We start from the raw sequence: 57,671 nt of genomic DNA on the forward strand, positions 1-57,671 counted from the left end.
CGATAAATTCGCTTTGAATTCTAAGCACCCGCCAAGTGTCATTATGGAGCCATTCAGTATCATTTTGGGGACGCAGCAAACGTTGCTCCGAAGTTTCGGTAGGCATTAGGGGATTGCGCATCTGAATGGGTCCGCGGCGATATACGCCATTATTTTTAAAACTTCTCACCAGCGCAGCATACCAGTAGGTAGTTTAAGCCTAAGTTAACCCCGCCGGAACATTTGGTTGCACTACGGCAAAGAAAGATAAGTAGCTCCTATCGGGTGCTAAAAAGAAACCAAAATTTTTCGCCAGAGCGGAAAATCTCGCCGGTTTATTCTGGCGGGCAATAAACTCCCACGGCTAGGCCATCTCCACAGGTGAGCACGTTAGCGATGAAACGTTCATCGCTAAGCAGGGAAGTAACCGCTTGCCGCATCTGGGTAGTTTCCATTTCCCGGCGTGCTGGGTCTCCCACCTGATCCATCCAGAGGGCGTGTACAATCACCACCATCCCTCCGGGACGCAGAATGCGGGTAGCTTGTTCGATATAGCTAGCGATTTCGCGTACGTCCCCATCGATCACTACCAGGTCATAGGCCGCACCTGCCATCCGAGGTAGAACCTCCAGGGCATGCCCGTTGATTAGGCGGGTACGATTTGACCGGCCGGTGGCGAGGCGGAAGGCGGTGCGGGCGGCAGCCTGAAACTCAGATTCCGAATCAATAGTGGTGAGTACGCCGTTTTCAGACATTCCAGCCAGCAGATATAAACCCGAAACTCCCGCTCCGGTGCCGATTTCAAAAATAGCTTTCGCCCCACAGGCTGCCGATAGCATCCGCAAAGCTGCCCCGGTGGCAGGAGAGACCGGAGCCGCTCCCATTTCTACGGCGGCGGTGCGCGCCGCCGTAGTGATCTCGTCCTCTACCACCTGGGACTCAGTCCAGTCCCAACTCAAAGCTTTGTTGTTATTCATAAAGACTTCCTCGCTAGCGGATCTACGCTTGCAACCAGTTTACGAAACCAGCCTCGTAACTTACAGCGGTTTAACCCCGAGGTTTCGTCCGGCAAGCGAACTAGTACGCTTAGCGAGCGCCCCCGCAACCTGATTAATGGCTTGCGATGCCGGAGAATCCGGATGCATAGCCACCACCGGGGTTCCCTGGTCTGAGCCTTCCCGCAAAGCGATATCGATCGGTACGTTAGCCAAAACCGGAACTTCGTATCCCAGCTGAGCACTGAGGCGACCGGCCACCATATCGCCGCCACCGGTGCCAAATAAATGCAGTTTACTGCCATCTTCTTGCGGTAGATAAGACATGTTTTCGATTACTCCGATTACCCGCTGTTCGGTCTGCGCTCCGATAACCCCGGCCCGCTCTGCAACTTCTGCCGCTGCCACCTGCGGGGTGGTAACTACCAAAATTTCTGAACCTGGTAACAACTGGGAAATCGAAATTGCGACATCGCCGGTCCCCGGAGGCAAATCCAGGAGGAGAACATCAAGGTCGCCCCAGTAAACGTCCGCTAAGAACTGCTGGAGGGCGCGGTGCAGCATCGGGCCACGCCAAACTACCGGTTGGCCCTCCGGAACAAACATGCCAATCGAAATTACTTTGACCCCGCCGGCTACCGGGGGAACAATCATGCCATCGATAACGGTGGGTTCGTCTGCTACTCCCAGCATCCGGGGGATCGAAAAACCATAAATATCGGCATCCAGCACCCCGACTTTGAGGCCTTGGCTAGCCAGAGCTAACGCCAAGTTAGCGGTCATCGAAGATTTTCCGACCCCGCCTTTACCCGAAGTAATCGCATAGACCCGGGTCAGGTTACCTGGCTGCGCAAAGGGAATCACATTTTGTGGTCCCGAAAGTTTTTCTTTCAATGCGGCCCGCTGGGCTTCATCCATTACTCCCATCTCGACCGTGACCACATTTACCCCAGGAACTTTTGAAACCTGTTCTTGGACATCTTTTTCAATCACTGATTGCAGGGGACAACCCGCGATAGTCAAATCCACACTGACCTTTACCGCGCCGTCCTCACCAATAGAAACTTCGCGCACCATATCCAGGTCGGTAATCGCCCGCCCCAGTTCGGGATCAATGACCCGACTTAGTGCCTGTCTAATTGCCTCTTCGTTTAACTGACTCATGCCCCCTATCCTATATGGCGCTCGCTAAGACCTCACTTTTCTTGGCTAAGCTAATGGCGATACTTGCCCGGTTTTGGGGATATTTATTGCTTTAGCGACGGGAAAGAGGCGGCAAAAAGTTATTCGGCGCCCCTGGTTTCCCGGTTGCAACTTTATTTATGTTCCTCTTTTTCCTGGTGTAGCTTCTGGTATTCCTCATCCCTAATTTCATCTAAGAGGTCGCGAAGTTCGCCTCGCACGAAATCTCGGGTAGCTACCTCCGACATCGACAGGCGCAAAGAAGCAATCTCGCGGGTGAGATATTCGATCTCGGCATGATTCTTTTCCGCGCGGCGACGGTCTTGTTCCGCCGAAACTCGATCACGGTCATCTTGCCGGTTCTGTGCCAACAAAATTAGGGGGGAAGCGTAAGAGGCCTGCAAAGATAGCATTAGAGTCAGGGCCGTAAATCCCAGGGAAGCACTGTCAAAACGCCAGGATTCCGGAGCCCAAGAGTTCCAACCTAGCCACAAAACTACGAATACCGTCAGGTAAACCAAAAATTGCGGGGTCCCCTGAAAACGCGCAAAAGATTCTGAAACTTGCCCCACACCCTCGGACTGTAAATTTATGCGCGGAAGTCGAAAACGACGCTTTCTTTCGCGGGGAGTATCAAGCCTGTCCGGCATCTTCGCTCCTTTCCCTTTCCATCGCTAGGTCGGTTAGTTCTTCGTCTGCGTCGCGCCAATCCTCAGGTAAGAGGTGGTCGAGGACGTCATCAACACTAACCGCGCCCAAAAGATGCCGATTGTTGTCAACTACGGGAACCGCAGTGAGGTTATAGGTAGCAAGTAGCCTGGTTACTGTGCCAATACCGGCAGCGGGGTCCACCCCTTTAAGATCATCATCAAGAATCTGTCCCAAGAGGGTTTGGGGAGGCTCGCGCAAGGCTTTTTGAATATGGACCGCTCCTAAGAAACGTCCAGTCGGGGTCTCTGTAGGAGAGCGAGTTACACACACCAGCGCGGCGAGGGCAGGAGGAATATCTTGCCGGCGCACATGGGCTAACAGGGTCGCCACGTCAGCATCAGGAGGCAAAATCACCGGAGTAGTAGTCATCAAACCACCCGCGGTGCGTTCCCCATAAGCCATTAGACGCCGCACGTCCGCCGCTTCTTCCGGTTCCATTTCTGCCAACAAAATTTGTGCTTGTTTTTCGGGTAATTCATTTACCAAGTCGGTGGCATCATCAGGTTGCATCACATCCAAAATATCGGCAGCGCGAGCGACGTCGAGGGAGGTAAGAATGGACACCCGGTCTTCTTGACCCAGCTCTTCCAACACGTCCGCCAACCGTTCATCTCCCAGCTGCGCAGCCACTTCTAGGCGGCGTTTTTCCGGCAGATCGGCCAGTACATCTGCAACGTCCGCCGCTTTCGCATCTTCTAACTGAGCCAGTAGGGTAGTTGCCTCCTGCGGGAGCACCGATTTGCGCAGGTGAGTTACCGCTGAAGGATCAATCAGCAGGGTTTCCCCGCGGCTGAGTGCTAACGCCGAAGTTACTCGCTGCACATAGAGTTTGGTGATATACCAGTCGCGACGATCGTCTTGCTCCATACACATATCCTGGATTTTCACGTCGCCAGAACCGTCTCGCATCGCCACTACGCGATCCATCAGTTCGCCCATCACCATGGTTTCCGCTACCCGCTGTTGGAACTGGCGAATATTAACCAATCCCGTGGTGATCACCTGTCCTGGCTGGATGGCAACGATCCGGGTTACCGGTACGAACACCCGGCGGTGTCCGGCAACCTCAACTACCAAGCCCACCACCGTGGGTAACCCGGTAAAACGCAATACGATAATCACATCGGTTACCCGACCGATTTCATCGCCTACGGGGTCAAAAACACGAGTGCCCGCCAGTTTGCCGATGAAAACACGCGAACCTACCGGTTTGATTGAGTGTTTGACGTGCTCCATGTTTCCAACTCTACTTGAAGATCGAGGAAGTTAAGAGTTTAGTTGCCTGCTGCTGATCCACTTTCCGCAAACTAATTCTTGACCCGAGAGTCCAGATCACGAGTAAGATTCGCCGGCGGCAAAATCTGCCGGCTTTGCGGGGGATGGTTTTGCAATGCGCTGATCGTCCGTAGACACTTAAGCTATGGCTTTTTCTCTAAATCGCACGGTAAACGCAAGTGGGCAGGGGCAGGATTTAGCGATCTTTGCTTCTAAAGAAGAGGCGGAAGAAGCTATAAATTACTTACAATCCCAAGAATTCCCGCTGCAGCAACTGCTGGTGCAAGAACGCGGACTGATGCGTTCCAATCAAGTAATCGGGGTCATCACTTGGCCTAAAGCCCTGCTTGCTGGTTTTTCTCGCGGTCTGATGATGGGAATTTTCTTCGCGCTGCTGCTTGTACTTTGGAAACCAGCATGGGCGGTTTTTGTGCCCATAGTAATCGGAGCTTTCGCTATTTTCCGAGGTATCGAGCGCCTAGTAGCTTGGGCGATTCGCTCTTCTGCTTCCGGTTACCCCATAGCTTTTTCCTCCTCCCTCACCGGACGAGAGCACGTACTAATGACCGTCGCAGATTATTACACTGCCCGGCGCCTACTCTTAGATGATTCCCGCTTCCAAGCGGCAGTAGTTGAAAAGGATGCTCCCACCAGCGTTGATAATGGTCCTACCCGGTTTGGTTCTCGCGCTAATGAACAGCCTCGCTATGGGGTACGGCTCAGCCCGCAAGCGCGCAAGCAGTTGCGCGCCCAGCAGGCGCAGCTAACAAAAGAAACTACTGTGGCTCCCGAACCAGTTGGAGTGCCCTCTGCGTCGCAGCCCTCCGATAATAATGCGGAAGAGTCGCCTGAACAGGAAGAAAAAAATCCAGCGGAAGCGGGGGACCCCCAAAACAGTGAGCTAAAAGACGCTCATTAGCACTGGTAGTAGCGTCAGGGGTATATTTAAGGAAGTTCCGGCGCAGCGACCCTAATCCCGCCGGTTTTTTCATGCTCGAGCTAATACTCAGAACGGCTGTAAGGAGGCGCGGATGAAGGTTCGCCAGGATTTGCGAAATGTGGCAATCGTTGCCCACGTAGACCACGGGAAAACTACCCTAGTGGACAAAATGCTTTGGGAATCGGGAGCCTTCGGCGATCACGCCAGCGTAGAAAAAACCGGCGAACGAGTGATGGATTCTGGCGATTTGGAACGCGAAAAGGGGATTACTATCCTCGCGAAAAATACTGCCGTCCATTATGCGGGGAAAGCTGCCCAAAACGTAGGGGTTAGCGAAGGGATCACCATTAACGTGGTGGATACCCCGGGACACGCCGATTTCGGAGGAGAAGTTGAGCGCGCCCTCTCTATGGTGGATGGGGTAGTGCTGCTAGTAGATGCTGCCGAAGGGCCCTTGCCGCAAACCCGGTTTGTGTTGCGCAAAGCGCTCGCTGCCCGGCTGCCGGTAATCGTGGTGATTAATAAAGTTGATCGCCCAGATTCGCGGATTGAAGAAGTAGAATCCGAAACCGTTGACCTGCTGCTAGCATTGGCGCAAGACCTGGTAGACGAGGGCGAAGAAGTAGATTTAGATTCTTTGCTCGATGTTCCGGTGCTTTATTGTTCGGCAAAAGCTGGATGCTGCTCCTGGGAAAAACCTGCCCGAGGCGAGCTACCGGGAAGCGACCTCCACGACCTCTTTGATGCGATTATCAACCGGATTCCCGGGCCTGAATATGACCCGGATGCTCCCTTGGCCGCCCACGTTACCAACCTGGATTCTTCTCCTTTCCTAGGGCGCCTGGCCTTGCTCCGTATCCACAACGGCACTTTGCGGCAGGGCGAACACGTAGGTTGGGCACGTCATGACGGCTCAATTACTGACGTGAAGCTCACCGAGCTGCTGGCCACCTTCGGTTTGGAACGAAAAAGCGTAGAGGAAGCCCACGCCGGAGATATCGTAGCGGTGGCCGGAATCCCCGAAATCACTATCGGGGAATCTCTAGTGGATTTAGAGGATCCCCGTCCTCTGCCACTGATTAAAGTAGATGATCCCGCTATTTCTATGACTATCGGGACTAATACTTCTCCGCTGGCTGGCAGGGTTAAAGGACATAAACTCACGGCTCGCCAAGTTAAAGACCGCCTAGATCGCGAATTGATCGGAAACGTGTCCTTGAAAGTGCTTCCCACCAAGCGCCCGGATGCCTGGGAGGTGCAAGGACGCGGGGAACTAGCACTGGCGATTCTGATTGAACAGATGCGCCGGGAAGGTTTCGAGTTAACCGCCGGAAAACCGCAGGTAGTAACCAAAGAAATTGAGGGGAAGACCTGTGAGCCGATGGAGCTAATGACTATTGACGTGCCCGAAGAATACCTGGGTAAAGTCACCGAATTAATGGCGGCGCGCAAAGGCAAGCTGCAAACCATGTCTAATCACGGCACCGGCTGGGTGCGCCTGATTTTTCGGGTACCGGCGCGCGGTCTGATTTCTTTCCGTTCTAAATTCTTGACAGATACTCGCGGCTCGGGGATTGCCTCTTCCATTGCTGACGGGTATGCGCCCTGGCAAGGAACCATTACCCGCCGGCAAAGCGGGTCTTTAGTTTCGGATCGCGCCGGCAAATCCACCCCCTACGCCCTCATTCAGTTGCAAGAGCGTGGCAGTTTCATTATTCAACCCGGTAGTGAGGTCTACGAGGGGCAAGTAGTAGCTGAGAACCCCCGCGGGGAAGATATGGATGTCAACATTACCCGGGAAAAGAAGCAAACCAATATGCGTTCTTCCACCGCCGACGCCTTCGAGGGGCTAGTTCCTCCCCGGGTATTGACCCTGGAAGAATCTTTAGAGTTTGCGGCCGAGGATGAATGCGTCGAGGTTACCCCGGAAGAAATCCGGATTCGTAAAGTGGTATTAAGTGCGCAAGACCGTTTCAAAATTGCTTCGCGTCGCCGCCGTCAAGAACGCGGAGAATAGGTGATTTTTTAGGCATTAGACCGGCTAAAATTTTGGCGGGGGAGGGACCCGCTTTCCAGTTACCATTTTTTCTGCCGGTACTTTTACGGGACCTTTTCGAGTCATAATAGTGACGCTATCTGGGCTTACGTCCAGAACTTCCCCCAAAGCGTCGTAAAGACCGTCGGCTTCCCTCCGGCGTAGTACCACTCGTTCGCCCACTTTCCAAGACAGCCAAGGCAGACGCGGCGGCGGTTTCTGATTGCCGACAAACTTCATAGTGAGATACTAGCAATATCGGAACCTAAGGAGAATCTATGACTTATGTGATCGCTGAACCCTGCGTAGATGTTAAAGATCGTGCCTGCGTGGATGAATGTCCCGTAGATTGTATTTACGAGGGTAAACGTTCGCTTTACATTCACCCTGAAGAATGCGTTGACTGCGGGGCTTGCGAACCGGTGTGTCCGGTTGAAGCCATATTCTACGAAGATGACCTGCCTGAAGAATGGGCAGATTACTACCGCGCGAACGTAGATTTCTTTGAACTAAAAGGTTTAGGTTCTCCGGGAGGAGCCTCCAGTGTGGGTGCTACCGGCTACGATGATCCCATGATTGAAAAGCTGCCTCCCCGCGAAGAATAATTTTTTCTAATCCGGTATTCCGGTGCCTTGGCGTAAGATTAGCAAACTTACTGACTGCCACTGTCTTAGGGTGGGAGTATGAAAAATACCGATCTTCCACGTCCACTGAATCTTCCGGTTTTTCCTTGGGACTTACTCACCCCCTATCGCGAAACCGCTGCCTCTTTTCCGGGTGGAGCCATAGACTTATCCATCGGCACCCCGATTGATGACTGCCCGGATATCGCGCAATCAGCCCTGGCAGCAGCCGCAAATAGTCCCGGTTACCCCACAGTTGCTGGCAGCTGCGAGCTAAGAAGCGCCATTGTTAGCTGGGCGCGCGAATGCGGAATTAACTGCATCACTGAAGAGTCTTGCCTGCCTACGGTGGGTTCGAAAGAACTGGTAGCGAACTTGGGTTGGCAACTAGGAATTGGTGGTGGCGATAAAGTCTTGTTTCCTGAAATCGCTTACCCCACTTACGATATTTGTGCCCGGCTAGCTGGCGCGCAGGGGATTCCGGTCTCGAACGATATCTCAACTTGGCCACGCGATGCCTCTTTAGTGTGGATAAATACCCCTGCTAATCCCACCGGCTGGGTGGCCCCTAAAGAATGGCTGCGAGAGGTAGTTTCTTGGGCGCGGGAAGTGGGAGCGGTAGTCGCTAGCGACGAATGCTACCGCGAGCTCACCTACGGGGGGTCTACTCCGGCGCCCTCGCTGCTGCAAGAGGACGTGTGCGCGGGTAGCAACGAAAACCTACTGCTGGTTTATTCGGTTTCTAAGGAATCTAACTTGGCAGGATACCGTGCGGCTTTCGTTGCCGGCGATCCAGACTTAATTGCATCGCTGCTTGCGGTGCGTAAGCATAGCGGAGTAATAATGCCGGCTCCGGTACAGGAGGCACTAAGGCGGGTGCTTTTAGATCGCTCCCATGTGGTCGAGCAAGTAGCGCGGTATGCCCGGCGCCGAAAGATTCTGGCGGCGGCGATTGAAAATGCGGGGCTGAAAATTGCGGAGGAATGCGAGGCCGGTCTTTATCTGTGGGTTTTTGATCCCGCAGATACAGCTGATAAGCAATTGTCACCCGGTCAGGGAGCTGATTGGCGCCTATTAGAAAAATTTGCGCGTCTAGGGCTGATAGTTGCCCCGGAAAGTTTTTACAATTCCCGCCCCGGATCCCACGTACGCGTGGCCCTTTGTGTTACTGACGAAGAAATTGAAAAAACTGCTAAACATTTAGCGAAATTTGCCTAAGAATGGTAAAGTTTTTAAAAAATGTTGTACTCTTGAGGGTATTAAGTCCTATATAGTGATCATGGGGTGACAGTTAGTCATCTCTCTTCGGGAAGGTTGTTAAAATGGCTGATAATCAAAAAAGCACCCCAGATTCAAATAGCACTGGCCGGCTACCGGGAGTGCTTCAGGTTGAAGGTAAAACCATTGAGTTTCCACCAGTACAAGCAACCTGTGGTGACCAGGGGATTGATGTTTCTAAACTCCGTAATCAAACCGGACTGGTGGCGCTAGATCCTGGTTTTTCCACTACTGCCTCTTGTACTTCTAAAGTAACCTTCATTGATGGCGGCAAAGGGATTTTGCGCTATCGCGGTTACCCGATTGATCAGCTTGCAAACCACTCCAGTTTCCTGGAAGTTGCTTATTTGCTGATTAGGGGAGAATTGCCTACGCCTTCACAATTGGACGAGTTCGTGCGGCGAGTAAAGCGTCAACGCTTATTGCACGAAGACTTCCGGGCATTCTTTACTGCCTTCCCCTCCGATGGTCACCCCATGGCTATTTTGCAGGGCGGCATCGCCGGCATGGCCACCTATTACGAGGAAACTTTCGCCGATGTACATGACCCCGAGTTGCAAGATATTCAGGCGGTGCAGCTGCTGGCGAAAGTGCCGACCATGATTTCCTATATTGCTAAACGGGCTGCCGGTCTGCCACTGCTCTACCCGGATAACGAGCGCTCCTATGTAGAGGACTTTATTCGCTTGACCTTCGGTTTACCCTACCAGTCCTACGATATTGATCCCGCAATTGTGCGCGCCCTGGAAGTGCTATTTATTTTGCACGCTGACCACGAACAAAACTGTTCTACCTCCACAGTTCGCTTAGTGGGGTCCTCTAACGCCAATATGTATGCTTCGATTGCCTCTGGCGTAGGAGCACTATCGGGGCCGCTGCACGGGGGCGCTAACGAGGCAGTGCTGCGGATGCTGATCAATATTCGCGACACCAATATGTCGATTAAGGATTTCGTGAATAAGGTCAAGAATAAGGAAAAAGGCGTCAAGCTGATGGGCTTCGGCCACCGCGTCTACAAGAACTATGACCCCCGTGCTGCGATTGTGCGGGAACAAGCTCACAACGTCCTTGATCGCATGGGCAAGAACAACGATTTGTTTGATCTAGCCATGGAGCTAGAGCAGGTGGCGCTGTCTGATGATTACTTTATTGAACGCAAACTTTATCCGAACGTTGACTTCTACACTGGTCTGATCTATTCGGCGATGGGATTCCCCACCAAGATGTTCACCCCGTTATTTGCCCTCGGGCGCCTTCCGGGTTGGATTTCTCAATATATCGAGATGCTCCATGACCCGATGACTCGTATCGGTCGTCCCCGCCAGGTGTATCAGGGGGAGCCGCAGCGCGACTATGTGCCATTGCGGATGCGGGAAGCTAAATAGTTATACCAACTAGTCAGGATACGGGTGAGGCCGCGCGGCCTCACCCGTTTCATTTACCGGTAATGTGCTAGGTTATGGACAGGTATTTTTTACTAGGGGGAAGAGTGTTTAAAGATCAGGAAACTTTATCTGCAGGTGAACTGGCCTTTAATGCCGATCCGCTGTCTCCATCGCCAGCTATGCGTTCCGGGCGCCTTCCCCGCGTTTCTAGTTTGTGGGTCATTCTTTTTTCTATCCTCGGGTTGATCGCCTCCTGGCAGCTGTGGCGCACCGAAATGATTCACCGTGCCCAGCCGGGACGCGGCTTAGGTTGTTCTTTAAACAACGTGGTCGATTGTCGCGGAGCCATGGAATCTGCAGCCGGTCACCTTATTTTTGGTATCCCCAATTCTGTCTTCGGAATAGTGGCGTTTGCTGCGCTCTTAGCAGCAGGCGTCTACCTAGTGGTGGGGGGACGCATCCCTAAATGGGGACTTTTACTTTTTGCCCTGGGAACCAGCGCCGGCCTAGTATCGGTGCTTTTCTTTCTGGCGACCTCGGTTTTTCAATTGCACTCCCTGTGTCCCTACTGTTTCTTAACCTGGGTGGCCACTATTTTTCTGGCCTGGCTATCCTATGCGCTTTGGGTGCGGGTAGGGGCTACTCCCGCCCGTCCGCTAAGCGGGGCGCGCCGCGCCCTGGTAGGGTACTGGTGGCTGGGGGCCATCTTGAGCGTTGCGGTTATTGTAGCGGTACTATTTACAGTTTTCGGGCTAGAGATTTTCCGTCTGTAACTTAAGGGGTAACGCGATGAACAGGAAATCTACAGGCGGATCAGGAGAGTACGAAGGGGCTTCCTCCCGGGTAGTGCAAGATTATTTGAAGCGTCTTTTAGGAGCTACCGAATGGGGAGGTAGCACCCTCTCGGTATCGGGACTTGCACAAAGAATGGGGGTGGCGCCCTCTACTGCCTCCGAGAATGTGCGGCGCTTAGACAAGTTAGGACTGATAACTCATGCCCCTTACCGGGGGATTACCCTGACTGCAGAGGGGAAAAAGTTAGCTTTGAAGATGGTGCGTAAACATCGCATCCTCGAGACCTATCTGCATCAAAAATTGGGCTACCCCTGGGATCAAGTCCACGCAGAAGCCGAAGTGTTAGAACATGCTGCCTCCGATAAGTTAATTGCGGCTATGGATCAGGCGCTGGGAAGTCCGAAGATGGATCCCCACGGCGACCCGATTCCCACCGAAGATGGCCACCTCCCGAAAGTGTCCACTCTGCCCCTAGCAAAGGCTCCCTTAAATACTCTCGCCACTGTGGCGCGGATACAGGACTCCAATGCCCAGCTCCTAAGATTCTTAGAATCAGTGGGGATTGTTCCTGGTTGTGTCCTCTCTCCCTTAGAAAACATTCCGGAGGCAGGAATTATGCGTCTAGATGTAAACGGGCAGGAAGTCACCCTGGGGAAACCGGCAGTAGCTGCTGTCTGGGTAACTGCTTAGCAGCTAATACGGGCAGTAACTGCCGATAAGGGGAGATTAAGACAGTTAATTGCCGATAATTTTTAGGGTAGATCCTTTATTTTTACTGGGAATAACTTCGATCTGATCAGCGATTTCACTACGCAGGGAAGCTACGTGAGAAATTAATCCTACAGTTCTGCCGGAGGTAGAAGTTTTCTTCAAAGCCTGCATTACCTGGGTCCGTTTGCTGTCATCAAGAGTGCCAAAGCCCTCATCGATAAACATAGAGGAGATTTCTACTCCGCCGGCCTCGGCGGTTACCACTTCGGATAAACCCAAAGCTAAAGACAAAGAACAATAAAATAGCTCCCCGCCCGACAGGGCAGAAATCTCGCGTGCCTTATCGGAAAAATTATCGGTAACCGCTAAAGATAAAGCTTGGTTCCTCCGGCGAGAGGACTCGGTGTCCGTGCGAGAAAGCAGGTAACGGCCTTCCGAAATCCCCGCTAAATAAGGATTCGCGGCATTTAGGACTTCCTCAAAGCGATCCAGCAACACCCAGGTCGCCAGGGGCGCCTTTAGCGCAGAACCTTCTTCACCCCTCGCAAGATTAGCGAAAGTAATCAGCATAGAGGTGTCTCGAATTGACTCTAAATAACGGGTGGTAGCTGCCTGCAGGTCACTTACCGTCATCTCCACTGTCTTTAGCTGTTCGTTAACCGTGGCTAGCTCCTCTTGCAGCTTTTGAAAAATTTCTGCTTGGGTGGCAGCCTGGGTCGCTAATGCCTCTAAATCCGGCAGTACGAAGTCCTCTCTCCTTACCTTTTCTATCCGTTCAGACTTCAGCTTGACCTGATTGGCCTTTAAAGCATCATCCCAGGTTTGCACCACCATCTTTAAGTTCTGGTATTGATCTTCTGGTAGTAGCGCGGCTTGAGCTGCTTGGGGAGTGGAGAAGTGCTCTGCCTGCAAAGCCTTCTCTAAACGTTCCTGCGCCTGTGTCAGGCTACTTAAGGCTTCTTTAGTGTTTCGCAGCGCCTTTAGGAGTAAAACAAGTTTTTCTTGCTGACTACTAAGAGCGTGTTGGCGAGCCACCAGGTTGCTCGATTGCCCCGAAGTAGCAATCTCTGCTTTAATCTCGCGAATCTGTCCCAGCGCGTTCGCCGCCTTATTTCTTGCAAGTTTTGCGTCATTAACAGACCTTTGCACCGAGTCTCGATATTTCTGGGCTTGTTTTTCTAGCTCTGCTAGCTGCTTGCGCTCGGTCTTAAGTTCTTCGGCCTGCTTTCGGAAGTATTCGACGCGACTCTCAATGGCCTGCGCATTTCCGGGCCAGCCTTCGCGCAGTCGCTTGATTTCAGCGCGCAGACGGTTGCGTTCACTTATTATCTGTTGGCGTTTTTCCTTTAGCTTAGTTTTGGCGCTAGTTAGCTGATTCCTGAGCTTAGTTAACTGGCTAAGGGAGCGTTTACCGCTAGCAATCCCGTGCGCAGGTTCAGGGTGCGAGACGGATCCACAAACCGGGCAAGGAGCGTCAGTTTCTAGGCGGGAAGCCAATAGGATCGCCGAATCGACAAAAAACCCGTGCTCGTATTCAGCGGTTGCCGCCCTCGCCTTCTCCACCTCTTGCTCTAAAACAGGAAGTGTTCTTACCTCGCCTTGAAAACGCTTAAAATCCTGCAGAAAGTGGGTGCGTTCCCCCTCGTACTGGCGCAATTCCAACTGTTTTTTCCGTGCCGGCTCGAAATACTTTTGCTCTCCTTCTAAGCGAGCCTGTCGCCCTCGCAGCGCTTTCAGATTCGGCAGTAACTGCGCAAACTCTTTGGCGGATTCGGCTGCCGCTTTAGAATATTTAAGGTAACTGTTCCAGGCTTGTTTCGCGTCGCTGCCCAGAATCTCGAGTTTTTTCTCCCGTTCTATTAGCGGCGCCAAAACCCCTAGCTCTTTAGAGTTTTTTTCCCGCAGATTTGTCACCTTTTCTTCTAGGCGATCTAGCGAGGCGCTATCTTGCGGTAGCTGCCAGGTATCAAAAGGGGGCGGGCAATCCTGCAGGATGCTTCGCATAGCCGCTTGAGCGTTAGTTAGGTTTTTCTGGTAGCGCTGTTTTTCCTTTATTTCCAAGTCAACTCGTTTTGCCCGTTCATGGAGCGCTATTTTTTCCCGATCAGATTTGATAGTTTCCTGGCGCTCCCGAAGCTGTTTTTCTTCCGCTAATAGGCGAGTGAGTTCCTTAAAATCTTCGGATAAAGTTTTTGCTTCTTCCTTCTTTTCCAGGGCAACTCGGTACTTTTCTCTGGCAGTTTTTAGCCGGCGAGAATGTTCCCCAATCCATTCGCTAGATTGGGCGGGAGGTAAAAGATAGTAAGGCTCCCAGGATTTGATTAAATCTTCGTCTAAAACTGCTGGTAAAGCAGCGAGGGTATCGCGCAAAGTGTCTAACTCGCTGCGGGAACTGCCAACAGATTTCGCCAAGTTATTCCAATTTTCAGTAAAAATCTTCAGCTTGCTGACGATTGTCACCGAGTCTGTTTTCGCACTGGTTTGCGCTTGGCGGGCTCGCTCAATAAATTCCTTTTGCATCCGCTCGAAAATCTGGGTGCCAAAGATCTGTTGCAAAATCTCTTGCCGCTCATCCGAAGAGGCCCGCAGGAACCGGGAAAAAGCTCCTTGTGGCAATATTACGGTTTGCAGGAACTGGGATTTAGTTAGCGGCAGGATTTTGCTTGCGAGCTCCTCATTTACGGTTCTAGGTTGAGAGGCGATCGCGTCGCCGGGATCGGCATCCTCACTGCTTAGACGCCACAAACTGGCCTCCGCCGCCTGGGAGGTGGTGCCCGAACCGCGCCGCTTGGGACGATCATATTTCGGGGTGCGCCAGACTCGATAAAGTTGTCCCCGCGCCTCAAAATCTAGTTGCACCCAGCTGATCTGATCGTCACCAGCATAGTCGGAACGCAGACGGCTTTTAGAAGAGTTAGATTCTAAGGCCACATCGTTATAGAGGGCGAAAACAATCGCATCCAAAATCGTAGATTTACCAGAACCAGTGGGGCCGTGAATCAAAAACACCCCGGATCCGGTACCGAGCTTAGTGAAATCAATAGTTTCTTTGCCCCCAAAAGAGCCCACGGCCTCAAAGCTTAGTTTTAAAATTCGCATTTAACTTTCCCCACGCACCTGCTCGTAAACCTGTTCTACCAGCTTATTTTCTTCATCATTAAGTTCTTTGCCGAGGCGGGCTTGCCGAAAGAAGTCCTTGGCGAGTGCCTCGGGTCGATACCTATTTACCCGCAGGGCGCGGCGCTGATCCGCGACGTCTGTTTGAGAAACTTCGTGCAATATGGCGAGGACTTTCGGGAAACGCTGCTTTAACTTGGTGACCATAAAATTAGGGCGTTCGCGGTCAGTAACTGTAATTTCCAACCAATACCGAGTGAAATCCTCGTAAGAAGGGCTAGAAAGCAAGTTTTCAAACGTATCCTTGATGCGTCCTACTGGCCGGAAAATCGGGGTAGGCACTAGTTGGGGATCTAAATCCGGGGCAGCAGTATCTAAAAGCACCACCGATTTTGGGGTGTGGCATTCCGAAAAAGAGAAAGTTATTGGCGAGCCACTATAGCGTCCCGCCGAACTTTCAGTATGCAATTTTTGCGGTACGTGTAAATGCCCCAGGGCCAAATAATCGGGAGCCGGTAAGTCGGGAGAGGAATCGGTATCGGTATTCCCGTAGCGTTCAAAAACCTGGAGAGGAACCGATTGCACAGTACCGACAGTGATATCGCGTTCGCTATCACTGGCAGCGCCTCCCACTGCGAAAGCATGTGCCATGATGATGGTGCGGTTAGCTGCAGGTAGTAGGCGCTGCGCTTTGCCAACGCGGCGCATCGCCGCCGCTACTACCGCTTCATGAGAACGGGGCAGGCGCGGGGGCAGATCCTCATCGGCAGAATCATCTGTTCTTTCTGTATCTCCTGCAGAAAGCGGCCCGTCATAGAGACTGGTACGCACCATATCGGGGTTCAGATAGGGGAGCCCCCAAACCCGCACGGTTTCGTCGGCTGTCGAGATTTCTACCGGACAGGAAATATCGGCTAGGGAAGTACGTAAATGCAAGTTGCCGCGCACATAGGGAGCCAGGAACCCTAGTCTTTCCGCGGAATCGTGATTGCCGGGAGTTAATATCACTGCGGTTAGCTCGGTCAATTCCGCTAGCGCCTGGGAAACAATCTCTAGGGATTCCAACGAGGGAATCGCGCGATCAAAAACATCCCCGGAAACCATCACTGCTTGAACGTTTTCCTCCCGAACCAGCTGCGTTAGGAAAGCGAAAAATTGGCGATGAGCGGCAGACAAATCTTCCCCATAGAGAGTACGCCCCACATGCCAATCAGAGGTGTGGATTAACTTCATATCAGCAGTCTATTTACCAGCTGTCGAAATAAAGTGTCTTTCAGGTGCGATATGTTTGAAGATAGTAAGACTTCCAGGAGGCGAGGGGATGGAATCGGATTCACTGTTTTCGCCGGGTAAACCGGCGTTGATTGTTCCGCTTACCGGCAAGAATCAGATTGAACTGCGCGGTCAGATTTCCCGCATTCCCCGGGTAGCTGACCTGGTGGAATGGCGTCTTGACCTGCTGCGTGACTACCGCAACCCCACCTACTTGCGTGAAATAGTGGGTCAGGTGGCTCCCGCCATCAAACTGCCTTGGCTAGCGACTTGTCGCAGCGCGGCGCAGGGGGGAGGATCCCGGATGGGGCCCACTCATCAGCTAGAAACCATGAAGATGCTGGTAAAGGCGGGAGCTAGCGCCCTCGATATTGAGGACGATTTTTCCTTTGCTACCCCCGCCTTGGAATATGCGCATGCGCAGGGGGTAGTGAGCGTACTGTCCCGCCACTATTTTGCGGTTGAAGAAGCCCGAAAAATGGATCGGGAACGTATCTATAACTGGCTGGAAGCTGCCCATGAACGGGGAGCCCAGGTGGCCAAACTTGCCCTGACTATTAGCAGTGGGCAGCACCTTTTAGAAGCATTTTCTGCGATGGAAAACTACTATAAAGACACTGCCGGTAAACGCCGGTTTATGGTGCTGGGAATGGGAACTCCGGGCACCGCTAGCCGCCTAGTTGGCGGAGTTTTTGGTAACTGCGCCACTTTTGCGGCGCTCCCGGGATCTGCACCTAGCGCCCCGGGACAAGTAGCTGCCGCCTTGCAAGCAGAAGTACTATCCACCCTAGGAAAGGAAGAATCATAAAATGCGGAATATTGGTGAGGACGTAGCGCTGCTGCTAGAAATTGCAGACCAGGTGGACCGGTATACGTTAGAACATTTTAGCCAGCGCGACTATCAGGTGTATGAGAAAGCAGATCTGACCCCAGTATCTGATATTGACCGGGGTGCCGAACAGATGATTCGCGAGGCACTGGCAGCTGCCCGCCCTGATGACTCGATTTATGGGGAAGAATACGGGGGGAGCGCCGCTGAAGGTACCCAAGCCCGCTGGATTATCGATCCTATTGACGGCACCAAAAACTTTGTGCGGGGAGTGCCGGTTTGGGCAACTCTGATCGGCTTGGAGCTTTCCGGGGAAATGGTGGCTTCAGTCGTTAGTGCCCCGGCATTGGCTCGTCGCTGGTGGGCAGGGCGAGGTTTGGGATCTTGGCGTTCTTTTAACGGTGGGGAGCCGCAAGCTAACAAAGTATCTAAAATATCGGAGCTAAAAGATGCTTCTTTTAGCTATTCTTCTTTGTCGGGTTGGGAAGAACACGGCAGTCTCCAAGCATTTTTAGAGCTGACCCGGAAAGTTTGGCGAACCCGTGCCTATGGGGATTTTTATTCCTATATGTTGGTGGCAGAAGGCGTAGTCGACGCGGCCGCCGAACCGGAATTGGAAGTCTACGATATGGCGGCGCTAGTGCCAATCGTAGAGGAGGCTGGAGGTCGTTTCACCTCTTTGCAAGGGAAAAAAGGATGTGTCGGCCGCGACGCACTAGCGACTAACTCCCACCTACACCAACGGATTTTGGCTATGTTGGGAGGCAAGTAGACGCCGGAAGGACTCCACTCGCCGCGCCCGCGCCGGATCGGTTTCTGCGAGTACGCTTAACTGACATCCCGGAGAGGATGCTAAGTGGGGGCATAGTTTCGGACAGGCGGTGGCGACCTCGGAAAGATCGGGGAAGGCCGCTAACAGATTCTCTTCACTAATATGAGCCAGGCCGAAAGAACGAATCCCGGGAGTATCAATCAACCAGCCATCCCGGAAGGGCTCCGCGATAACCGAGGTGGAGGTGTGTCGCCCGCGCCCGGTTACCTGGTTAACTTGCCCGGTGCTCCGCTCGGCTTCAGGAATCAGGGCATTCATTAGCGAAGATTTTCCTACCCCGGAGTGTCCCACCATTACAGTTACCCGCCCGGCAAGTAAATCGGCTGCCTGAGATACGCCTTCTCCGCTGGTTAAGCTGGTAACTACGCTCGTAACTTTCAGGGGCCGAAAAAGCTCCAACAGCGGCTCCGGAGAAGTCAGATCCGATTTAGTGACCAGTAGCAAAGGCTTGATTCCAGAGCAATAGGCGGCAACTAACAGGCGATCAATCATTCCTGGGCGCGGCAGCGGATCGGCACAGGCTGTGCAAATCGCCATTTGATCTGCGTTAGCTACCATCGGTTTTTCTTTAGCTCCCGGGCTATCTTCAGCAGAGCGAGTTAGCACGGTTTTGCGCGGTAAAACTTCCACAATTCGCGCTAAAGATCCGCTTTTACCGCTTAAATCTCCGGTCACCCGCACCTGGTCGCCGACCACGATCCCGCGGCGTCCCAGGGAACGGGCTTTCACCCCTACCAGAGTGGTTTGCCCCATCTGCACGTGAATGCGTCCCCGATCTACCGCGAATACGAATGCGGTGGGACTCGTAGAATAATCTACCTGCTTTTTCGAGCGACGCGGCTTAGAGCGGGCGGGACGAACTCTAACTCGAGGATCGTCAGTTCCGATATCACGCCGAGCCATCAGCACCGGCCAACATAGCATTCCAAGTAGTAGTGAAGTCCGGGAAGGTTTTACTGACGCACTCCATATCTTCTACCTGTACCCCGGGTACCCGCAATCCGATCAGGGCAGCAAACATTGCCATGCGATGATCACCATAGGTTTGAACTACCCCCGCATGTAAGAGTCCGGGAGAAATATTTAAGGTAGTCTCAGTGGATTTAGCCTTCCCGCCCAGGCGTTTTATTTCAGTTTCGAGGGCGAGTAAACGGTCAGTTTCATGCCCGCGTAAATGTCCGATCCCAGTGATTTTTGAAGGTTCGACCGCCAACGCACACAGAGCGGCTAAGGTTGGTGTCAATTCCCCCACGGCTTCTAAGTCACATTGGGTCCCGCCGATTACTCCACTGCCTTGGCACACCAGGGTGCCTTCCGCAGAGCGGTAAATCCGCGCCCCCATGGGAGTAAGCAGCTGCCGCCAGGCGTCCCCAGCTTGGAAAGTTTTTGCGGGCCAATCGGGGATACTAACTTGTCCTCCACAGATCAACGCCGCTGCCAGGAACGGTCCGGCGTTAGTTAAATCTGGCTCAATGTGGCGTTCACCTCCGCGCAAATGGCCTGGGCTACAGCGCCAAAGATGTCGAATCTGGCGAGTATTCCAATCCCCGGATTCTCCACCAAGATTTTCGATTTGTCCGCCGCAAGCGTTTACCTCTGCAACGGTCATTTCCACATGGCGGATAGAAGGCAATACTGAGTCGACCTCTATCTGCAGTTCAAAAGGTAGTGCCGGCGAGATCAGTAGCAGGGCCGAGACGAATTGGGAAGAGGCGGAGGCATCCACCTGCAAGTGCTGTAGCTGGTCACCGGCAGTGACTTGTCCGCTGATAGTAAAAGGCAAATGTCCCGGTTTTGGCATGTCGCTAAACTTGGCGCCCAGCTGAGTGAGAGCGTCCAGAAGCCCTTTCATGGGGCGCGCGCTGGCAGCCTCATCCCCTTCGAACCGTACCGGCTGCCCGCTCAGCAGTGCCACCGGCGGTAAAAAGCGCATCACCGTGCCCGCAAGACCGCACTCTACGACTCCAGTTCGAGGACGTAGGGTAGCAGGGGGAGTGATTAAGAGTCCGCCGGATTGTTCTTCTACCTGGGCGCCGAACTCTTCGATCCCGGCAATCATCAATTCGGTGTCCCGACAGCGCAAGGGATTAGCTAGGAAAGTTGGTTCTTTAGCAAGTAGCGCTAACACTAGGGCACGGGCAGTTAAAGACTTAGAGGGAGGCAGGGAGATTACCGCATTTAGCGGGCCACTTTTAACGGGGGCGTTCCAAACACTCAAGGCTTAGTCCTGTTTAGCGGGGAAAATTTCGGAGGTAAGACCGGCGTGTAGGGCAAGGCCTTGGGCAATCCTGAAGGTATCAACTTTTCCTTGCTGCCAGCCATTGACAATGGTAGCTGCTCCGTTGGCAAGTACTAAAGCACTGGTAGCTAGGGGAGAGCGGCGGGTGGTAGCCATTCGTAAAGCCAAAACGGTTACTGCCACCCCGCAGACCTTAGCAATAGTTTTTAGATCACTCATCTGCAGGGGAGGGAGGCCGTTCTTTTCCATCACCTCTAGGTGATGCTGGGCCAGGCGCGCATGCTTTTCACTGTTACGTACCGCGTCGATCCCTTCAAGAATCAAAGGCGCCGCAATGAGCGCACGAGAAAGTGAATACCTATTAGCCATGTCTCTATTGTTACCTAAGCAGCTGGCTATTTCTAGCTTCTGGGAGTTTTATTACCCAAACTAGAAGCGCTGAAACCAGGCTAGAATAGAGTTAATGGATACTGAGACCTTGCCCCGAGACCGGATGGATATTGCCGTGCCTCCGGAAATGACAGCCTCCTCCCAGGGGCCGACAGGCGCGGACAAGCCGGAAGCACCGAACGCTTCCCGGTTGGCAACTGCGGGAGGCAATGACTCCTTGGCGGCAGAGCGCTTTAGCGAGGAAGCATTGCCGCTGCTAGATCAGCTTTACGCGGGAGCATTACGCCTTACCCGTAAGCCTGCAGATGCGGAAGATTTGGTCCAAGACACCTATATGCAGGCTTTTCGCAAGTTTGATCAATATCAAGCGGGTACTAATCTCAAAGCCTGGATGTACCGGATCATGACTAACACCTTCTTGAACCAGTACCGTTTAAAGACTCGTCGCCCGCAAGAGGACGGCTCAGGCGAAATTTCTGATCAGGCTCAGGTAGCACACTCGTTGCATCATGCAGAGGGTATGCCCTCTGCGGAAACTACTGCTTTGGAACGACTGCCTAATGAAACTATCCAGGCGGCCTTTGACAAGCTTTCAGATGAGCATCGCACCGTAGTGTATCTGGCGGATGTCGAACAGTTCAGCTATAAGGAAATATCGCAAATTCTAGGCATTCCGCTAGGTACCGTAATGTCTAGACTCCATCGGGGACGCAGCCAGCTACGAGAAGAACTTTCTGAATATGCCCGCGAGTACGGAATCGGGGTGAAGTAATGAACGAGCAACCATGTGAGCGTGATCTTTTTAGGCGGGCCACGGAAGAGTCCCGTGAACTTAGCGAAGAGGAAGCCCTCCATATCGCCCAATGCCCGTGTTGTCGGAAAATACTCGAGGGCGAGGCCTCCGATATCGCCTATTTTCTACGGCGGTGTCTGTGCCATGAAACCCCGGCTCCTTTAACTTTGAGAACCCGGATTGTGAAAAGCCTGGCGGTATATAGGCAATCAGACGGGACGGAAGTGTCTTCTTATCGGGAAGAACGGTTTAGTGAAGATTGCTAGAAAATACGCTAGCTATTTTTGAGTGAGGATGAAACGCGTCTCTTTGGCCCTAGCTGTAGGGCATCAGTTTCCGAAAATGTGGGTGATGTGTAAAACTAGGGACGTTGATTTTTATTTGGGAAGGTGTAAAAGATGTCTAAACGTGGACGTAAACGTAAAAGCCGCCGTACCAGTGCCGCTAACCACGGCAAACGGCCTAACTGCTAAGAACAGCATTTAGATACCGTTAGATGCAAGCGGTAAAAGTTTTGGGGGGTGGTGACTAAAAGTCACCACCCCCCAAAGCTTTTTTAGTATCGAACTAGGAGAAAGCCTTCTCCATCAACTCGGCATTTTCGGCTTTATGCAACTTGGCGTTACCAGCTGCCGGGGAGGCGGCTTCACCGCGCGAAACCACCTGCAATCCCTTGCCGATCGCTCCCGGAAGATGCAAAGCTATGAACGGCCAGGCACCTTGATTTTCCGGTTCATCTTGTACCCAGGTAAGCGGCAAATCACCCCAAGTGTCCAAGACTTCCTTTAACTCCATTACCGGCAGCGGATACAGCTGCTCTAGGCGAACAATCGCGGTATCGAAGCGTTCCCGCTTTGCCCGCTCTTTCACTAGGTCGTAGTAGATGCGACCGGTACACAGAATTACTCGCGAAGGCTGGCTGACCCGCTCATCAACTTCGCCAATCACCGGCTGGAACTGTCCAGAAATGAAGTCCTCTACCGGAGAAGCCGCTGCCGCTAGACGCAACAGTTGTTTCGGTTCAAAGGCGATTAGCGGTTTGCGAGGACGCCGGTAAGCGTGAGTACGCAGCATATGGAAGTTATTCGCCGGATTTGAGGGCTGACAAACCCACATATTGTCTTGCGCGCAGAGCTGCAGGTAGCGCTCAATACGTGCCGAGGAGTGGTCAGGACCTTGACCCTCATAGCCGTGCGGCAAGAGCATTACCACGCCCGAACGTTCATTCCACTTTTGGAAGGAAGAAGAAACGAACTCGTCGGTAACTGCTTGACCACAGTTAGCAAAATCCCCGAACTGCGCTTCCCACAAAACCAAGGTTTCCGGAGACTCTACCGAATAGCCGTACTCGAAAGCGAGGGGGGCATATTCGGAAAGCGGAGAGTTGTAGACCCTGAAATTTGCCTGATCTTCGGTGAGGAAGTTCAGCGGCGTCCATTCGCGACCATTCTGGTAATCATGAATTACTGCGTGGCGGTGGGAGAAGGTGCCGCGGCGAGAATCCTGTCCGCCCAGACGCACATTGGTGCCTTCCATCAGCAAGGAGCCATAGGCAAGCATTTCGCCCATGCCCCAGTCAATCTTGCCTTCCCGCGACATGGTTTCCCGCTTTTGCAGTACTTTCATAATCTTGGGGTGGGGAGTGAAGTGCTCGGGTATCCGCACCTGGGAATCCCCGATCCTCTCTACCTCTTCGCGGGTTATAGCGGAAGTCCAGCCAATCATCATCCCTTGCCCGGGCTGCTGCGAGGCAGGCATTACCCAGCGAGTATCTCCGCCAGGGTTAGTGGTGTCATCATGCTCGGCGGCATCGAACTCTTTCTTTTCCCGAGTTTCTTGGAAAATCTTGTTTAGATCATCGTGGTATTCCTGTAGCGCCTCTGCCGCTTTTTCCTCGCTCAGTTCTCCCCGTCCAATCAGGTTACGGGTGTAGACCTCCCGAGTAGTAGGCAGGCGATCAATCAGAGAATAGAGCACCGGTTGAGTCATCGAGGGGTCATCGCCCTCGTTGTGTCCGCGCCGGCGGTAGCAGACCATATCGATAATGACGTCCTTGTGGAACTCTTGCCTAAAGTCAAAGGCCAGCTTCGCTACTTTCACCACGGCTTGCGGGAAATCCCCATTAACGTGGAAAATCGGAACCTGCAGGCCCTTAGCCAAGTCGGTGCAGTACCGGGTGGAACGCCCCGAAGTCGGACCGGTAGTAAAGCCAATCTGGTTATTGACAATAATGTGTACGGTGCCTCCAGTGCGGTATCCACGCAACTGGGACATATTCAGGGTTTCTTGCACCACGCCCTCGCCGATAAAGGCAGCATCACCGTGGATTAGAATCGGCATCACTAGACTTTCCGCCTCTTTACCCCCGCCTAGGCGATCCTGCTTGGCGCGGGTGATCCCCTCGGTAACCCCATCTGCCGCCTCCAGGTGGGAGGGGTTAGCGGTGAGGGATATTAGCACGCCCTCGCCCTCCTCGGCAGAATAAACACCCTCGGTGCCCAGGTGGTATTTCACGTCGCCAGAACCCTGGGTGGAGTTCGGATCCAGATAGCCTTCAAATTCGGAGAAAATCTGGCCATAGGACTTACCCGCCACATTTGAGAGCACATTTAAGCGCCCGCGGTGCGCCATCCCGATGGTGATATCTTTTAGTCCCTCATGGGAAGCGTTGTAGAGCATATTGTCTAGCAGCGGAATCAGTGATTCTGCGCCCTCTAGGGAGAAACGTTTTTGTCCCACATACTTGGTCTGCAAGAAAGTCTCGAAAGCTTCTGCATGGTTCAGCATACTGAGCACGTGCATTTGTTCCTGTTTAGACAGCTTCTTCGCGGGCTTCTCGATGCGGTTTTGTACCCAACGGCGCTGGACCGGATCTTGAATATGCATATATTCAATCCCGATAGCCTGGGTGTAGGTGGCGCGCAGATGCTCTAGCAGGTCTCGCAAGTTCATAGTGTCGCGGCCAGCGAATCCTCCCGTCGGGAAGACTCGATCCAAATCCCATACGCTGAGCCCGTAGGAGCCGATCGAAAGATCGGGGTGGCGGCGCAGGATTTGCTGTAGGGGATCGGTATTGGCGGCGAGGTGTCCGCGGGAACGGTAGGCGTGAATCAGTTCGGCAATCCGGGCGGGTTTGCCTTTTTCGGTTATCTGGTCATAGCTGAAATCTCGCTCCCATTGGTAGGGCTCGTGGGCGACCCCTAAGGTGGAGAATACCCGCTCATAGAATCCGTCGTGACCAGCTATTTTCTGTTCGACAATCCGCAGGAACTCCCCGGATCCGGCGCCTTGAATCACGCGGTGGTCGTAGGTGGAAGTCATGGTCATAACTTGGCCAACGCCCGCATTGGCCAGTTGCGAGGGGGATGCCCCCGCCCATTCCGCGGGGAAAGAGGTAGCGCCTACCCCAATAATTGCCCCTTGCCCGGTCATCAAGCGCGGAACCGAATGTTTGGTTCCCAAGGTGCCCGGGTTGGTTAGAGTAACCGTGCCACCCGCAAAATCGGCGGGTTTTAATTCGCCCGCGCGCGCCCTCTTAACCAGGTCCTCGTAGGCATCAATGAACTGCTTGAAGTTCAAAGTGTCGGCATCGTGCACTACGGGGACCATTAGTGAGCGGGAGCCATCATCTTTGGGTAGATCAATCGCCAATCCAAAGCCCACGTGCGCAAACTTGCGGATACAGTCCCGTCCGTCCTCGTCCTTTTCGAAGCGAACATTCATGGATGGCATTTCTACTAACGCTTCAATAATCGCATAGCCAATTAGGTGGGTGAATGAAACCTTACCGCCGGTGGTCGCTGCCAAATGAGTGTTAATGACCTTACGGTTCTCGATCAGCAGTTTGGCAGGAATCTCTCGTGCAGAAGTAGCGGTAGGAATCTGTAGAGATTCATTCATATTCTTAACTACCGCTTTAGCTACCCCACGTAGCCTCTCTACTACGTCTTCTTCCCCGCCCGGGCCTCCCGGACCGAGATCAAGTACCGTTTGCCGTGCCACATAGGGAGAAGTAGGCTCGGAGGCCGCTACCGGAGGGGCCGGCGGCAAATCAGAACGGGTTACATCCCTACCGCTAATGGCTGACCCGGTGGGGGTTACTTTATGAACTTCCTTCTCTTGGGGTTCCGGTTCTTTTATCTGCGCATTCCGAGCCTCCAAAGCGGAGAAATATTCTCGCCAATCCTCGGGAACCGACAGGGGGTCGGCGCAGTATTTGTCATAGAGTTCATCGATGATCTCCTGGTTGATCGGGCTTACCGATTGGTCCATTTGATCTTCCGAATTGGGCATGGCGCTTCCTTTTTTCAAAGCCGACAACGTATCCATTAAGATATTAAGCCTATTTAGTCCGAAAGTCCTAGCGTTTCTCTTGATATTAAGAGAGTTTATGTAGGCTTTACTAATGTTGGTACATTGCTATTAAAATAGCTTACGAATTGCCTACTTGAAGAGGTGTTTTTGGTATGCCCTACCCCCGGTCTGGTGATGGTGGTGTAGTTGCCTGATAGCGTTTATTACCTACTAATGGTGCTTTTAGGGGTCTTGCTGACGATAGGTACCGCCCTATTTGTAGCTGCAGAGTTCTCTATGCTGGCGCTCGACCCTGCCCAAATAGAAGGAAGGGTAAAACGCAAAGAAAAGGGAGCTAGCGGAGTACTAAAAGCTTTGCGGCATTTATCAACCCAGCTTTCCGGGGCGCAGATCGGAATCACACTCACCACTATTTTGCTGGGATACACTACTCAAACTGCGCTTACCTCCCTATTCGCAAAGCTGCTCCTAGATGCAAAGCTAGCGGCCTCACTGGCTACTGCCATCGCGGTAGTGATCGCCTTGGTACTGGTCAATGCCTTCTCTATGGTATTCGGGGAGCTGTTTCCCAAGAATCTGGCGCTAGCGAAACCATTTGAAGTGGCGCAGATAGTAACTCCGCTCCAGCGGGCATTCACCTGGCTGTTTAAGCCGGTAATTGCAGTTTTAAACGGACTTTCCAACCAGGTAGTTCGCGCGCTGGGGATAGAACCCTTAGAGCAGCTATCTTCGGCGCGTTCGGCTTCGGAACTGGCTGCAATGGTTCGTCACAGCGCCGAAGCCGGCACTTTGGATCTATCTACCGCCACCATTTTTACTCGCTCAGTAGGGCTGGGAAGACTATGCGCCCGCGACGTGATGACCGACCGACGCCGGATGGACTCTTTAGAAGCCGAACAAAGCGCAGAGGACGTGGTGGAACTTTCTCGGCGCACGGGACATTCGCGTTTCCCAGTCCTGGGGGAGGATGCCGACGATATCCTCGGCCTAGTGCATTTACGGCGCGCCGTGGCGGTACCATTTTCAAGGCGTGAAAAAGTGCCGGTCACTGCACAATCTTTGCTGGTTAGCGCCCTGCGCGTGCCTGAAACCGTCAGGTTAGCGCCGCTTTTAGTGCAGCTGCGGGCGGCTAATTTACAAATGGCGATCGTAGTTGACGAATATGGGGGCACCTGCGGAATCGTTACTTTAGAGGACGTAGTGGAAGAAATCGTGGGGGAAGTAGCCGACGAGCACGATCTACGGCGCCGAGGAATCCGCCTCGAGGGCGACAATAAATGGCTGGTGGATGGAACTTTGCGTCCCGATGAAATCGCCGATCGGATTGAGGTATTGCTTCCAGACGATGGCCCTTACGAAACTATCGCCGGGTTGATTTTGGTGATTGCAGGTAAAATCCCCCAGGTGGGGGAGAGCTTCAAGGTAGGAACCCATAGCTTGACTGTGGCGAGGATGGATGGGCGACGGATTGAGAAAGTCCTGATTAGTGCGGCTCCAGCAGGGACGCCTTCGCGCCCTGCAGCGAAACCTACCGGCGATAACCGTGTTAAGGGTGGTGGCAGCCATGTCTGATTGGGTGGCGCTCTTAGTAGCATTGGCCTTGCTGGCAGCGAATGCTTTTTTCGTTGCCGGAGAGTTTTCAGTTACCTCCACCCGGCGTTCGCAAATAGAACCCCTGGCCGCGCAAGGTAAACGGGGAACTAAAGCAGCATTGTGGGCGGTGGAACACGTCTCTCTGGTTTTGGCAGTAACCCAATTGGGGATCACTTTGGCGTCGACAGGTTTGGGGGCAGTAGCCGAGCCTGCCCTGGCGCACTTGATTAGCCGTCCTTTGAATTTCTTCGGAGTTTCGCCCTCACTAACGCATCCGATTGCCTTCGTGTTTGCGCTGGTACTAGTGGTATTTTTACATATCGTCTTGGGGGAAATGATCCCAAAGAATCTGACGGTAGCCGCTTCGGTGCGGGTATGTCTGGTGATTGCTCCGCATTTGGTGCGCATTGCCCGGGCGGTACGACCCGTGGTCCACGCCTTAGATTCGAGTGCTAATTGGTTCGTGAAACTGCTGGGAATAAACCCGCGTTCGGAAGTGTCCCAGTCTTTCACTATTGAAGAGGTAGCAACGATTGTAGCAAAATCAACTGCAGCGGGAACCCTACGGGATGATTTGGGGCTGCTATCGGGTACTCTGGAGTTCTCTAAAGAAGATGTGCGTGATGCCATGGTTCCCCGATCGCAACTAGTTACTTTGAACTGGCCGCTTACCGCTGCGGAGTTCGAAGCGCAGGTGGCAAAAACCGGGTTTTCTCGTTTTCCGATTAGCGATGAATCTGGGAACTTGCAAGGCTATTTGCACCTTAAAGACGTTATTTTCGCCGATTCTATTGCTGCCCGCCAGGCGCCCCTGGAATCTTGGCGAATCCGGGTGCTCCCCGAAGTGTCTCCCGATGAAGAAGTGGAGGATGCGCTGCGAGTTATGCAAAAAACTGGCGTCCACCTCGCAAAAGTGAATGAAAATGGGCAAACTTTAGGGGCTATTTTTTTGGAAGATATTCTCGAGGAACTGGTGGGAGAAGTCCGCGACACCATGCAGCGCGGCGAGAACTAGTTTTATCAACTATCCGTACCCCAAATCGGACATTGCTGGCCACTGTAACTGGCTATACTTGCTAGTACCTACATCGACCCGTTTGTTGGAAGTCTGTATCTATGGATAGGTGTCCGCGTTGTCAAAATCTAACTGTGAGCGGGGTTGCATCCTGTGGGAACTGTGGCTAACAGCTAAATATTCCCGTCACGCAGGATGCTGACCACACGCGGTTAGCAGGACAACACAATCAGGGAACGCCGCTGCCAATAGGCGGCAGGGGACAGCCCTATTTATCGGCGCCACCTTACGCGACTCCTCCGCAGCCGCAAATACCCGGGCCTGCGCCCTGGCAGCAACCAAGTTATCCGCAACCCCAGCCTGCTCCCTATAACTTAGGCCCCAATTTTTCTGGCGCTAACCTTCCAGGACCAGCGGGTGATCAGGTAAAAGAAGCGAAGAAAAAATGGTACCGAAATAAGCAGACATTATTACCGGTACTTATCGGGGTAGTAGTAGCGGTCGCATTAGTCTCCGGGGTTGCCTATGCCGTTAGCGGCTTAGGGAAATCGAAAGCAAGTGTCGCCACTAGCCCGCAGACTACAACTGCCACCGCAAGCGCTAGTGAGACTCCCACTCCCGAGATTTCGCGCGTGGAACTGCCAGCTGGTGGCGACTGGCAATGGCACGGGGGACCAATGATAACCGCAGTCTCCAATCAAGGTGAGCAAGAAGCTCCGCAATATTTTTTTAAAATTTGGACCCCAAAGCTGAAAGATAAAACGGTCGATTGTACATTTTCACCGGTGCAAAGCGGGGAAAAGATGACGGATCAAGATATTTCGGTGGCCGCTACCTATGGAGATGATCCTGCTGTTTTCGTGGTGTATACGGTGCTCACTAAAGCGGTGGGAACTTCTCCGGAAACAGTGCATCTTTATGCCCAAGAACTGCAGATGCCTTCATGTAAGGCTAAACCTCGCATCGACCTGCAAACTGAGGCCGATAATGTAGTAAATGATCGTCAAGACTATAGCTTTACACTGGTGGGACAGTCAGAAAAATCAGTCGCGGTGGCGAAAATCTGGAGTAGTGAGTATAAGAAACCTGATGCTTTAGTTACGACAGTGCAACGACATGCGCAAGTATTGTCGCTAACTGGAGGACAGACTAAAGCTACCTCCCTGCAAGAACTTGCTGCCGACAAAGATGAGTTTGCGGTTTCAACTTCCGTTACCAATGATATGTACATGATTGTCACTGGTAAACGGCGCTTTTATGCTATCGATAGTAATAAGGTCTTGTTTGAACTGCCATTAAATATCGATGTCGGTGATCCCAGTTGCTACAAGCCGGTAGGCGAAGGAAGTCGCCTAAACCTATATAGATTGAGTAGTAACCAATATTTATTCTCTTGTCAGGCTGCGGAGGGGGAAAAACATAGTTTGCCCAACGTCTTTTTAGTCGATAGTACGGGAAAACTTACCCCACTATTAGGGCTATTGAAAGTAGCATCCGACCATCCAGATTTTAAGTCGGTAACTCTGGAGCAGCTAAAAGATGGATCGGTACTCATCACCAGTGAAGGCTCCTACCAAGTTTTCCATCTGGGAACCGATGGTAAGGTGAGCGAGATCTTAGACAGTGCACAGTGGGAGCGACTATTACACAACGAGGGTAGCCATTTTGGAGTTGCCAATTACTTAACTAATCAGTTTTATGTTCAAACTACCGACGAAATCTTAACTATGGATTTAGCGGGCAAAAGCGGGAACAAGCTGGAAGTTGAGCCCGCGGTAGCCTCCACGAACACTGATGTCACCAAAGTAAATTGGATTGCCTGGGAATCGAGCGAGAATAGCGCAGATGCAGAACTGATACTAACCACCGGAGCGCTCCCGGAGGACGAGGCAGCAGCTAAATAGGGGCGTGCAGGCAAAAATAAATACGATTTACGCATAAATTTTCAAGGTGTTCTTTCCAACCTTGGATAAATCGTTATAAATTCGTTACTATTTTAGGGTTGGCAATTTTTCCGGAGGAATAGCAAATGGCGGAGTCTGCTACTGGGCGACGTTCCCGGCGCGCTGAGCGGGTGCGCAGGCGGCGCTTTCGGCGCTTTGCGGCGATTCCTCGAGCCCTGGTTATTTTGGGATTAGCGGTGGTAACTATCATTGCGCCGCTCACCGGATTTGTGCAGGCTAATAAACCGGGGTCGATGATTGCGCATGTGCTCTCGCTACAGCCAGACGGAGAAAGTTGGGCCGGCAGTGCCCACTCCCTAGCTCCGGGAGATTCGGAACAAGGATTGGTTCCGATCCCGGCCGCCGGTACTCGGGCCCGGATTTTGAGTGCTGATCCCGAGTGCCAGTTCTCGAATATTGGCTCTGGTAACACCGCTGATAAAAATATGTCTAACGAGGGCGCGATCCTCTTCCCCCTGCAGCGCGGAGTCTTTCATCAGTCCTCTCCTTTTGGGGAACGTGTCCACCCGATATCTGGCATTTTGAAATTGCATACGGGGACGGACTTTGCGGCTCCCGCCGGCACTCCCATTCATGCTTTAACTGACGGGCAAGTAGATTTTGTGGGCCCCATGGGTGGGGGAGGCAATACGGTACGGCTCAAACATGTTATCGACGGAAAAATTGTTTTCACCCAGTACAAACATATGCTTCCCGGGACTTTCGCGGTCACTGTGGGGCAAAAGGTAAAGGCTGGAGATCAGTTGGGCGCCGTGGGATCTACGGGCAACTCCACCGGTAACCACCTGCACTTTGAAGTCATGCCGGGCAACGAGAATAACTATATAGACCCGGTTCCTTGGCTGGAAGCTCACCATTTCCGTTATTTGGGTCAAAAATGCGATTAGTGCCGCAAATTATCGCCCATAGAGGGGGAGGTGGGGAAACCCTGGAGAACACTAGGGACTCCATTGTTTATGCACTAGCCCGAGACGTCAGTCGTTACGAAACTGATGTGCGTGCCCTGAAAGATGGCACGATAGTCCTCCAGCATGATGCCAAGCTAGAAAATCCCTGGGGTGATTCACGGGAAGTCGGCGAGCTTACCTCCCGGGAGTTCTTTGCTTTACGGGGCCCGCAAGGAGAACGTCCAGTTTCACTAGAATCTGCCCTCGAAGACTATCCAGCCCTCGCCTATAACGTGGATATTAAAGAACCTCGCGCTCTGGAGGGTACTTTGCGCGTGGTTAGGAATGCCGATGCCTGGGAACGGGTAGTATTTTCTTCCTTTTCCTCAAAAACTCTTGCGCAGGTGCGAAAACGTCACCCGCAGGCACAGACTTGTTTATCTCCGCTCGAAGTTCTACTGGCACTTAGCGCCGCTCGCTGCGCCAGCAGACGGCGGTTTAATACTCCTGCCGCTTTCGCGCAGGTCCCCATGAAGTGGGCAGGAATAAAAATTATTGACCGCAGTTTTGTTTCTTGGTGTCATTGTCAGGGAATCAGAGTAGAGCCCTGGACGATCAATAATGAAGCAGAAATGTTGCAGCTAGCTACCCTGGGGGTAGATGCCATCATGACCGATTATCCGGCGCGTCTAAAAGCGACACTTACCGCCTAATAAACCGCTTTAGACTGGTAGAGTTAAGGCATGAGAATACATGTAGCATGCGATCACGCAGCATTTGAATTAAAAGAAGCTTTAGTCAGTCACCTTCAGGAACAGGGCTTGGAGGTAATCGATCACGGATCCAAGGTATACGATTCTGAAGATGATTACCCAAATACCTGTATCCCCTGCGCCGAGGCCGTCCTCGCTGATGAAGGCTCTTTAGGGGTAGTTTTAGGTGGCTCCGGTAACGGTGAACAGATGGCCGCCAACTGTGTTAAAGGAATTCGCGCGGCCTTGGCCTGGAACCTGGAGACTGCCAAACTTGCTCGCATGCATAATAATGCGCAAATTGTGTCGGTAGGTGCCCGGATGCACGAGGTACCGCAGGCTTTGGCGATAGTTGATGCTTTTATTGCCGAACCTTTCACTGGCGAGGAACGCCATCAGCGGCGCATAGATTTAATGGCTCAATATGAGCAGGAAAAATAGCAGCGCCGGGAATCATATAGAGTCTCCCCGGGCCCGCTTGATTGCGGTTGATTTCGGTACCGGAGAGGGCGGGCAGCTGCTCTTTTCAGGGTTTTCTTTTGCGATTTACCCCGGGGAAATAGTGGCCGTTATCGGCTCGCGCACGCAGGGAAATGCCTTGGTTAATCTGCTGGCCGGCTTGGTTGATCCGAGCGCCGGTCAGGTGGAAATTGAGGGACGAGACTTAGCAGATATGAGCCCCCAACAGCGGGCTTGGCTACGCCGTGAAAAGATCGGGATGGTCATGCCGGGTGAAAATCTGATGGAGAGTCTCACGGTAGCTGAAAATATAGCTTTGGTTTACGAGCTGTCCGGAATTAGACACCAAGAGGCACTTTTGCGCACCGGGGTATTGCTAGCCAACGTGCGAGCCACCGAAATCGCGGATCGCTATCCGTACCAATTGGATCAGTATCAGCAGCAGAAAGTGGCGCTTGCCCGTGCTGGTATGGGAGGCGCGAAACTAGTATTAGCAGATAATCTCACTTGCGAACTTGAGGGTGAAGCGGAAGAAGAAATCTTTGCTCTGCTGACAATGCAGGTGGAAAAGGGCAGTTCTTGTCTATTTTGTACCAGTGACGCTGCACTAGCTAAGTTTGCTGACCGCTCGCTGTTATTATCACCGAGTCCGACGGCGAAACAGGGGCGAGGCAATGACTAAAGTCGGCTTGATTTGGCGAGTAGCCTATCGAGGTTTAACTCACGCCTACCGTAATAGCTGGATGGTATTCTCGCTAATCGCATTGGCAGCTTTCCTGATGTCGGTGGTCACCATATCGCAGGTTACCCGGGATCCGGTAGTGGCCTCTCCCCGGGAAGCGGTTTTTCCTGCGGCCAGTGCGGCAATAGAGTATCGCCCAAAGATGGCATGGCAGCAAGCAGAAGGATTGGAATATTTAACCGCCGACGGGACACGCCAATGGCAAATCGGCGAGGGTGCTTCCCCTATGGGGCCCAACCGTGAGGATTTAGTAAGGGTCCTGGGAAAGACCCCACTGGAGCCGCTAGTTTTCACCGCGGGGAGCGTGGTGCCCGGTAACGCTAATACCGAGAAAGTAAAACTTTCGGGTCTAACCGCTAAATGGCAAGTACTCGATCCGCTAGAAGATACTGTGCTTTCGGGACATAATCCTCGCCAGGTCGGAGAAATCGCCCTAAACAAGAAGACGGCGAAGAAGCTTTCAGTTAAGGTCGGAGACAAAGTTTCCGGTAAGAACCTGTGCTCTGGCAATACCTGTCTAAACGATAAAACTTATCGGGTGTCCGGAGTTTTTATCGCGCCCCACAGCCCTCTTCAGCAGTTCCGGCTGCCGCTGGTAGCGCAAACTAACTTCTTAACGCTTTCTGCGACTTCTCCTGAAGTAGCGCCCCAGCAGACCACTCCTGCTTGGCCTTTCGCCGGGCTTACTGTCGACCAGCAGAAGTATCCGTACTTCATCTACTCCTTCCAAGTGTTGGGAACTACTGATATTTCTCCTGAGCAAAGGAGTAGGTTGAACTCTGCGCATCTGCGAGTGATAGCTGCTGATGATCCTCCATTTTGGGATTTTGAAGCTATCAGTTTTGCGAAACGAGGATTGCTGTTTTTACCGGCAGTGTTGTGCTATCTATTGGGGTTATTTGCAGGTAACTTACCGCTTATGAATCGCCTGATTCGCCGACAAAATAATAGCTTCCGAGCTCTGAATCGTATCGGCGGCTACCCGGCATTAGTCCGGCGGGTATTAGAGACCCAGGCGCTAATGCTGGGTTTGGCAGGCAGTATTGCCGGAGTAATAGTCGGTTACGCCTTCCAACAGATTTTCATTAGCCCCGATGTGGGGGCACCCCACATTGTGTTATTCTTCCTGGCTTCCGCGGCTATCTTAGGGGTAATCTGCTGCATCCTCGCCATGTTGGTGGCTGCAAATAAAGCGGCTAAGAATCTGGGCGTTTCCGCGAAAGAAAAAGCGTAGGGTACAGGGGGTCCCGCAGTTATTCTTCGGATATTATCCTTTAATATTCTCTGTCAATAGGGCAGCGGGGATAGGTACGTTTATACGTCCTATCCCCGCGCTGATTTCAGCTACTGTGCGTAGACCTAAAACTTCACCAACGAGTAGACCTGTTGGGCAATTGCGAGTTCTTCATTAGTGGGAATTACCAGTACTTTTACTGAAGACTCCGGGGTGGAGATAATAGCTTCCCGGGTAAAATGTTCTTCATTGAGTTCCTGATCAATCTGCACTCCCATAAAGGCGAGACTTCTACACAGCTCCCAGCGGACTCCGGGATCATTTTCACCAACGCCAGCGCTGAAAGCGAGGGCATCAAGTCCGCCCATAATTGCCCAATAGGCACCAACGTATTTCAAGAGCCGATGCAAATAAATTTCCATCGCCATTTCAGCTTGTTCATCGCCAGCCTCGATTAGTTTCCAAATCTCCCGCATATCGTTATGGCCGGTTAGTCCCTTCATACCGGATTGCCGGTTGAAAAGGTCATCTATTTCTTCAATGCTCATATCGGCCTCGCGGTAGAGATGGAAAACGGCAGCCGGATCAATATCGCCGGTGCGTCCTCCCATCACTAAGCCTTCTAACGGGGTTAGCCCCATGGAAGTGTCGATAGGATGATGGCCGATAATCGCGGAAGCAGAGGCACCATTACCTAGGTGTAGCACGATCTGTTTTAAATCCTCAGTTCCAAGTAGCGAACAAACTCGCTGAGAAACATACTGGTGGGAGGTACCGTGGGCCCCGTAACGACGAATCCTAAATTTTTCAGCGACAGATCGTTTCAGGGCATAGGTATAGGCTTTCTCCGGTAGGTGATTAAAGAAAGCCGTATCGAATACCGCCACATGGGGAACCTTCGGCAAGATCCGCTTGGCAGCGTCGATGCCCTTCAAATGGGCGGGATTATGCAGCGGCCCCAGGGGGCAAAGTTCTTCGATCAGGGAGTATACATCGTCGTCGATTATCGCCGGTCCGGAAAAGTAGGGACCGCCCTGCACGATGCGGTGTCCCACACCCACTATCTGTGATTCGTGTAGCGAAGGACCGATGGTTTCGAAGAGCTCTTCTACAATCGCCATCCCTTCCAGGTGGTCGCGCACCGAGCGAACCATTTTCTTTTCCACATCGTGATAGACGTGCTTAATTCGGCTGCGGTCTTCGCCGATTTGTTCGACAATACCGCGTGCTATTTCCTCACCGGTTTCCGGGTTCATCAACTTATATTTGATCGACGACGACCCGGAATTAATCACCAGAATAGTATCGTTTTCCACGCCTTTTCCTCCTTTGGGGGCATTATCCCTGCGCCTGAATCGCAGTAATGATGATGGTGTTGACTATATCCTCGACCAGTGCTCCGCGGGAGAGATCGTTGACCGGTTTATTCAGTCCCTGCAGAATTGGACCCACTGCTATCGCTCCCGCAGTCCGCTGTACCGCCTTATATACGCAGTTTCCAACATCTAGGTGATTAAACACAAATACGTGAGCTTGTCCCGCCACCGGCGAGTCGGGGCATTTCTTAGCCGCAACTGCCTGATCGACAGCGGCATCGAATTGCAAGGGACCGTCCACTGTTAGCTCCGGGTGATTTTCCTTGACTAACTTTACTGCTTGAGAGACTTTTTCTACGGTTTCCCCACTGCCCGAATCGCCAGTCGAATAGGAGATTAGCGCGACTTTCGGGTCAATACCGAACTGGGCGGCAGTTTGGGCGCTAGAGGCAGTGATATCTGCTAATTGATTGGAATCTGGATCAATCGAAACTGCGCAATCAGCATAAAGATCAGCATGATCGGAAAACAGCATCAGGAACGCTCCCGACACGGTCGACACCTGCGGCTTGGTTTTAATAATCTGGAGGGCGGGCCGGATAGTATTAGCCGTGGTGTGGCAGGCTCCCGATACCATTCCGTCAGCGTCTCCGCACGCAATCATCATCGTGCCAAAATAGGCGGAATCTTTTAGTAATTCCCGGGCTTTTTCCGGGGTAACCCCCTTGTTGGCTCGTAGCTCGCAAAGTTTGTGACCGTAACGCTCAATTAGGGATTGATCGCTCAAGGAAACTACTTTAGCGCCACTCAAATCCAGATTGAGCTCCTGGGCGCGGGCAGCGACCTCGGGTTCTTCTCCCAGCAGGATTATCTTCGCAGCTGCCAATTGCATAATCTGGGCAGCAGCCTGTAATACTCGGTCATCTTCGGATTCAGGTAGCACAATCGCAGATGGGGTGGCTTTGGCGCGCGCAGTAAGTATCCCCTGATAGGCAAGGGGAGGGATCCCTAGGCGCGGCGGGTTCTCGAGCATCGGCACTAATTTAGCGAGGTCACTAGCGCTCACTTCGCTACCAGCGACCGCCACTACTGGCGCATGCTCTAAGGACACCGAGGGAGTGAAGGTCGCGTTTAGCAGGATGGTTCCCACTGCGGTTCCACCTGCTTGCGCGGCAGTAAATGCCATAATGTGTGCAGTGTCAATGGCAGTTTCTTCGTCCATTCCGCAGGCATCAATCAGCAAAATCATAGGGGAGAGCAGATGGGCTGCGGCGCGGCCATGCACGGTGGCCATATCAACACCGGGAAAAGTAGCGGTATAGGACCCATCGTAGAGGGCATCTTCACTGGCGGGAAAGGTATCAATTATTTTCTGGGCGGATTTTTCAGTTTCCAAAACCCAATCTGGGGGCGCGGGTAATCCACTTTGAAACACCTTCTGGACAGGTAAGTTTCCCAGTAGCTGCGCTAGAGCGGTAGTAATGGTGCCAGTATTGATAGCTGCCTGCAAAGGCGCTAGATAATAGGAGCTTGACATGGTAGAGGTATTCCTTCCACTGCAATGAAAATCTATTTGCTATCTAGATTACCAGGTAAAGCAACAATAAAGATAGAGTAAATTGTATATATTTTACGGGCGTGGTGGGGAATCTTTCTTTATCGGAGGCTACTCGGCCCAATAATTCCCGGTATGCTGGAAGACGTGAATGAAACAAGTCCTGATTGGGTACGTCCCGTCCTCGTATTTGATATGGGTGCCCAAACCGCACAGCTGATTGCGCGCCGGGTGCGGGAAGCCCATTTATATTCCGAAATTGTCTCTCCTCGGCTATCTGCCCAGCAGGTTCTGGCGAGAAAGCCCCTGGCATTAATCGTTTCTGGGGGGCCACATTCCGTATATGAGGAAGGCTCCCCCCATATCGATCCGCAGCTTTTAGAAAGCGGAGTTCCGATTTTAGGAATCTGCTACGGATTCCAGATGCTCACCCAGATGCTGGGGGGTAAAGTTGCGAGTGCCGGTCGTCATGAATACGGGAAGGCCGATGCTAAAGTCGCCACCGATTGCCCGTTATTTGCGGATACTCCCGGCGAGCAAGTGGTGTGGATGTCGCACAATGACGAGGCGAAAGCGCTGCCGGCAGGGGTAAAAGTGGTGGCCAGTTCGCCGGGAGCCCAGATTGCGGCGTTCGAAGTTGAGGGGCGTCCCATTTGGGGAGTGCAGTGGCACCCCGAGGTGCGCCACAGTGAGTACGGCACTCAGCTGATTCACAACTTTCTGTTTAAGGCGGCGGGGCTAGAGCCGAACTGGGATCCGCGTTCGATTACCGAGCATCAGATTAGCCAGATTCGTGAGCGGGTAGGAGATGCCCGAGTGATTTGCGGTCTGTCGGGGGGAGTAGATTCCTCAGTGGCGGCCGCCTTGGTGCACCGGGCGGTCGGCGATCAGCTTACCTGCATTTTCGTCGACCACGGTCTGCTGCGAGAAGGTGAACGCGAACAGGTAGAACGCGACTACGCCGCTTCCAGTGGGGTAAAGATCGTGACGGTAGACGAATCTGAACGCTTCCTTAACGCCCTCGTCGGAGTGAAAGACCCGGAACAAAAACGCAAGATTATTGGCCGGGAATTTATTCGCGCTTTCGAGGATGCCCAGCGGGCCCTCGTTAAAGAAGCCGGCGAAGCCGGAGAAGAAATAAAATTCCTGGTGCAAGGCACCCTTTACCCAGACGTTGTGGAATCGGGCGGGGGAGAAGGTGCCGCCAATATCAAGTCCCACCACAACGTGGGAGGGCTACCGGAGGATCTTTCCTTCGAACTGATAGAGCCGTTGCGTACTCTCTTTAAAGATGAAGTACGCGCCCTGGGGACAGAGCTAGGGCTGCCGGAAAACTTGGTATGGCGCCAACCTTTCCCCGGTCCAGGTCTGGGGGTGCGGATTCTGGGGGAGCTCACCAAAGAGAACCTAGACATTTTGCGTGCCGCTGACCGGATAGTACGTGAGGAGCTAACCGCTGCCGGGCTAGACCGTCAGATTTGGCAATGCCCGGTGGTATTGCTGGCAGATGTGCGCAGCGTGGGCGTCCAAGGAGATGCCCGTACCTACGGGCATCCGATCGTGATTCGCCCGGTAGTAACCGAGGATGCAATGACCGCCGACTGGTTCCGCCTGCCCTACGAAGTGCTGGAACGGATTTCCAACCGCATCACCGGGGACATTCCCGAGATTAACCGGGTGGTGCTAGATTGCACTTCCAAGCCCCCGGGGACCATCGAGTGGGAATAGCCGAATCTTTAATCGACTACTGCGTTTCTTGGGAATTATTTGTCTCATCGAGGCGGATTTCAAAATGAAGGTCTTCCCCACTGATTCCAATTTTTTCGAACACTGCTTCCAGCACCTGAATTTTTGAGGCGGTCGGTATTGATAGGAATACGTAAAGGTTCCTGCCGATATTGACCCATCCTTCCTGTGGGGAGTCCATAGTGGTAATGAAGGAAGCAGGAGTGCCTTTCATGATGCTGCTCTCTGTAGATACTGGGTTCGCGGTAGCAATGCCAAAATTATAGAGGTGCTAGGTCTTGAATTGTTAAAAATAATAGTGCGAGAGGAAAGCCGGGGAATAAGTAGCATAAAAGCGCACTCTGGGGAGAGTGGACGAATATTTTCAAGTGTTCTGCTCAATGAAATTTACGATGCTAGAATTTGGGTATTGCAATAGTTTGAAAGGAAATACATTGAGTAATTCACCCCATTTTCAGCCTGATGAACAAGCTCAGGAACCAGACGAATCCCAAACTAGGCTTGCGTCCGGTGGTAACTCTGGTCCTGTGAACAGCTCTTTTTCTCCATTTCCTGGGGCTTCGCAGGGATCAGCGCCAGCTAGGGGAATGAATCCTCCACTTCCGCCCGCTCCACCAGCAGGAATGAATCCTCAATTTCCGCAGGGAAATTATCAGCAACCGATTCCGCCCGCTGGGTATCCGCCTTACCCGCCACAAGGGGGAGCCGGAATGCCACAGCCTCTTCCTCCGTCAGCTTCGGCACCCCAGGGAGAAATGGTGGGGTATCCGCAGGCGGGCTATCCGCCGGTAAATCCAGCAGCGATGCAGCCTCCTTATGCTGCGAACCTCCCTGGCTATCCGCAACCCCAAAAATCGCCTAACGATTTTGTCCTTGCCTTAAAAGCTATTTGGCCTACTTTTGTAGCCATGCACAAATCTGAGGGGCAGCAACAGGTGAAAGCCAACTTCCAGTTGAAACACTGGTGGTGGGTAATGATGGTGCTATTTTCACTGGTGACGGGACTTAGTTCCTCGGTGATCCTCGCCCGAAGTGCGGATATATTCTCCGGAGGATTGCTAGGTTCCTCGGGGTTTGGAACTTATAGCATTCTATATTTTGGGTATTGGTTGCTTTGCTTTGTGGTGTTCACCCTGGTGGCATTCGCGGTAGTAATTCTGAGGGCGGCATTAGCATTAGCTGCTGCTCGCACTAAGCAAAGTACCATTACCTTTACTCAGGTAGCTTCGATAGTGGCAACGGGGCTGGTGATGCCCTCCTTTGCGTTGGCATTAATGTTTTTGATTTCCCTGCTACCGATCCCCGTTTTGCCTTTAATATTAATATTGGTCCTACAAGTGCTGATATCGGCCTCCTTCTTAATGATGGAGCTGTTGATCTTCGGTGGCTTAAAAGAGCTGTATCCGCAAGATAAAAGCCCAGAGATGCGTCATACCATTTTCTTCATTATCTGGACGTTGTGTGCCTCCCTAGTAATTGGGATGTTGGCCGCTCCTACCGGGACTTATTCCGTCAAAGAGAGCGCAAAGGCTGCGGTAGAAGATACGGTGCAAAACCAAGTCGATGAACTAGAGAACCTAAAGAGAATGTTCGATCAGTAGTTCCGTTACTGCTGAAGGGCGTCTTTGAAGCGACCTAGTAAATAAGCAATATCATAAGTTGGGGTTTTCCGCCAGGACTAAACTGGCGGAAAACCCCAACTTCTTACCCTAAGAGTTATCCGCAGCTGGCAATTGCCCACTTGCTTTCCCGGAGCCGAAAATGCCGGTTCCTCCGTACCTCGCTGTTGCTCGTCCGGGTATGGCAGACCTGCCGCCCTATAGCGAGGAGTAGTGATCGATATAGTCGCTGATTTCAAAGCCTTTAATTGACATTTCTGCTATTAAATCGGGGCTACCTGAACCCAGTACCGGATCAGATCCGTAAATATTAACCCTGCCGGGAGCAACAATTTTCACCACTCCGTTTTCTAGAGCCGGCCCAATCGCAGTTAGATAGGGATGCTCGGGATCTGCCGGATCAAAGATTGCCAGGTTGAAGCCATTTCCTTCGTATACGTCAACTATCAGGAGGGCATCTAGATAACCGTCTGCGTTTACATCCCCGTATCCAACCGCATAGGATTTGCTGGGATCTGGTTTAAAACTTGCCGAATCAAATAGCTCATCAACCTCGTTGCCTGTTAGCTTAATCGCGTCCAGATGAGATTCCGGATTCATGGGCGCGGGAGTGAACTGTTCAACCGAAGTTCCATTTTTCATGGTTGCCCAACATTCACTGGTGGCAGCCGGCATCTTCCGGGCAATGGGAGTTCCGTCAGCTTTCTGCCAAAAATTAGCTTCGGCGCATTCCGGGGAGCCTACGAGAGGCTGAAAAGCGTTGGCGAAGTCAATGTTTTTGATGGCATCTTTTGCTACCTGAGGTTCACTTGGCTGGGTAGCGGCTGGGCTCAGCTCCTTCTCGGGAGAATCTTGCACCTCGGAACTTCCGCTAAGGGCCATGACCTCGAGTTCCTGGGACTCTTCCTCTCCGGAGGCCTGCGTACCTTGTGGCATAGGATTCTCTGTACTGCTTCCTGAATCCGGGGTAGTCTCGGAAGAGGAATCCCCAACCACAGTGGTGGTGTAAACTGCCTTGCCATTGCAGGTAACGGAGGCCGGTTTTTTCAGGTTCTGCACCCATAAAATTTTCGTGGTTTTGGGACTGTAGGCCACGATTTGCGTGGCATTAGTCGCTGAAGGGCTGGCGCCGACTACCAGGTATCCGCTAATAAATATTTCTTCCTTGAACTGGTATTTCTTATTCGTATTGGCTTTTATTATGTCCTTAGTAGCGCATACAATTTTCCCTCCCTTTATCTGGTAAGGGTATTTTAGGGAGTTATCGCATTTTGGCAGCGCAATAGGCTTTCCGCTTTTGGCGCCGGTTTTAGGGTCGAGCATTTGGGCGGTGCCGGTTCCGTCTTTGAATGGTTGTAGCAAAAACAGCTGGTCTTTTTCGGGCGAGTAAAGCGTATACGCTAAGCCTGGCTCGCCCTTGGTCTTTACTTGGACTTTCGCCGGTTTTTCCCAAGCCGGCTTTACTCCCACTGCTAGAGAGTCATCGCGACTAAGTACCTTGTAGAGGACGGTTCCTAAGGCGCACAGCGCGACCACTAATACCACGCTCAAGACCACAATCGGCACCCGGTAGGACTTACGTTTTTTTGAGGGTGGTCCGCCAGGGAGAGGCATAGCGCCACCAGGGGCAGGGTTAAATGGGTAAGCAGGTGCCATCTGCTGTGGCGCAGGATAGGAAGGCGGGAACTGGCCCCCGGGTACACCAGCTGGAACCGGCGGAGAGCTAGGATAAGCTGCTGGCTGCGGCGGGTTTTCTGGATGGTAATCACTAGGGGCTGCAGGAGCTACTGCGGCGTATTTCGGGTAGGTTTGCCCAGAGACGGGGTCTTGCGGGTAGGGAGGATAAGTAATGTTTTTCCTTCCCGGCATAGGTCCGGGGGTGATTACTGATTCCGATGAAGTCGGGTTGGTTGCGACCGCGTCCCCACTATCAGCGGCAATGCTTTGGGGGGAAGAGGCAGATTTGGGAGCGAAATCAGATTCTGCAGCCCTATCCGGCTCAGAAGTTCCGTCATTAGCATCTTCAGCAGGGCAAAACTTAGGCATAACCCCACTTTAACAATCCCAATCTGTCTGTAGCTGAAAAACTAGACAGTTTAAAGAGCACTAACCCCACAAACAGAATTGCTGCTTAGAAGAATCTGCAGAACCGTCAGCAGCTAGCTAGAACTTCTAGACAAAGCACGGTGTTAGCCGCTTAAACCAAGCAAATACCCCCAGGAACCCCCGATACTAGTCGGCATTAGGAGAATTTTTTGTAACCGGTAATTTCATGCCCCGTAATCGATAATTCCGCTATGGTCTCCTCAGTTCCTGAAGACGACATAGATGCTGGATAGGAAATAGTAATTTTTCCCGGGCTTTCGATTCTTACTATATTCGGTTCTTGAGTGCCCCCAATTATCGAAATAAAGGGGTGCTCTGGGTCTTTGGGATCAAAAATCGCCAACTGGAAACTGACCGCTTCTAAATCATTGGCTATGAGCAGCGCATCGAGGTAACCATCACCGTTTGCATCTCCGTATGCCACGCTATACCGCTTGCTGGTGTCTGCGGTAAAGCTTTCGGAATCAAAAAAGCTGGAGCTATTCCCCTCGTTTTCTGAAAGCTTGAGGGCAGGAAACTGTACTCCCTCATCCCAGGGAGCGGAGACTTTTTCAATGGATTCCCCGTTTTTCATGGTTGCCCAGCAGGGAGTGGTTTCTCCTGGCATTTTTCTCGATATGGGAGTGCCGTCGCTTTTACTCCAGAAATTTTTATCTGAACAGTTTTCAAGTCCATATACGGGCAGGTAGGCGGTGGCGAAGTCGATGTTTTTGATGGCGTCTTTGGCTACCTGGGGGCCGTCTGGTTTGCTCTCGCTAGGATTTAACTCTTTTTCAGGGTTAGGTTGTGCCGTAGAACTGCCGGTCAAGGTCATGACCTCTAGCTCGGTGGATTGCTTTGGGGCGGGAGGATTGGTTTCTTCAGATTCGGTATTTTCGGTAGTATCCTGCGAGTTTTGGGTGGGATTCGAGGAGGAATCTTCAGCGATACTGGTGGTGTAGATTCCTTTGCCGTCACAGGTGACGGAGGCGGGATTTTTCAGATTTTGCACCCATAGTAGTTTGCTACTGTCAGGGTCATAGGCCACGATTTGCTGGGCGTTTGTGGCGGAGGGGCTAGCTCCAACTAGCAGGTGTTTATCGGCATAGATTTGTTCTTTGAACTGGTATTTCTTATTCTGATTGATTTTTATTGTGTCTTTCTTGACGCATGCGATTTTCCCGCCGGCAGTTAAGTAGGGGTGTTGAAAGGCATTATCGCATTTTGGTAAGGCTATGAGTTTACCGATTTTAGCTCCAGTTTTGGGATCTAATAGTTGTCCAACTCCGCTGCCATCTTTAAAGGGTTGCACTAAAACCAGTTTGTCTTTTTTAGGTTCGTAAAGCGTATATGCTTGCCGGGATTCTTTTTTTATTTCTATCACTACTTTTGACGGTTTATCCCAAGCTGGTTTGACCCCTACTGCTAAAGAATCATCAGTGAGAAATACTTTGTAAAGGGTGATCCCCAAAGCAGAAACCGCAAGTATTAACAACACGCAGAGGGTGATTATCAAACCCCGCCGAGACTTAGCTTTCCCACCCGGAGCCGGCTGCCCTGGGAAAGCAGGAGGTGTCGGTTGCGCGGCAGGGTAAGCAGGAGGCACCGGTCCAAATCCCCCAGGAGCTGGTTGCCCTGGGTAGGCAGCCGGTATCGGCTGCCCCGGATAGTTAGCAGGTGCCGGCTGCCCCGGATAAACCGGCGGAACTGGCGGGGTCGCCGGGAGATTGGCGTTAGCAAATCCGGAGGAGCGGGCAGCATTATTATCTTCGTCAGGGGAAAACTTCGACATAACCCCACTTTAACAAGCCTTCTAAACAGTGAAACAAAAAACTAAAAATCAGATCGTGCTACCAGGGCGTCCTATTAATAAGTTCAAAACAATTACATCCGCTTTCAACGCTGGTAGCGATATTTTCTAAGAAGTGCTGCAGCCTGGTATCACCCTGGCTAGCATGGAAGAGAACGATCTCAAAGGCGAATGAAAGGAAAATACTGTGGCAGTTCATGACAATGGACCGGAGCCTTATAGCTTCGATTTGGAAACCGAAACCAAAGAAAACACCAACTATCGCACCACCGCGTGGACCGGGAAATATCTGCAGGTAACCCTGATGTCTATTCCGGTAGGCGAATCCATCGGGCTGGAAGTCCATCCTGACAACGACCAGTTCCTACGCCTGGATGCCGGTAAAGGCAAAGTGGTGATGGGGGATGCGGAAGATAACCTCACCTTCGAACAGGAAGTCGGTGACGGCTGGGCGGTAATGGTACCTGCCGGCAAATGGCATGACATTATCAACGTCGGAGATGAACCGATGAAGGTTTATGCAATCTATTCGCCCTCCCACCACGCGAAGGGAATCGTGCAAGAGACTTTCGCCCAGGCAGAAAAGGACGAGGAATCCGGCAAGGATGTACCTCCCGAATGGACAGTACAGCTGGGTAAATAGCCCACTTACGATAGCAGCGGTCCCCGGGAATAGCTCAACAAAGCCGCTATTTTCAGGGGGCTAAATACAGTAAATAACCTTTAGTGGCGTCGCCCTGATTTTAGGGGCGGCGCCACTTGCTTTCCCAATAGCAGATCTTTCGGCATTAACCCAGATGTTTTGAAAGCGGTCCGCTTTAGGACTCTAACCTGTCCAGAGCGGCATCCAAGCGGGTAAGTTTTGCCGTCATTTCACCGCTACGACCAGGACGAATATCTGCTTTCAGCACTAGTGATACCCGCGGGGCGTAATGGGATACCGCTTCACAGGCATCCTTAACTACCTGCATACAGTCATCCCAACTGCCCTCGATGGTGGTAAACATAGGGTCGGTGCGATTCGGCAGTCCGGAATCTTGAATCACCTTGACTGCGGCTGCAACGGCATCATGTACTCCGCCATCAGCATCAGAGGCAGAGGGAGTAATAGAAAATGCAACTAACATATTTTTACTTTAACCCTGATGGTCGCTAATCTTGCTACGGCTGGCTAGGGGATAAGGCGTTCCTAAAATATTTATTGCCTATTTTGCGGGACAAAAGTGCGCGGTGTGGGAAATAAGCGAACCTTCCTCCGGGTAACAAAAAATACCCAGAAGAGTGACGAATCTAGCCCGGCTATATCTGCTAACAGATTGGTACGCAAGGCGGCGACCCTGCTAGGCTTAAAGGGTGGTTGGTTCCTTAGGGCTTCCTGCAAGAAGTCCGAGGTAAGCAACTAACAGGCTCCCCGGGCAGCAGGTGTAACCAGTGGTCAGGGGGATGCGGTTGGGCAGTGGGCGAGAATTCAGACGACTTCCCGATTCCGCGCGTAAAATTTCATACCGGGCAGCTATTTCATATAAGGGAAGACTTTGAATAAGCGGATTTTCGTAAGGAAGAAGAACGATACTACCCAGTTCAATGTCTATGACATTTTCGGCCTTGACGCGGCTGCACTGGAAAAAGCCAAATACACAGTATTCGCAGAGATAAACCAGGATCTGGTACTCGACGAGATCGATATCGAAGACTATTACGTCCTCGAATACTTGCCCGGACAGTTTGATCAGCGTGCCGATGCCGCAGAAAAGTGCTTACAGCTGCAAGGATATGAAGCTACCGTTAAATGCGGATACGGGCACACGGGCGAGGTTAAGTTCAATCCCATCGAGATGCGTCTGAAAGACATGTCGGTGTTGGAGAATCAGACCTATGTGCCTAACCGGCAACTGCCACCCAGCATTGAAATCACTGAAGATTACTATGAAAACGCTTCTTTGGCGATGACCAAAGACGACCTGCTGTTTATCAAAGGATACTTTGACAGTATTGGACGTCTACCTACCGAAACTGAAATCAAAGTAATCGATACCTACTGGTCAGACCACTGTCGTCACACCACTTTTGAAACGGAACTAACTGACGCCACTTTCTCGGGCCCCTATGCTCAACGCTTGCAGGAAGAATGGGATCAATACCTGGCGGAACGCAATAGTGAAAAACCCATCACCCTGATGGATTTAGCGACGCTGGCGGCTAAACGAGAAAACGTGAAAAACCAGGAAGTCTCCAACGAGATCAACGCCTGCTCGGTATATGTAACCGTGGGCGGCGAGCGTTATATCCTGCAGTTTAAGAACGAAACCCACAATCATCCCACCGAGATTGAACCTTTCGGCGGCGCCTCTACTTGTATTGGGGGAGCCATCCGGGATCCCTTATCGGGACGTACCTTTGTCTACCAGGCGATGCGGATCACAGGCAGCGCCGATCCCCGGATAGAGGACCACATCGAAGGGAAACTTTCCAGTAAAGAAATCACCCAGCGGGCAGCTGCTGGTTATTCCTCCTACGGCAACCAGATTGGGCTGACCACCAACTATGTTAAAGAACTTTATCACCCTGGTTACCGGGCAAAACGTCTCGAATTAGGGTTCGTGGTGGGGGCTGCCCCCGCAGAGAATATTATTCGCGAAGAACCTGCTCCCGGCGACTTGATTTTGCTGATCGGAGGACGCACCGGGCGTGACGGGATCGGGGGAGCTACCGGATCTTCCAAGACTCACACCCGGGACTCCTCCCAAACCTGCGGAGCGGAAGTACAAAAAGGTAACCCGATTATTGAACGCAAGATTCAGCGCCTGTTCCGTCGCGGCGAGGTTGCGAAGCGGATCAAGAAATGTAATGACTTTGGCGCCGGGGGAGTATCGGTTGCCATCGGGGAACTGGCTCCCGGACTAGAAATTGAACTCGACCTGGTACCGGTTAAATACCAGGGGCTTAATGGTACCGAATTGGCAATCTCGGAATCTCAAGAACGGATGGCAGTGTGTATCGATCCGGCTGATCTGCAATTCTTCTATGACGCTTGCGAAAGCGAAGATGTCGAAGTAACCCATGTGGCTACCGTGACTGCCGAGAGGCGCCTGGTGATGCACTATTTAGGGGAAACGATCGTCGATATTTCTCGGGACTTCCTTGACACCAATGGGGTGCGTTCCCAAGCGCAATTTGCGACCGTGTCTAACGGAGAAATCACTCCCGAGCGCAGTGTCTCCGGCGCAGACGTGCAGGAAAAACTGGCAAATAACCTGGCGGACTTAAACATCTGTTCGCAGCGAGGATTAAACGAAATCTTTGATTCCTCTATTGGGGCTACCACTTTAACCTTGCCCTACGGGGGTAAGTTCCAGCGCACTCCCTCCCAGGTCAGCGCCCAACTAGTATCGGTTGAGGATGGGCAATCCGAGGTAGCCTCGGTAGCGGCCTACGGTTTTGAACCTTCGCTGGCCGAACTGAGCCCTTATCACAGCGCTATTGTCTCGGTAGTGCAATCCATGTCGCGCTTGGCCGCAGCCGGTGTCGACTATCAGGATCTATATTTTAGTTTCCAGGAGTACTTCCCGCGCCTAGGCGATGACCCCGAAAAATGGGGAACCGTGGTGGAAGCGCTGCTCGGTGCCAATCGGGTGCTGCGCCACTTCCATTTAGCTTCCATCGGGGGCAAAGATTCCATGTCCGGCACTTTCGAAGATATGAATGTGCCGCCCACCCTGGTTAGCTTCGCTATCGGGATGCAAGACGCGACTAAGCTTAGAACCCCCGAATTTAAAGCCCGTAATCACCGGCTCTACCTGTTGAAAGCTGAAACCGATGAGCTGGGAACAGTGGATTTGGAATCCTTCCAAGCAGCCCTAGACAAACTGCAAGAGATTGATCCGCTCTCGGCCTATGCCCTCGGGTATGGAGGAATCGCAGAGGCGCTAGCAAAAATGGCTTTCGGGAATCGGATTGGTTTTGAAATCAAAACTGAAGAAGACCTGTTTGCTTCTCGCTATGGCAGTTTCCTGATTGAAACTGACCAGCACCTGGATCTGCCTCTGCTGGGATATACCGGCCGTTGGGCAGAAAGTGCCATTAACGGACAGCAGCTAGATTTGGACGCTTTACAGCAGGCCTGGGAAGAGCCCCTAGCGGAGATTTTCCCCACCGCCGGCAAGCGGATCAGCCAGAAAAAAGTGGCACGAGTCAGCGAAACTTGTTTAACCAAAACCCGTCACGCTCCCTATCGAAAGCACACCCCCCAGGTTTTTATCCCTATCTTCCCTGGCACTAACTGCGAATACGATATGACTCGGGCTTTTACCCGCGAGGGCGCGCAGGTAGTAACCGAGGTTTATCGGAGCGCCGCCTCCTATGCTCGCCAAATCGAGCAAGCCGATATTCTGGCACTTCCAGGCGGATTCTCCGTGGGAGATGAGCCGGATGGATCTGCAAAGTTCATTGTTTCCGTACTGCGGCAAGAGCAAGTTAAAGAGGCCGTGCATTCGCTGCTGCGCAAAGGGGGCCTAATCCTGGGGATCTGTAATGGCTTCCAGGCACTGATCAAATCGGGATTGCTGCCCTATGGGCAGATTCGGGACCTGGATCCGGATTCGCCTACCTTGGCAGAAAATGATAGTGGACATCACGTAGCTAGAATCGTGCATACGGCGGTGGCCTCGGTGGCGTCCCCCTGGCTAAGTTCCTACGACGTGGGAGAAGTCCACCAGATACCGATTTCTCATGGAGAAGGACGGGTAGTGATGAGCCCAGAGCAGTACCACAAATACTCGGCCGCTGGCCAGATCGCCACCCAATATTTAGGGGAAAACCCCAATGGATCTTCCTTCGGAATCGAAGGGCTGTTGGCTCACCAGGGACAAATCCTGGGGAAGATGGGCCATTCAGAAAGGAGCGGTAGCGGTTTATACCTCAACTACTGTCCCGAAATAGAACAAAACCTATTTAGAAACGGGGTTAATTATTTCCGATGGATGTAGCAATCATTTTTGGTTCCGCCTCCGATAAAGACAAAATGGCGGGCGCTGCGAAATGTTTAGATGAGTTCGGATTGGAATATAAAGCGTTTATTGCTTCGGCGCACCGGGTACCAGAACTTTTAGAGCAAATCCTAAAAGAGGCTGTGGACTCGGGGGCAAAAGCCATCATTGCCGGGGCGGGATTAGCAGCGCACCTGCCAGGAGTTATCGCCTCTAAAGTCACGATTCCAGTGATCGGAGTACCGTTAGATGCGGCTTTAGGCGGACAAGACGCCCTCTACTCAATCGTGCAGATGCCCAAAGGAATCCCGGTTTCCACCGTGGGGATCAACAATTCCTATAACGCCGCTATGGCTGCGGTGCAGATTATTGGGACCAGTAATGAGCAGGTTGCCGCGCAGCTAAAAGAGTACCGCGCCAATATGAAGAAAAAGTTCACTGCTGACCCAGTTAGTTTTTAAGAGAAAATTTCAAGTAAAAGAAGGCAAATAATGGAGAAAAAAGAATTCCTGTACGAGGGTAAAGCCAAGAAGATTTATGCCACCGATGACCCCGATAAGGTCATTGTTTATTACAAGGATGATGCCACCGCCGGAAACGGGGAAAAGAAAGGCACCATCAAAGATAAGGGTGTCATCAACAACGAACTAACCAGCTACCTGTTCGAGATGCTGGCTTCTCAGGGAGTAAAAACCCATTTCATCGAGAAGCTAAACGATCGCGAACAGCTGTGTTGGAAACTCGATATCGTTCCCCTAGAGGTAATCACTCGTAACATTATCGCCGGTTCGATGGCTAAGCGCCTGGGTCTCGAAGAGGGCACCATGCCGAAGAAAATGATCCAAGAGTTCTCCTACAAGGATGACGACTTGGGTGACCCCCTGATTAACTCTGATCACGCGGTCGCCATTGGAGCCGCCACCGAAGAGGAAGTTGCGGAAATCTTGGAGGTCACTGCCAAGATTAACCAGATTCTTTCGGACGCCTTTAAGAAGGAAGGTATCCTCCTGGTTGACTTCAAGATCGAATTTGGACGGGACAAGGACGGGAACCTGCTGCTAGCAGATGAGATCACTCCCGACACTTGCCGTCTTTGGGACGCGGAAACCAAGAAGAAACTGGATAAGGATCGTTTCCGCCGGGACATGGGCGGAATCGAAGAGGCCTATAAAGAAATCCTGCACCGCATTACCAAGAAATAGTTATTAGTGCTGGTTCCTGGGGGCGGAGAGAAAGCTTCCGCCCCCAGGAGGAAACCGCTACTTAGGGCAAGGGAAACACAGATTATGGTCAGCTATAAAGATGCCGGTGTCGATAAAGAGGCAGGATATGAGCATGTGCGTCGGCTAAAGAAAATGGTCGCCTCCACCCAAAATGAACAGGTTTTGGGGTCACTGGGATCATTCGCTGCCCTCTATGAACTAGGCAAATACCAGGAACCAGTCCTGGTTTCCGGTACCGATGGGGTGGGTACCAAGCTGAAAATCGCCTTCGCCCTCGAAAAATATGACACCGTCGGGATTGATCTAGTGGCAATGTGCGTAAACGATGTACTTTGCCATGGGGCGCGGCCGCTGTTTTTCCTGGATTACCTAGCGTGTTCTGAGCTTGATGCCGAGGTATCTTCTCAGTTGGTTTCGGGAGTGGTTGCCGGGTGTAAACAGGCGGGCGCGGCTCTGATTGGCGGTGAAACTGCGGAAATGCCCGGTTTTTATCAAAGCGGTGAATACGATATGGCCGGGTTTACCGTGGGTGTGGTAGAAAAGGCCAATATAATTGATGGCTCGGCAATTAAAGACGGCGATGTAGTGGTAGCGCTGCCTTCCTCCGGGCTGCATTCAAATGGGTTTTCACTGGTAAGGGCGCTATTTAAAGATCATTTTCCCGAGGAACTGTTGACCCCTACTAAAATCTATGTTCCCGAAATCCTTTCGTTACTGGACGAAAAAATCGAGATCCACGGACTAGCTAATATTACCGGGGGCGGGCTAGAAGAAAACGTACCTCGGATTATTCCCGAGGGGCTTTGCGCACGGATCGAAAAAGACAAAGTACGGATTCCCGCCATCTTTAAACGCGAAGAGTTCTCGGCGGTGCCCGAAAGCGAAATGTGGGGAACTTTCAATATGGGAGTGGGATTCACCTTGGTGCTTCCTCCCGATGAACTACCGAAAGTAACTGCCGCGCTGCCCGATGCCTACCAAATCGGAGAAATCTTAACTAAAGAGCAATGCGGCTCTCCAGCGGAAACTCGGATATGCCTGCGATAACGGTTTGTTGTTCCGGGTCGGGCACTAATCTACAAGCTCTAATCGATAGCGGATGCCATATTCTCCAGGTGATTTGCAACCACGAATGCCTGGCTGCAAACCGGGCCCGGGCTGCGGGTATACCTACCTTGATTACCGAACCGATTGCAGTGCAAGATATTGATCCCCAAAGTGAACTGATAGTGTTAGCCGGGTATTTAAAGATCCTTTCTCCGCAGTTCGTAGCGGCTTTTGAGGGCCGGATTATTAACACTCATCCCGCATTGCTACCCCGGTTCGGCGGAAAAGGAATGTATGGGATGCACGTGCATGAAGCAGTACTGGCCGCAAAAGAAAAAGAATCTGGATGCAGCGTGCACCTGGTAACTAACCAAGTTGACGCAGGAAAGATTTTAGCGCAAAGAAAAGTTCCGGTACTCTCGGACGATACCGCTAAGTCCTTGCAGCAGCGCGTAATCAGCCAAGAACATCAATTGTTAGTGGAAGTAGTGAAAAACTGGGATAAATACTGCCCGAAAGAGGAGAGGGAAAACTAATGGCAAAGATTTTGATAGTAGGCAACGGGGGACGCGAAAATGCGATTAAACGCGCTCTTGCCGCCCATGAGATTGCTCAAACTACCTCCTCTAATATGCAGGAGATCTTAGAGATAGCCCAGGAGTTTGCCGCGGACCTAACTATCGTAGGCAGCGAGGATCTGCTGGTAGCTGGGATTGAGGATCTGTTTGCGCAAGCGGGGATGAAACTATTCGGTCCCGGCAAAGCCGCAGCCCGTCTGGAGGGCTCCAAAGCCTATGCCAAGGACTTTATGCGTAAATACGGGATAAAAACTGCGCGCTACGAAACCTTCACCGATCCGCAGGCCGCGATCGCGGGGCTGGCTGACTTCGATTTGCCAGTAGTAGTTAAAGCCTCGGGGCTGGCCGCAGGCAAAGGCGTAATTATCTGCCAGACCATTGAAGAAGCACGGGACGCCATCTCGCAGATAATGGTGGACCAGCGCTTCGGGCAGGCCGGAGCAAAAGTAGTGCTGGAAGAATTTCTGGTGGGTAAAGAAGCCTCGATTCTCAGTCTCGCCAATGAAAAGGGGATTTTTCCATTAGTTTCCGCCAAGGACCACAAGAAAATCGGGGAGGGGGAGACCGGACCCAATACCGGAGGGATGGGCACTTTTGCCCCCAATCCTTTCTATACGCCGGAGCGACAGGCGCAGTTCGAACGCGATATTTTGGCTCCCACTTTGAAGGGGATACAAGCTGAAGGCCTAGAGTTTGCCGGATGTATTTTCTTTGGGCTGATGCTCACTGAAAATGGTACCTACCTGCTGGAATACAATATGCGTTTCGGTGATCCTGAAACCCAAGTGGTACTGCCCTTAGTCGAGGGTGATTTTTATGAATTGCTGATCGCCTGTATGGAGCGACGCCTGGAGCCAAGTGCCATTAAAATTCGCGACCAGAAAGCCATCTGCCTGGTGCTAGCTTCGGGAGGATACCCGGGTAGCTATGAAAAAGGCAAAGAAATTACCGGGCTAGAAGGCGTGGATTATCTGGATGCCGGAGTGCGCCGCGAAAACGGTAAAGCCTATACCAATGGGGGGCGGGTACTGAATCTAGTTGCCCGCGCCGACACTTTAGAAGCCGCACGCAAGGTGGTTTACGAAAATGCCCAGAAGGTAGATTTTGCGGGTAAAACCTATCGAAAAGATATCGGCGCGGACGCGATTTAGGAGCGAAAATTGAAGGCACAAATCGTTAATAACCTGGGAGAAGAGTGTGGGATTTTCGGGGTTTATGGTTCCCCCGATGCCTCCAGTTTGATTTACTATGGTCTGCATGCTTTGCAGCATCGCGGTCAAGAGGGCGCGGGGATTGCGGTTTCCGATGGGGAAACTATTCGAGTTAAGAAAGCTAAAGGACTGGTCACCGAAGTTTTTGATGACCCCATACGCCTCAGTAAATTAAAGGGCACCTGCGGTATCGGGCACGTGCGCTACTCCACTTCGGGTAATAACTGGAGCTGCAATCTACAGCCTTTCGTCTTTCACCTGCATAACGGGAATATCGCCTTGGCTCATAACGGCAACCTGGTGAACTCCCCGGATCTAAAAATAGAACTTGAACGTCAAGGGTCAATTTTTAACTCCAACTCGGATTCCGAAGTGCTGATGCACCTGATAATGCGAGAACAAGGCGGCTTTTATGACAAGCTGTGTGCGGCTTTGCAAAAGCTGCGCGGAGGATTCAGTTACCTGATCATGACCGATGACACCATGTATGGGATTGTGGATCCCAACTGCCTGCGTCCTCTGGTGATCGGAAAAATGAAGACTCGGGGTGGCTGGGTGATAGCTAGCGAGACCTGTGCTCTGGATTTGATTGGAGCCGAATTTTATCGGGACCTGCGCGGCGGTGAAATCGCGATTATCAATGAAGACGGGCTCAAAATTGAACGCTACTGCCCGCCGGCCGACACTTGCGTAGCCGCTATGGAATATATTTATTTTGCTCGCCCCGACTCCAATATTTTAGGGAAAAATGTTCATGCAGTGCGCAAACAGTGCGGGATGACTCTAGCGCAGGAACAGCCCACGCCAGGGGCAGATATTGTGATCGGGGTTCCTAACTCCTCGCTTTCTGCGGCCTCGGGCTATGCAGAAGCTGCCCACCTGCCCTATGAGATGGGTTTGGTAAAGAACCAATACGTGACTCGCACCTTTATCCAGCCGAAACAGTCGCTGCGAGAAAAGGGGGTGCTGATGAAGCTGTCTGCGGTCAAGGGGATCGTGGAAGGCAAATCGGTGGTGATGGTAGACGATTCCATTGTGCGCGGTACTACTTCCCGCAGAATTGTGCAGCTGCTTAAAGATGCCGGTGCCCGCGAGGTACATGTGCGGATCGCTTCGCCGGAGTTTATTTTCCCCAGTTTTTATGGGATAGATGTTTCCAATTCCGCCGAACTGATCAGCGCCCATATGAATGTGGAAGAACTACGAGAACATTTAGGGGCAGAATCCCTGGGCTATCTTTCGATACCCGGGCTGGTGGCATCGGTGGGTCTGGATCTGCCCGGTGCTTACGGGGGCCTTTGTATGGATTCTTTCGCCGGCCACTACCCGGCGGGGCTGGGTAGTTACGAACAAGAATATCTAGAGAACCAAACCGAGATTCAAAAGAATTTCTCTGCCTAAAACACTATCTTTACCTCGGGGCGCATTCTAGCAGGCCGGCCGTCCTGTCTGTTTAAAACTAAAAACTAAATTTCAGGGTTTTATTCTTTAGCTGCGCGGATTTTATCCCGAGCCCGGTAGGCGGGGATTAATTCGGTGGCAAGCATGGCGGAAACAACTAAGGTGCCTCCGATGATCATTCGCAAGGTCACGTCCTCGCCCCCGAAAAGGACCGCAAAGGCGGCAGCGAACACCGGTTCCATAGTCATTACCACTGCCGCCTTAGTGGGACGTAAGTGTCGCTGCGCCCAGGTCTGCATAATTAAGGCTCCGATTGCCGCAAATATTACCGTGTAAAGCAACACGGTCCATTGTCTAGCGTCCTGGGGTAACTGCACTCCAAAGGGGAGGGCAGCCGCAAAGCAGAAAACACCAATGGCGATTAATTGGATGGCTGCCAAGGTTATGGGATCGTCTTTGGCGGCCCAGCGGGCGGTGAGCACAATGTGGAGAGCAAAAAGAGCTGCTCCTGCCAAAGTTAACAGTTCCCCGAAACCAATGGAGAGTCCTTTTAGGCTCAAAACCATTAACCCAGCCATCGCCACTAGGGCCGCTACCAAGTTCACGGGCTTGATTTTTTCTCTAAAAAGTAGCCACACCAGCAAGGGAGTGATCACTACATAAAGTCCGGTAATAAAGCCCACCACCGAGGCATCGGCACTCTCCAAGCCTTTAGTTTGTAAGACTTGCGCAGCCGAATATACCAACCCTAGAGAAAAAGCGTGTTGCCAGACTTTTCGGTTCGCCCTCTTCAGCCGAGGAAAAAATACTAGTGCCGAGAGCGCACCGGCGATAACAAATCTAACCCCTAGAAAAGATAGCGTGGTCATTGCGGTTAACAGGTCTTTGATCAGGAAAAAAGTAGAACCCCAAAAAGCGGTGGTTAGTATTAGCGCTAAAACTGCTAGAGACTGCAGATAGTAGCGATTGAGTCCCTTCAATTTCTCCCCCTTGCTTTTGACCGTCATTCGATTCTAGGAGGCTTAGCCGGGGTAAATCTATTTGAGGCGGTGTGTACTCCAGCACCTTGTGGCGCTAGCGGAAGAGAAAGAGAACACAAAATCTACCGCGGGTGCGAATCAAGGCGTCGCCGGGCACGAGGGTGTGCTATTGTTCCCTTCAGGAAAACGTTAGGAGCGTGATGAGAAGCAGACGGTGGCGCCAACTACCTGAAGTTTCTATTTTCATTTCCACCCCGCTGCGGCGGGGTATTTTTTTATCAAAAACTCTCTTGGAAAGGGCTATAACATGCCGGAAGACTATGATTTCCCGCGTTTTGGGGTAGGTCAACACCTAATTTCGGTGGGACAGTTCGATCGCGAAAACCTGGTGGAACTCTTTGACCTCGCAGAATTCCTGCGCCCGATCGCCCAGCGTAAACAAATCTGTACCGTCCTCGATGGGGCAGTGCTCTGCTCGCTTTTCTTCGAGCCTTCCACCCGTACTCGCCTATCTTTTGAATCCGCCTTCTTGCGGCTGGGTGGGGAAGTAGAAACTACTACCGGTTTCACTTTCTCTTCCATGGCGAAGGGAGAATCCATCGCCGACACTTCTCGGGTGGTTTCGGGATTCACCGATGTTTTAGTGGTGCGCCACCCCGACGCCGGTTCGGTAGCTGAGTTCGCCCGTCACTCGGTAGTCCCGGTGTTAAATGCAGGCGATGGTTCTGGGGAACACCCCTCTCAGGCATTATTGGATGTGTTTACGATGCGCAAGGAATTGCGCAAACGGGGTAAAACCCTGGATGGTTGCACCATCGCGATTATGGGGGATCTGAAATATGGACGTACTGTCCATTCTTTAATGAAACTGATGAGCCTGTATGAGGGAGTAAATTTCCGCTTGTTTTCTCCGCCTTCGTTAGAACTTCCCGACGAAATCGCCGAATATGCGATTTCTCGCGGCGGGCAGGTAATCCATTGCAATAGTCAGATTGAGGCTTTGGAGGGCGCCGATACGGTTTACGCTACTCGGGTGCAGCGCGAACGGATGACTGAGGAACTGGCTAAATCTCAGGAACTGCAAGGCTGTTTGCTGGATAAAGCGATGCTAGAAAAAGCGGGAGCCCAGGAGATCGTTATCTGCCACCCGCTACCTAGAGATTCGCGCCCTAACGCTTTAGATCTGTCTACCGACGTGGACGATCTGCCCGGGCTATCTATCTTCAAACAAACCGATAATGGCGTTTTGGTGCGCATGGCGATGTTCCTCACCACGATGGGGGTGGGCAAAGACCTAGTGCAAGCCAAAACCAAACAAAAAATCTGGAAAGTTACTCCCGAAGGCTAGGGCGCAAGAGTTTTCTCAGATAACAACCGCAGTGTAGCTTCCGGTTTATTTCCCGCGTAACCTAAAAATATGGCGGGAATAATCCAAGGTTTGGCGGCAATCTGCGCGGTAGTAGCTATTGGATGGCTACTGCGAATTCGCCGCATCATGAGCCGCGAGGTGATTGACGCACTCGCGTTGATTGTTTACTGGGTGGCGACTCCTGCGCTGATTTTTCGCACGGTTTCTAGCTCTCCTTTGGCGGGCGCAATCGGCAAACCCCTGGCAGTTGCCGCGATATCCGGGTGCGCGGTGGCCTTGATTTTCTCGATTCTGGCGCTGATTTCCCGAATGCAAAGAGTAGAACGCGCCGTGGCCACGATGAGTTCTTCGGTAACTAATGCCGCCCACATCGGGATTCCAGTTGCCGCCTACGTTCTGGGAAAC

Annotated in this window: 51 protein-coding genes (2 of these 51 running past the window's edge); 32 read left to right on the forward strand and 19 right to left on the reverse strand. The window is 52.2% G+C overall.

Annotation, left to right across the window (positions count from 1 at the left end):
• The 5 genes from AC1EKS_RS00270 to AC1EKS_RS00290 all read right to left on the reverse strand — a co-directional run.
• Positions 1 to 121: the beginning of an LOG family protein gene (locus tag AC1EKS_RS00270; RefSeq protein WP_481008498.1), read on the reverse strand. The gene continues 575 nt to the left of window position 1, outside the view; the window shows 121 of its 696 coding nt (coding positions 1-121); it begins with the start codon at positions 119 to 121; its stop codon lies off the left edge, out of view.
• Between the two features lie 193 nt (positions 122 to 314).
• Positions 315 to 956, reverse strand: a complete 642-nt coding sequence (locus AC1EKS_RS00275; RefSeq protein WP_481008271.1) for an O-methyltransferase — start codon at positions 954 to 956, stop codon at positions 315 to 317.
• Between the two features lie 60 nt (positions 957 to 1,016).
• A complete protein-coding gene (locus AC1EKS_RS00280; RefSeq protein ID WP_481008272.1) occupies positions 1,017 to 2,138 on the reverse strand; it encodes an Mrp/NBP35 family ATP-binding protein in 1,122 nt (373 codons plus the stop codon).
• 152 nt (positions 2,139 to 2,290) lie between these two features.
• Positions 2,291 to 2,806, reverse strand: coding sequence for a DUF1003 domain-containing protein (locus AC1EKS_RS00285; protein WP_481008273.1), 516 nt, complete (start codon positions 2,804 to 2,806; stop codon positions 2,291 to 2,293).
• A complete protein-coding gene (locus AC1EKS_RS00290; RefSeq protein WP_481008274.1) occupies positions 2,790 to 4,103 on the reverse strand; it encodes a magnesium transporter MgtE N-terminal domain-containing protein in 1,314 nt (437 codons plus the stop codon). The genes AC1EKS_RS00285 and AC1EKS_RS00290 overlap by 17 nt, the downstream gene beginning before the upstream one ends.
• A 184-nt stretch (positions 4,104 to 4,287) precedes the next feature.
• Here AC1EKS_RS00290 and AC1EKS_RS00295 point away from each other — a divergent pair, with 184 nt between their 5' ends.
• Together AC1EKS_RS00295 and typA are read left to right on the forward strand one after the other, a co-directional pair.
• Positions 4,288 to 5,061 (forward strand): general stress protein, encoded by a 774-nt coding sequence (locus AC1EKS_RS00295; protein ID WP_481008275.1) that lies wholly within the window; start codon positions 4,288 to 4,290, stop codon positions 5,059 to 5,061.
• 112 nt (positions 5,062 to 5,173) lie between these two features.
• A complete protein-coding gene (gene typA / locus AC1EKS_RS00300; protein WP_481008276.1) occupies positions 5,174 to 7,099 on the forward strand; it encodes a translational GTPase TypA in 1,926 nt (641 codons plus the stop codon).
• Positions 7,100 to 7,123: 24 nt separating this feature from the next.
• Here typA and AC1EKS_RS00305 read toward each other — a convergent pair whose 3' ends face one another.
• On the reverse strand, positions 7,124 to 7,357 hold the full coding sequence (locus AC1EKS_RS00305) for a putative acetyltransferase (protein ID WP_481008277.1): 234 nt from the start codon (positions 7,355 to 7,357) through the stop codon (positions 7,124 to 7,126).
• Between the two features lie 38 nt (positions 7,358 to 7,395).
• On the opposite strand from AC1EKS_RS00305, the gene fdxA reads away from it, so the two are divergent.
• The 5 genes from fdxA to AC1EKS_RS00330 all read left to right on the forward strand — a co-directional run bounded on the left by fdxA (position 7,396) and on the right by AC1EKS_RS00330 (position 11,888).
• Positions 7,396 to 7,722, forward strand: a complete 327-nt coding sequence (gene fdxA / locus AC1EKS_RS00310; protein ID WP_481008278.1) for a ferredoxin — start codon at positions 7,396 to 7,398, stop codon at positions 7,720 to 7,722.
• 78 nt (positions 7,723 to 7,800) lie between these two features.
• Positions 7,801 to 8,958, forward strand: coding sequence for a succinyldiaminopimelate transaminase (gene dapC / locus AC1EKS_RS00315; protein ID WP_481008279.1), 1,158 nt, complete (start codon positions 7,801 to 7,803; stop codon positions 8,956 to 8,958).
• Positions 8,959 to 9,062: 104 nt separating this feature from the next.
• Positions 9,063 to 10,403, forward strand: coding sequence for a citrate synthase (locus AC1EKS_RS00320; RefSeq protein WP_481008280.1), 1,341 nt, complete (start codon positions 9,063 to 9,065; stop codon positions 10,401 to 10,403).
• A 104-nt stretch (positions 10,404 to 10,507) separates the two neighbouring features.
• Complete coding sequence (locus AC1EKS_RS00325; protein ID WP_481008281.1) at positions 10,508 to 11,176, forward strand: vitamin K epoxide reductase family protein; 669 nt, start codon at positions 10,508 to 10,510, stop codon at positions 11,174 to 11,176.
• 16 nt (positions 11,177 to 11,192) lie between these two features.
• Entirely contained in the window at positions 11,193 to 11,888 is a 696-nt protein-coding gene (locus AC1EKS_RS00330; RefSeq protein ID WP_481008282.1) for a metal-dependent transcriptional regulator, read from the forward strand.
• A 45-nt stretch (positions 11,889 to 11,933) separates the two neighbouring features.
• Here AC1EKS_RS00330 and AC1EKS_RS00335 read toward each other — a convergent pair whose 3' ends face one another.
• Positions 11,934 to 15,008 (reverse strand): AAA family ATPase, encoded by a 3,075-nt coding sequence (locus AC1EKS_RS00335; RefSeq protein ID WP_481008283.1) that lies wholly within the window; start codon positions 15,006 to 15,008, stop codon positions 11,934 to 11,936.
• Entirely contained in the window at positions 15,009 to 16,259 is a 1,251-nt protein-coding gene (locus AC1EKS_RS00340; RefSeq protein ID WP_481008284.1) for an exonuclease SbcCD subunit D, read from the reverse strand.
• A gap of 88 nt (positions 16,260 to 16,347) precedes the next feature.
• On the opposite strand from AC1EKS_RS00340, the gene AC1EKS_RS00345 reads away from it, so the two are divergent.
• Together AC1EKS_RS00345 and hisN are read left to right on the forward strand one after the other, a co-directional pair.
• Positions 16,348 to 17,106 carry a type I 3-dehydroquinate dehydratase gene (locus AC1EKS_RS00345; RefSeq protein ID WP_481008285.1) on the forward strand — a complete coding sequence of 253 codons (759 nt, stop codon included), beginning with the start codon at positions 16,348 to 16,350 and terminating at the stop codon, positions 17,104 to 17,106.
• Position 17,107: 1 nt separating this feature from the next.
• Positions 17,108 to 17,899: a histidinol-phosphatase gene (gene hisN / locus AC1EKS_RS00350; protein ID WP_481008286.1), complete on the forward strand. Its 792-nt coding sequence runs from the start codon at positions 17,108 to 17,110 to the stop codon at positions 17,897 to 17,899.
• Here hisN and rsgA read toward each other — a convergent pair.
• From rsgA to AC1EKS_RS00365, 3 genes are read right to left on the reverse strand one after another with little or no spacing between them, the layout of a single operon-like run.
• The gene (gene rsgA / locus AC1EKS_RS00355) at positions 17,861 to 18,883 is read right to left on the reverse strand and encodes a ribosome small subunit-dependent GTPase A (RefSeq protein WP_481008287.1); all 1,023 of its coding nucleotides are present in this window, start codon (positions 18,881 to 18,883) and stop codon (positions 17,861 to 17,863) included. The two genes, hisN and rsgA, sit on opposite strands and share 39 nt — an antisense overlap.
• Positions 18,849 to 20,177, reverse strand: a complete 1,329-nt coding sequence (gene aroA, locus AC1EKS_RS00360; RefSeq protein ID WP_481008288.1) for a 3-phosphoshikimate 1-carboxyvinyltransferase — start codon at positions 20,175 to 20,177, stop codon at positions 18,849 to 18,851. Before aroA ends, rsgA begins: the two co-directional genes overlap by 35 nt.
• Positions 20,178 to 20,180: 3 nt before the next feature.
• Complete coding sequence (locus AC1EKS_RS00365) at positions 20,181 to 20,567, reverse strand: hypothetical protein (RefSeq protein WP_481008289.1); 387 nt, start codon at positions 20,565 to 20,567, stop codon at positions 20,181 to 20,183.
• A gap of 94 nt (positions 20,568 to 20,661) precedes the next feature.
• Between AC1EKS_RS00365 and AC1EKS_RS00370 the strand changes: the two genes are divergently transcribed.
• From AC1EKS_RS00370 to AC1EKS_RS00380, 3 genes are all read left to right on the forward strand, one after another.
• Positions 20,662 to 21,360 (forward strand): sigma-70 family RNA polymerase sigma factor, encoded by a 699-nt coding sequence (locus AC1EKS_RS00370; protein WP_481008290.1) that lies wholly within the window; start codon positions 20,662 to 20,664, stop codon positions 21,358 to 21,360.
• The gene (locus tag AC1EKS_RS00375; RefSeq protein ID WP_481008291.1) at positions 21,360 to 21,647 is read left to right on the forward strand and encodes a hypothetical protein; all 288 of its coding nucleotides are present in this window, start codon (positions 21,360 to 21,362) and stop codon (positions 21,645 to 21,647) included. The genes AC1EKS_RS00370 and AC1EKS_RS00375 overlap by 1 nt, the downstream gene beginning before the upstream one ends.
• Positions 21,648 to 21,779: 132 nt before the next feature.
• A complete protein-coding gene (locus AC1EKS_RS00380) occupies positions 21,780 to 21,854 on the forward strand; it encodes a 50S ribosomal protein bL37 (protein ID WP_373277209.1) in 75 nt (24 codons plus the stop codon).
• 94 nt (positions 21,855 to 21,948) lie between these two features.
• Here the strand turns inward: AC1EKS_RS00380 and AC1EKS_RS00385 are convergent, their stop codons facing one another.
• Entirely contained in the window at positions 21,949 to 25,674 is a 3,726-nt protein-coding gene (locus AC1EKS_RS00385) for a multifunctional oxoglutarate decarboxylase/oxoglutarate dehydrogenase thiamine pyrophosphate-binding subunit/dihydrolipoyllysine-residue succinyltransferase subunit (protein ID WP_481008292.1), read from the reverse strand.
• A gap of 234 nt (positions 25,675 to 25,908) precedes the next feature.
• On the opposite strand from AC1EKS_RS00385, the gene AC1EKS_RS00390 reads away from it, so the two are divergent.
• The 8 genes from AC1EKS_RS00390 to AC1EKS_RS00425 all read left to right on the forward strand — a co-directional run bounded on the left by AC1EKS_RS00390 (position 25,909) and on the right by AC1EKS_RS00425 (position 34,341).
• On the forward strand, positions 25,909 to 27,267 hold the full coding sequence (locus tag AC1EKS_RS00390; RefSeq protein WP_481008499.1) for a hemolysin family protein: 1,359 nt from the start codon (positions 25,909 to 25,911) through the stop codon (positions 27,265 to 27,267).
• The gene (locus tag AC1EKS_RS00395; RefSeq protein WP_481008293.1) at positions 27,260 to 28,303 is read left to right on the forward strand and encodes a hemolysin family protein; all 1,044 of its coding nucleotides are present in this window, start codon (positions 27,260 to 27,262) and stop codon (positions 28,301 to 28,303) included. The genes AC1EKS_RS00390 and AC1EKS_RS00395 overlap by 8 nt, the downstream gene beginning before the upstream one ends.
• 632 nt (positions 28,304 to 28,935) lie before the next feature.
• On the forward strand, positions 28,936 to 30,207 hold the full coding sequence (locus tag AC1EKS_RS00400; RefSeq protein ID WP_481008294.1) for a hypothetical protein: 1,272 nt from the start codon (positions 28,936 to 28,938) through the stop codon (positions 30,205 to 30,207).
• Between the two features lie 125 nt (positions 30,208 to 30,332).
• Positions 30,333 to 31,154, forward strand: a complete 822-nt coding sequence (locus tag AC1EKS_RS00405; RefSeq protein WP_481008295.1) for a M23 family metallopeptidase — start codon at positions 30,333 to 30,335, stop codon at positions 31,152 to 31,154.
• The gene (locus tag AC1EKS_RS00410; protein ID WP_481008296.1) at positions 31,154 to 31,867 is read left to right on the forward strand and encodes a glycerophosphodiester phosphodiesterase family protein; all 714 of its coding nucleotides are present in this window, start codon (positions 31,154 to 31,156) and stop codon (positions 31,865 to 31,867) included. The genes AC1EKS_RS00405 and AC1EKS_RS00410 overlap by 1 nt, the downstream gene beginning before the upstream one ends.
• A 30-nt stretch (positions 31,868 to 31,897) precedes the next feature.
• A complete protein-coding gene (locus AC1EKS_RS00415; protein ID WP_481008297.1) occupies positions 31,898 to 32,347 on the forward strand; it encodes a ribose-5-phosphate isomerase in 450 nt (149 codons plus the stop codon).
• Complete coding sequence (locus tag AC1EKS_RS00420) at positions 32,331 to 33,047, forward strand: ATP-binding cassette domain-containing protein (RefSeq protein WP_481008298.1); 717 nt, start codon at positions 32,331 to 32,333, stop codon at positions 33,045 to 33,047. Before AC1EKS_RS00415 ends, AC1EKS_RS00420 begins: the two co-directional genes overlap by 17 nt.
• Positions 33,040 to 34,341: an ABC transporter permease family protein gene (locus tag AC1EKS_RS00425; RefSeq protein ID WP_481008299.1), complete on the forward strand. Its 1,302-nt coding sequence runs from the start codon at positions 33,040 to 33,042 to the stop codon at positions 34,339 to 34,341. Before AC1EKS_RS00420 ends, AC1EKS_RS00425 begins: the two co-directional genes overlap by 8 nt.
• Before the next feature lie 125 nt (positions 34,342 to 34,466).
• Here the strand turns inward: AC1EKS_RS00425 and AC1EKS_RS00430 are convergent, their stop codons facing one another.
• Both AC1EKS_RS00430 and pta read right to left on the reverse strand, forming a co-directional pair.
• Positions 34,467 to 35,657: an acetate/propionate family kinase gene (locus AC1EKS_RS00430; protein ID WP_481008300.1), complete on the reverse strand. Its 1,191-nt coding sequence runs from the start codon at positions 35,655 to 35,657 to the stop codon at positions 34,467 to 34,469.
• Positions 35,658 to 35,679: 22 nt separating this feature from the next.
• Positions 35,680 to 37,194: a phosphate acetyltransferase gene (gene pta, locus AC1EKS_RS00435; protein WP_481008301.1), complete on the reverse strand. Its 1,515-nt coding sequence runs from the start codon at positions 37,192 to 37,194 to the stop codon at positions 35,680 to 35,682.
• Between the two features lie 153 nt (positions 37,195 to 37,347).
• Between pta and guaA the strand changes: the two genes are divergently transcribed.
• Positions 37,348 to 38,940 carry a glutamine-hydrolyzing GMP synthase gene (guaA, locus tag AC1EKS_RS00440; protein ID WP_481008302.1) on the forward strand — a complete coding sequence of 531 codons (1,593 nt, stop codon included), beginning with the start codon at positions 37,348 to 37,350 and terminating at the stop codon, positions 38,938 to 38,940.
• Positions 38,941 to 38,956: 16 nt separating this feature from the next.
• Here the strand turns inward: guaA and AC1EKS_RS00445 are convergent, their stop codons facing one another.
• Entirely contained in the window at positions 38,957 to 39,172 is a 216-nt protein-coding gene (locus AC1EKS_RS00445; protein ID WP_481008303.1) for a hypothetical protein, read from the reverse strand.
• Positions 39,173 to 39,668: 496 nt separating this feature from the next.
• Between AC1EKS_RS00445 and AC1EKS_RS00450 the strand changes: the two genes are divergently transcribed.
• On the forward strand, positions 39,669 to 40,559 hold the full coding sequence (locus AC1EKS_RS00450) for a DUF3824 domain-containing protein (RefSeq protein WP_481008304.1): 891 nt from the start codon (positions 39,669 to 39,671) through the stop codon (positions 40,557 to 40,559).
• 216 nt (positions 40,560 to 40,775) lie between these two features.
• Here the strand turns inward: AC1EKS_RS00450 and AC1EKS_RS00455 are convergent, their stop codons facing one another.
• Both AC1EKS_RS00455 and AC1EKS_RS00460 read right to left on the reverse strand, forming a co-directional pair.
• Entirely contained in the window at positions 40,776 to 42,623 is a 1,848-nt protein-coding gene (locus tag AC1EKS_RS00455; RefSeq protein ID WP_481008305.1) for a hypothetical protein, read from the reverse strand.
• A 196-nt stretch (positions 42,624 to 42,819) separates the two neighbouring features.
• Positions 42,820 to 44,454, reverse strand: coding sequence for a hypothetical protein (locus tag AC1EKS_RS00460; protein WP_481008306.1), 1,635 nt, complete (start codon positions 44,452 to 44,454; stop codon positions 42,820 to 42,822).
• 205 nt (positions 44,455 to 44,659) lie between these two features.
• Here AC1EKS_RS00460 and AC1EKS_RS00465 point away from each other — a divergent pair, with 205 nt between their 5' ends.
• Entirely contained in the window at positions 44,660 to 45,115 is a 456-nt protein-coding gene (locus AC1EKS_RS00465; protein WP_481008307.1) for a cupin domain-containing protein, read from the forward strand.
• 175 nt (positions 45,116 to 45,290) lie between these two features.
• Here AC1EKS_RS00465 and AC1EKS_RS00470 read toward each other — a convergent pair whose 3' ends face one another.
• Entirely contained in the window at positions 45,291 to 45,599 is a 309-nt protein-coding gene (locus AC1EKS_RS00470) for a thiamine-binding protein (RefSeq protein WP_481008308.1), read from the reverse strand.
• A 408-nt stretch (positions 45,600 to 46,007) separates the two neighbouring features.
• Between AC1EKS_RS00470 and AC1EKS_RS00475 the strand changes: the two genes are divergently transcribed.
• The 7 genes from AC1EKS_RS00475 to purF all read left to right on the forward strand — a co-directional run bounded on the left by AC1EKS_RS00475 (position 46,008) and on the right by purF (position 54,917).
• Positions 46,008 to 49,457: a phosphoribosylformylglycinamidine synthase gene (locus AC1EKS_RS00475; RefSeq protein WP_481008309.1), complete on the forward strand. Its 3,450-nt coding sequence runs from the start codon at positions 46,008 to 46,010 to the stop codon at positions 49,455 to 49,457.
• The gene (gene purE / locus AC1EKS_RS00480; protein WP_481008310.1) at positions 49,448 to 49,918 is read left to right on the forward strand and encodes a 5-(carboxyamino)imidazole ribonucleotide mutase; all 471 of its coding nucleotides are present in this window, start codon (positions 49,448 to 49,450) and stop codon (positions 49,916 to 49,918) included. The genes AC1EKS_RS00475 and purE overlap by 10 nt, the downstream gene beginning before the upstream one ends.
• Positions 49,919 to 49,948: 30 nt before the next feature.
• Positions 49,949 to 50,659 (forward strand): phosphoribosylaminoimidazolesuccinocarboxamide synthase, encoded by a 711-nt coding sequence (gene purC / locus AC1EKS_RS00485; protein WP_481008311.1) that lies wholly within the window; start codon positions 49,949 to 49,951, stop codon positions 50,657 to 50,659.
• 84 nt (positions 50,660 to 50,743) lie between these two features.
• Positions 50,744 to 51,727, forward strand: coding sequence for a phosphoribosylformylglycinamidine cyclo-ligase (purM, locus tag AC1EKS_RS00490; RefSeq protein ID WP_481008312.1), 984 nt, complete (start codon positions 50,744 to 50,746; stop codon positions 51,725 to 51,727).
• Positions 51,715 to 52,263, forward strand: coding sequence for a phosphoribosylglycinamide formyltransferase (purN, locus tag AC1EKS_RS00495; protein ID WP_481008313.1), 549 nt, complete (start codon positions 51,715 to 51,717; stop codon positions 52,261 to 52,263). Before purM ends, purN begins: the two co-directional genes overlap by 13 nt.
• Complete coding sequence (purD, locus tag AC1EKS_RS00500; RefSeq protein ID WP_481008314.1) at positions 52,263 to 53,456, forward strand: phosphoribosylamine--glycine ligase; 1,194 nt, start codon at positions 52,263 to 52,265, stop codon at positions 53,454 to 53,456. The genes purN and purD overlap by 1 nt, the downstream gene beginning before the upstream one ends.
• 9 nt (positions 53,457 to 53,465) lie before the next feature.
• Entirely contained in the window at positions 53,466 to 54,917 is a 1,452-nt protein-coding gene (gene purF, locus AC1EKS_RS00505; RefSeq protein ID WP_481008315.1) for an amidophosphoribosyltransferase, read from the forward strand.
• Positions 54,918 to 54,997: 80 nt separating this feature from the next.
• Here purF and AC1EKS_RS00510 read toward each other — a convergent pair whose 3' ends face one another.
• Positions 54,998 to 55,897, reverse strand: a complete 900-nt coding sequence (locus tag AC1EKS_RS00510) for a DMT family transporter (RefSeq protein ID WP_481008316.1) — start codon at positions 55,895 to 55,897, stop codon at positions 54,998 to 55,000.
• A 307-nt stretch (positions 55,898 to 56,204) separates the two neighbouring features.
• Here AC1EKS_RS00510 and pyrB point away from each other — a divergent pair, with 307 nt between their 5' ends.
• Both pyrB and AC1EKS_RS00520 read left to right on the forward strand, forming a co-directional pair.
• Positions 56,205 to 57,245, forward strand: a complete 1,041-nt coding sequence (gene pyrB, locus AC1EKS_RS00515) for an aspartate carbamoyltransferase (RefSeq protein ID WP_481008317.1) — start codon at positions 56,205 to 56,207, stop codon at positions 57,243 to 57,245.
• Between the two features lie 69 nt (positions 57,246 to 57,314).
• Positions 57,315 to 57,671, forward strand: partial view of an AEC family transporter gene (locus tag AC1EKS_RS00520; protein WP_481008318.1) — the 5' end (the start) only. Its footprint extends 555 nt past the window's final position; only the first 357 of its 912 coding nucleotides appear in the window; the start codon lies at positions 57,315 to 57,317; its stop codon lies off the right edge, out of view.

It is taken from the genome of Varibaculum sp. C0165D1 (assembly GCF_056590355.1).

Excerpts from the sequence above, each read along its gene's own strand:
- AC1EKS_RS00275 (WP_481008271.1), bottom strand. The coding sequence starts at position 956 with ATGAATAACAACAAAGCTTTGAGTTGGGACTGGACTGAGTCCCAGGTG.
- AC1EKS_RS00280 (WP_481008272.1), bottom strand. The coding sequence starts at position 2,138 with ATGAGTCAGTTAAACGAAGAGGCAATTAGACAGGCACTAAGTCGGGTC.
- AC1EKS_RS00285 (WP_481008273.1), bottom strand. The coding sequence starts at position 2,806 with ATGCCGGACAGGCTTGATACTCCCCGCGAAAGAAAGCGTCGTTTTCGA.
- AC1EKS_RS00290 (WP_481008274.1), bottom strand. The coding sequence starts at position 4,103 with ATGGAGCACGTCAAACACTCAATCAAACCGGTAGGTTCGCGTGTTTTC.
- AC1EKS_RS00295 (WP_481008275.1), top strand. The coding sequence starts at position 4,288 with ATGGCTTTTTCTCTAAATCGCACGGTAAACGCAAGTGGGCAGGGGCAG.
- typA (WP_481008276.1), top strand. The coding sequence starts at position 5,174 with ATGAAGGTTCGCCAGGATTTGCGAAATGTGGCAATCGTTGCCCACGTA.
- AC1EKS_RS00305 (WP_481008277.1), bottom strand. The coding sequence starts at position 7,357 with ATGAAGTTTGTCGGCAATCAGAAACCGCCGCCGCGTCTGCCTTGGCTG.
- fdxA (WP_481008278.1), top strand. The coding sequence starts at position 7,396 with ATGACTTATGTGATCGCTGAACCCTGCGTAGATGTTAAAGATCGTGCC.
- dapC (WP_481008279.1), top strand. The coding sequence starts at position 7,801 with ATGAAAAATACCGATCTTCCACGTCCACTGAATCTTCCGGTTTTTCCT.
- AC1EKS_RS00320 (WP_481008280.1), top strand. The coding sequence starts at position 9,063 with ATGGCTGATAATCAAAAAAGCACCCCAGATTCAAATAGCACTGGCCGG.
- AC1EKS_RS00330 (WP_481008282.1), top strand. The coding sequence starts at position 11,193 with ATGAACAGGAAATCTACAGGCGGATCAGGAGAGTACGAAGGGGCTTCC.
- AC1EKS_RS00335 (WP_481008283.1), bottom strand. The coding sequence starts at position 15,008 with ATGCGAATTTTAAAACTAAGCTTTGAGGCCGTGGGCTCTTTTGGGGGC.
- AC1EKS_RS00340 (WP_481008284.1), bottom strand. The coding sequence starts at position 16,259 with ATGAAGTTAATCCACACCTCTGATTGGCATGTGGGGCGTACTCTCTAT.
- AC1EKS_RS00345 (WP_481008285.1), top strand. The coding sequence starts at position 16,348 with ATGGAATCGGATTCACTGTTTTCGCCGGGTAAACCGGCGTTGATTGTT.
- hisN (WP_481008286.1), top strand. The coding sequence starts at position 17,108 with ATGCGGAATATTGGTGAGGACGTAGCGCTGCTGCTAGAAATTGCAGAC.
- rsgA (WP_481008287.1), bottom strand. The coding sequence starts at position 18,883 with ATGCTATGTTGGCCGGTGCTGATGGCTCGGCGTGATATCGGAACTGAC.
- AC1EKS_RS00365 (WP_481008289.1), bottom strand. The coding sequence starts at position 20,567 with ATGGCTAATAGGTATTCACTTTCTCGTGCGCTCATTGCGGCGCCTTTG.
- AC1EKS_RS00370 (WP_481008290.1), top strand. The coding sequence starts at position 20,662 with ATGGATACTGAGACCTTGCCCCGAGACCGGATGGATATTGCCGTGCCT.
- AC1EKS_RS00375 (WP_481008291.1), top strand. The coding sequence starts at position 21,360 with ATGAACGAGCAACCATGTGAGCGTGATCTTTTTAGGCGGGCCACGGAA.
- AC1EKS_RS00385 (WP_481008292.1), bottom strand. The coding sequence starts at position 25,674 with ATGCCCAATTCGGAAGATCAAATGGACCAATCGGTAAGCCCGATCAAC.
- AC1EKS_RS00390 (WP_481008499.1), top strand. The coding sequence starts at position 25,909 with ATGGTGCTTTTAGGGGTCTTGCTGACGATAGGTACCGCCCTATTTGTA.
- AC1EKS_RS00395 (WP_481008293.1), top strand. The coding sequence starts at position 27,260 with ATGTCTGATTGGGTGGCGCTCTTAGTAGCATTGGCCTTGCTGGCAGCG.
- AC1EKS_RS00405 (WP_481008295.1), top strand. The coding sequence starts at position 30,333 with ATGGCGGAGTCTGCTACTGGGCGACGTTCCCGGCGCGCTGAGCGGGTG.
- AC1EKS_RS00415 (WP_481008297.1), top strand. The coding sequence starts at position 31,898 with ATGAGAATACATGTAGCATGCGATCACGCAGCATTTGAATTAAAAGAA.
- AC1EKS_RS00420 (WP_481008298.1), top strand. The coding sequence starts at position 32,331 with ATGAGCAGGAAAAATAGCAGCGCCGGGAATCATATAGAGTCTCCCCGG.
- AC1EKS_RS00425 (WP_481008299.1), top strand. The coding sequence starts at position 33,040 with ATGACTAAAGTCGGCTTGATTTGGCGAGTAGCCTATCGAGGTTTAACT.
- pta (WP_481008301.1), bottom strand. The coding sequence starts at position 37,194 with ATGTCAAGCTCCTATTATCTAGCGCCTTTGCAGGCAGCTATCAATACT.
- guaA (WP_481008302.1), top strand. The coding sequence starts at position 37,348 with ATGCTGGAAGACGTGAATGAAACAAGTCCTGATTGGGTACGTCCCGTC.
- AC1EKS_RS00445 (WP_481008303.1), bottom strand. The coding sequence starts at position 39,172 with ATGAAAGGCACTCCTGCTTCCTTCATTACCACTATGGACTCCCCACAG.
- AC1EKS_RS00450 (WP_481008304.1), top strand. The coding sequence starts at position 39,669 with ATGCCACAGCCTCTTCCTCCGTCAGCTTCGGCACCCCAGGGAGAAATG.
- AC1EKS_RS00455 (WP_481008305.1), bottom strand. The coding sequence starts at position 42,623 with ATGCCTAAGTTTTGCCCTGCTGAAGATGCTAATGACGGAACTTCTGAG.
- AC1EKS_RS00460 (WP_481008306.1), bottom strand. The coding sequence starts at position 44,454 with ATGTCGAAGTTTTCCCCTGACGAAGATAATAATGCTGCCCGCTCCTCC.
- AC1EKS_RS00470 (WP_481008308.1), bottom strand. The coding sequence starts at position 45,599 with ATGTTAGTTGCATTTTCTATTACTCCCTCTGCCTCTGATGCTGATGGC.
- purE (WP_481008310.1), top strand. The coding sequence starts at position 49,448 with ATGGATGTAGCAATCATTTTTGGTTCCGCCTCCGATAAAGACAAAATG.
- purC (WP_481008311.1), top strand. The coding sequence starts at position 49,949 with ATGGAGAAAAAAGAATTCCTGTACGAGGGTAAAGCCAAGAAGATTTAT.
- purM (WP_481008312.1), top strand. The coding sequence starts at position 50,744 with ATGGTCAGCTATAAAGATGCCGGTGTCGATAAAGAGGCAGGATATGAG.
- purN (WP_481008313.1), top strand. The coding sequence starts at position 51,715 with ATGCCTGCGATAACGGTTTGTTGTTCCGGGTCGGGCACTAATCTACAA.
- purD (WP_481008314.1), top strand. The coding sequence starts at position 52,263 with ATGGCAAAGATTTTGATAGTAGGCAACGGGGGACGCGAAAATGCGATT.
- pyrB (WP_481008317.1), top strand. The coding sequence starts at position 56,205 with ATGCCGGAAGACTATGATTTCCCGCGTTTTGGGGTAGGTCAACACCTA.